Below are 57,671 nucleotides of genomic sequence, written 5' to 3'. Positions count from 1 at the left end.
ATTGTTACGCCAGGTCGTTCTCGGTAATTCCAAGACACCCTTTGCTGCTGAAGCAGAGGGACGGACAGCCGGCAATGCCATGGGACAATCGTGGTGCCTGCTTAATTCAAGAGCCGGTTCCGAGTTCATGGCAAAGGTCCGAACAAGCGAGTTTCGTCATGACATCAAGCCCTGTGCTCAGATTCATGACGCTAACTATGTGCTCGTCCGTGACAATATCGATGCCCTGCTCTTCGCCAATACCCATCTGGTGATGGCATGTGAATGGCAGAATCATCCCGATATCTGGCATCCCGACGTCAAGCTCGGCGGTGAGTTCTCGATCTTCTATCCTGACTGGTCCAAGGAAGCCGTACTTCCGAACCATGCAAAGGCAGAAGATGTGTTCGCCGTCTTCAGCAAACATATCGAAAAGCTTGCTGCATAGAACCAGATAAGCCGGGGAATCCTCTTTTCCGGCTTCTTTCCCCGGTCATACCGGGGGAATGGGCACTAGCGAAAAAACCAGCATGGTTTAAGAGTCAGATTAACACTGGCTCACCGCCGAAATAATCCAGAACCGAAACTCTTATTAATCCTGATTCATATTGAATCCGGAACGGGACCGATTATGCAAAAAATCGACAATTCCTCCGAAGAATACCTCTACCAGCACCACTGGCTGTTCTGCGGCGAGGTCTTCACCCAGGGCCGTGGCGAGACCATGACCTACGGAACCAAGTTCAATGTGCTGATCCGCACCGAGACGCAGGTCATCACCAAGGATGAGATCGACCGTGCCCAGAAGCTGATGCTGCAGCGTCTGCTGCTCGAGCGTCCGCCACGCAAGAACCACCGCATCGTCGACTGTTACATGGCCAATATCTGCTACCTGGGTCTCATGAACAAGATCCAGTTCGATGGCAGTATCGCCGCCAATGTCGATGATCTGGCCCCTGAAACGCCACAGGTGCACTGATGAATGCACCTGTCGCAAATCAGGAATTCAAGGCTGATGGTGGCAAGCTCCGACCTACTCTTCTGTTCAAGGGCATGCCTCGTGCACTGCTGCTTGTTATTGCGGTGCTGGCATACGGCGAACAGAAATATGAAGCCCACTCCTGGAAGCGTGTCGAAGGTGAACGCTACGAGGATGCCAAGCTCCGGCACATGCTGGAGGTTATGGCCGATCTCGGCATCACCGATGATGAGAGTGGTCTGCTTCATCTGGCTCATGAGGCTTGCAACGCCCTCTTTCTGCTGGAGCAGGCGGCAGCTGCACTGTCACCGAACGAGTTCCGGGAGCTGTTGCGTTTCAACCCGCCTCCTCTCGGCCATAAGCAGAAATAATCCTTCGGGATTTTCTAGATACCTTCACAAACCATTATCTTAGGATTATGGTCAATATCCCTGATTAGGTATTTTTGAAAATCCCAAACCATTTTCTCTGAGGTTTATATTATGCGACTGACCAACATTCACAGCTTGTCGCTGCCGTTGGCGGTATGGCTGCTCACCGACGAGTACGACTATATCAACGAGCCCAATTACATTTCTGCCACCAGTTTGCTGAAAAGCACACGTCAGCTGGTTCTCGCCCGTCGGGTGGACCAGGAAGAACGTGAACTGGATATCTCCGCCTTCCTCGCTTCCCGAATGGGAACTGCCATTCACGATTCCATCGAGAAATCATGGACCTCGAACGGCACCCAGGCGATGAAGAAGCTCGGTTATCCCGATCACATCGCCGATAATATCGTGGTCAATCCGACCCAGGAACAGCTTGCTGCCAACCCGAACACGATCCCGGTGTGGATGGAACAGCGGGCCATGCGCAAGATCGTTGTCGACGGTCAGGAATTCACCATTGGCGGCAAGTTCGACATGGTGCTCGATGGCCGCCTCTTCGATGCCAAATCTACATCGGTCTATTCCTACCTTCTGGGTCGGAAAGACACCGATTACTCGATGCAGGGCAGCATCTATCGCTGGCTCAATCCCGAGCTCATCACATCGGACCATATCTATATCCAGTTCATCTTCACGGACTGGCAGAAGGCCCGGGCTCGCAACGACGCCAATTATCCACAGACCAAGGCGCTGGAATATCCGGTCGAGATGCTTTCGGTGGAAGATACCGAAGCTTTCATCCGGTCCAAGATCCGGGAAATCATCAAGTACCGGAACGCTCCTGACGAGCAGATCCCATACTGCAACGACAAGGAGCTCTGGCGCGGTGAGACGGTGTATAAATATTACGCCGATCCCAACAAGACAGACGGACGAGCCACCAAGAACTTCGACGACAAGGCTGAAGCCTTCGCTCACCTTGCAGCGAAGGGGAACAAGGGCGTTGTTCTGGCTGTGGTAGGCGACGCACGAGCCTGCGAGTTCTGCCCTGCCTTCAACGTCTGCAAGCAGAAGGATCAGTTCTTTGTCGCTCCCTGACCTTTCAACCGTCAAGCATCATCCTGCCGTGCAGGAAATCGTCGATATCCTGTGTTCCAAGACCCAGAAGCTCGACCGTGGTTTCTTCCAGGCGGAAGTGGCCTACTTCCTCGGCAAGATGGCATCGATGATGCGAGCCACAATCGTCACCAAGGACCGGGGTGAAATCCCGGTCAACATCTATGCCCTGGCTCTCGCCACCTCCGGTTTCGGCAAGGGTCTCTCCGTTGCGGTCATCGAGCAGGAATTCCTCAAGGATTTCCGTGACCGCTTCATGGAGGATACACTTCCGGTCATTGCCGAACAGAACATGTGGACGATCGCCAACAAGCGGGCCGGTTATTCCGGCAAGGATCCACAGGAGGAATTCGACAAGCTGGAGAAATCCTACCGGTCTGCAGGTGCATTCCCATTCACCTTCGACAGCGGTACTCCGCCAGCCGTCAAGCAGCTCAGACAGAAACTGCTTCTGGCTGCTGCAGGTTCAATCAATCTGCAGATCGATGAAATCGGTTCCAACCTGATCGGTGCCACCGACGTCCTCAACCTCTTCCTGGAGCTCTATGATCTGGGTCTGGTCAAGCAGAAGCTGACCAAGAACACGGTCGAGAACCAGCGCGAGGAAGAACTCGATGGCAAGACACCGACCAACATGCTCCTGTTCGGGACACCGTCAGCGCTCTTCGGCGGCGGACAGGTCGAGGACCAGTTCTACCAGTTCCTCGAAACCGGCTATGCCCGTCGCTGTATCTTCGGCTATGGTCATGAGAACCAGACCGCATCGGAAATGTCTGCAACAGAGCTTTACACGCTTCTGACGCAGCCATCGCACAATGCCACGATCCAGCGCTGGGCACATCACTTCTACAATCTGGCAGATCCGGCCATCTTCGGCTGGAAAATGGAAATGCCGGACGATGTTGCCATCGAGCTTCTTGCCTATCGCCTCACATGTGAGAAGGCAGCCAAACAACTGCCGGAGCACGAGGAGATCAAGAAATCGGAAATGTCCCATCGCTATTTCAAGACATTGAAACTGGCAGGGGCCTTTGCCTTCATCGATGGTTCCACCGAAGTCGAGATGACCCATCTGCATTCGGCCATGAAACTGATCGAGGAATCCGGAAAGTCATTCCAGACCATCCTCAATCGTGAAAAAGCCTATGAAAAGCTGGCCAAGTACATTGCCGGCGTCAATGCAGACCTGACCCATGCTGATCTCAACCAGGCCCTGCCCTTCTACAAGCAGAGCCAGGCAGCACGAAACGAGATGATGACCCTTGCAACCGCATGGGGATATAAGAACCACATCATCATCAAGAAGTCGTTCGTCGACAATATCGAGCTCTTCCGGGGTGAAGCCCTGAAGGAGACCGATCTTGGCAAGATGACCGTCGCCTATTCGGACCACTGGGCCTACAACTATCTGGATGAGCAGGTTCCTTTCGAGAAGCTGCATATCCTGACCCAGGCGCCGGGAATGCACTGGGCCAATCACCAGTTCAAGAATGGGCACCGGGCTGAAGAGAATGTCATCCCCGGTTTCAACCTGGTCGTCATCGATGTCGATGGCGGGATCTCGCTCGCAGCAGTTCACGAGCTGATGCGGGATTACAAGTTCCTGACCTATACAACGAAGCGACACACACCGGATGAACACCGGTTCCGTCTGATCCTGCCCACCAACTATTTCCTCGAGCTCGATCAGGCCGAATACAAGGAGTTCATGAACGGCATCATGAAATGGCTGCCGTTCAACACGGATGAGTCAGCGAACCAGCGAGCCAAGAAATGGCAGAGCTTCGAAGGAGGCACCTACCATTACAATCTCGATGGCGAGCTCCTCGATGTGCTGGACTTCATTCCCAAGACCAGCCGTAACGACCAGCACAAGCAGCATTATCAGGCCCTGGAATCCCTGGACAACCTGGAACGCTGGTTCGCTGGACGTATCGCCACCGGAAACCGCAACAACCAGATGATCAAATATGCCCTGTGTCTCGTCGATGCAGGCTGGGATCTGGCTTCGGTGAAGGAACGGGTGCACGCCTTCAACAAGATGCTGAAGGATCCGATCTCCGAAAACGAGATCGACAGTACCATCATGCGGACTGTTGCGCAGAAATACCAGCAGGCGGCCTGAGTTAATCAGGCTGCTCTTCTGCGGGCTCGAAAATCCTCACTAATCGAGAGAGACAATGGACGAGAAAATCAATGAGCAGCTGGTGCTGATCTCGGGTGAATCGGCATCCGGTAAATCTGCCAGCCTGCGTCAGATCCCGAACCAGGAACGATGGATGTACCTGAACTGCGAAAGCGGCAAGCGTCTTCCATTCCGCAATGGCTACAAGACCTACAAGATCACCGATCCCTACCAGGTCTATGAAGGTTTCGATCACGCCACGGCCAATCCCAAGGACTGGGACGGCATCATTGTCGATACCGTCACGTTCCTGATGGATATGTACGAAAGCACATACATCATCGGCTCGGCCAATTCCCAGAAAGCCTGGGGCGACTATGCACAGTTCTTCAAGAACCTGATGCAGGACAAGGTCGTCAACTTTGGCAAACCGGTCCTCATTCTCGGTCATACCCGTTCTGAGCTCAACGAAGCCAAGCATCAGATGGAAACCGCTGTTCCGGTCAAGGGATCGCTGAAAAACAACGGTGTCGAGGCATATTTCTCGACCGTGGTCTCGACCAAGAAAGTCCCGATCGTGGAACTGGAGAAATACGGTTCCAAGCTCCTGACGATCACCGAGGAAGAACGTGAACTCGGCTTCAAGCACGTCTTCCAGACCCGCCTCACCAAGCAGACTGTCGGCGAACGTATTCGCTCTCCTATGGGGATGTTCTCCAAGGAAGAAACGTACATCGACAACGATGCATGGTCTCTCCTGGGTCACCTTCATCAATATTACCAGGGCTAGTCCCTGGCTCCATCCTTCGGCTCAACAAAGAGGAAACATCTATGAGCTCTGTATTTGGAAATCTGACCACTGAAGGTCTCGAGGAATCCCAGGATCGTCTCGGCGGCTTCCGTGTTCTGGAATCCGGACCTTACAAAATCACCATCCATGCGGCTTATGCCGGCAAAGCTGCTAATTCGAACGCCCAAAGCGTGACGATCATCGGCAAGCTGGAAGACGACACCGAATATCGTGAAACCTTCTGGATCACCAACAAGAATGGTGAAAACTGGTTCCAGGACAAAAACGATCCGAAGAAGAAGGTGCCGCTCCCGGGCTTCACCATCATCGACGATCTCTGCCTGATGACCACCGACAAACCTCTTGCAGCGCAGGATGCTGAAGACAAGGTCGTGAATGTCTACGATCCGGACCAGAAGAAGGAACTGCCGAAATCGGTTCCGATGCTGGTTGGTCTGCTCGGCAAGGAAGCCGTGCTCGGGATCCTGAAGGAGACCCGCAACAAGCAGGTCAAAAATGATGCCGGCGATTACGTCGACACTGCCGACAGCCGTGACGAGAATGTCACCGACAAGGTTTTCCACCATCCGTCTCACTTGACGGTGCCTGAAGCCCGCAAACAGATCCAGACTGCTGCTTTCTACGGTTCCTGGGTCGAACGCAACAAGGGCCAGACCCGTGATCGTCGTTCGATCAAGGATGGTCAGGGCGGCCAGGCAGGTCGTTCCGGTCGTCCAGGCACACCTCCAAAGGCAGGTGAAACGGCAGCCAAGACCTCGTCCCTGTTCGGAAACAGCTAACCGGAGGTCTTCACATGAAGATCCCCGTTCTCGGCATGGACCCCAGCTTGCGTAGCTGGGGTCTCGCTGAAGCCACACTGGATCTGGAAACCGGCGTGCTAACTACTCCTCAGCTGACCCTGATTCAGACAGTGGATCCAGCGGGAAAGCAGGTTCGTCAGAATTCCAAAGACCTGTCTCTGGCAGAACAGCTGGCCGGACCGGTCATGTCTGCCTCCAGACGAGCGAAAGTCATCTTTGTAGAGGTTCCAGTTGGTTCGCAATCGGCACGGGCTATGGCCAGTTACGGGGTATGTGTTGGCGTTCTCGGTGCTGTTCGGGCTCTTGGTATTCCTCTGATCGAGGTCACTGCCACAGAATCCAAACTGATCATGACAAATGATCGCAATGCCACCAAGCGCCAGATGATCGATGCAGCCGTTGGCTACTATCCTGAAGCCAACTGGCCGCTGCATCAGGGCAAGATCCCCGACAAGGCGGAACATGTGGCCGACGCCATCGCCTCCATCCATTCGGGCGTGAGAACGCCTGTATTTCAAAATCTTATGCGTCTGTTCGCTGAGGTATAACCAATGCAGATTATTCTTACAGAACGTGATGTGGCGAATGCGATTGCCGCTTTCATTCACAACCGGTTTATCCCGGACGAAAACACCGATATTTTGATCGACCTCAACCTGGTCAAAGCTGTGGTTAACTTCGTTCCATCCAATCCCGATGAGGCAGATGACGATGATGACCAGACGGTCGATGCGGACAATGCAGCCCTGGCATCCGATCAGGCGCCGAAGCGTCGTAAGCGTCGAACCAAGCCTGAAGCAGAAGCTGATGCAACTGTTGCTGCAGCTGAAGCCAAGGCAGAAGAAGCACCGGAACCAGTTGAAAATACTGTGACCGAACCACCGGAAGAAAAGCCCTGGAAAGAGGAACCAGTAGAAGCTGGAACCGAAGAACCGGCTTTTACCGAAGCTGCTCAGACTGTGGGCAGCGACTCGTCTTCGACCTCGCAGGAGACCCCTATTGCGGATACTGCGCCGTCGCCGACTGAATCTCTTGATGGTTTGTCCAACGAAAAGCTTCAGGCACAAGTTGACGCTGTCAAAGCAGCCAAAGCTTCGCCATCGATCTTCCCGAATGTCGGCTCGTCTGCTCCTGAACTCCCCAAGGTTGAACCGGCAGTGGCTGCCAAGTCCCTGTTCGCCAATCTGGTGAAGCCGACGGCTCATTAAACGATGGCTCTCTTCAAGGCGCTCCTTCTGGGAGCGCTCGTCACCGCGGCATTCTTCCTGTTCGTCGTATGGATCCTCCCGATCCTGACATTCCTGGCCATTTTTGCCGGTGTCACGATCGTCGCATACGGCGTCATGAAAGCCGACCAACAACGAAACCGGGATCCCCCTTGAGGGGATCTCATCTCCCGATTGGCTTATCGAGAGGCAGACCCAGACCTGGGGTGAATATGAGAAAGGCGACTAGCTATCGCTGGAACCATGGGATCTCACAGGTACGAAGCAACCGATCGAGCTAGCTAAGGCGGCCTTCGTCGTAAGTATGGCTGTCTCGCGATAAACCAATCCAATAATCATCAAGGTGAATTCGATGACGACGCTTCCAGACCTCGTGGGTAAACACATGCTTGATGCTGTGGATTTTACTAATGAAAAGACATCCGATGACGATTGGTGTGAAGACAGCCAGGTATGCCGATTCCGGCTCGATGACGTGACCTATAAGGCCATCGAAGATCCTGATGATGGTTACCGAAGCCATCTCAAAGAACTTGTTCTGGACCCAAATGCGAAGATGAACAACGTCTTCCCGGCCGTTCTGGTTGTCGCGGAAATGAAACCAGAGAAACCAGACAAAGAAGCCTGGGAACACGACCGAACGCACGACATTCTTATCTTCAAGGATGCACTGACCGGCCTGCCTGTTTTGGAAATCGGCACCGACAATACCGATGATTATTATCCAAGCTTTGTCGCTAACTTCAGTCCTCAGAACATGGCCATCAACCATCTGATGGGTGAAGTTATCTTCGGTGGAGAGGAGCCAAGTGAATGAATCTCTACCACTGGTCCCGAGCCACGTGCCTGAAAAACTATCGTACCGGCGACATCATCGTCATGGCCGAAAGCGTCGAGGAAGCTCGTCAAAAAGTGCGAGACAATGTCGATGAATTCCTGAAGGAGCATAGATCCTGGTGGTTCCTCGGGGACAATCTCGATGAATATTGCCGGGAAGAATACAAGGATTTCATGGGCATGCTCGAGTTCGATATCACTCTGAAGCCCGATATCATCGCATCCGGCACCGTCTTTATTACCGGTTCTGAATAGGAATTGCTGAGGTTTTTGACCGCGTCCCCTCAGCATGCGCAGCCAGCAGGTCGCTAACAGCTGGCAGTGGATCCCTGTCAGACTCCTCGACGGGGTGCATCCACAGACAAGAGAGACCGGAGTTGCCACTCTGGTCTCTTTTCTTATCTCAGTACCCGCCCCTGCGAACCTGTTTCAGCATTTCCATGGTCTGCGCATTGATCGCCTGGTTATTGGCTGCGATCTGCGAGGACACGGCAGCATTTTGCTGTGCTGCTACGATCTGGTTCGTCTGGTACATCTGCAGCTGCTGGTCAGTCAGAGCCGGACGCATTTCCGTCGGCTTGCCCTGCGCCGTATGACACCAGATAACAGGCTTGGTCTTGTTGGACTTGAACTGGGTACAGGCTGGATCACCAGCCATATAATAATGTCCGTCAATAAAAGTGGGCGATGCAGTTTGGGAACAACCGGCTACGACCAGCGCTCCAAGCAAAAGCCAGCTACGTTTCATGATATCCCCTCCGCCTCTGGACAGGATATTGCTAACGCAGCTGGCTCTATCTCGTCAACGGATCATATTGATCCATGGATTGAGACCGAAACTGTGCAGTCCCATGCTCGGGCCGATGGAATAACCAAGCCGTCCGTCATTGAGCACCGACAGGAAGTTGTCGCTGGTCGCCAGGCCGATATCCCCGATGATGGGAACAGGCGGCAGGGCAGACATCAGAAGCGAACGCACCGGATTGTTGCGGATCGTATGTGCTGCTTCCTTCATGATGCGGAGCTTGTAGTTCCAGAACCACAGGAGGCCCATGCTTTCCAGATACTGGCGCGAACGGCCGGCGAGACGGTTATAGTTGACGAATGCCTCGCTCACCTGGGCAATGGCTTCTTCTGACTTCACCTTCTTGCGTGACGTCAGATGGTCATAGAGCACCGCCTTGGCGATGAAATCACCATATTGAACCGAACGGGCCAGTCCCTGATAAAGCGACGTGTCACGGGTGATCAGCGCATAGCGGGCAACCGTGCTGAACGGACCGGGAAGTGCAGCTGCCTTCTGTTCGATCCAGTCGGTCCACTTGCCATCGGCAAGTGCCAGATCTTCTGCTGTCACCTGCCCTGTCGAGATTGCCGAAAACTCACCGGCCTCGATCAATGGCCAGATGCTCATGCGACGATAGCTGTCCTGCAGTGAGCGCAGTTCGGTCTGGATCTGACGGATCCTGCCGAAATTACGGTCACCTTTGGCCACACGCAGATCGGCTTCGAGATCGATCTCCCGGGCCCGGCGCTTGATATAGGCATTGATCTCTGCGGTCTTGCCACCCATTCCCTTGATCACAGTGCGCACCGGCACACCCCGGTTGACGAGCTGGAACATGTTGGAAATCAGGTTGGCAGCCGGAACGATGACAGACTTCACCACGATGCGCTGCTTGGCGGCACCGATGAATTCCTGCACGTTCTTCTCCAGACCGACCAGGATCGGATAGGCTTTCTTGCCAAGTGCACCGGTAGCAATCAGGGCAAACTCGTTGGCGATCTTCGGATTGAAACGGGTTTGGCCAGTGAACATGTCACCGACAGAAGCCTGTCTCGTGCCAAAAGTATCGAGCAACAGATCCCGGCGAACCCAAAAATTGTCACGTCCAAACTTGGACTGAATATAGTCCCGTGACTGGTTCGGGATCAGCTTTGCTGCCTCGACCAGAACCGGATCATCCTTGGAACCAAGTGCACCGATATTGACGAATTCCTTCGTGCGACCGGTCTTCTGAGCCTCTTCCCACATGGCATGGGTCTTGTCGACCAGTTCCTTGTTGAGCTCGAGACCAAGATATTCTTCTGCCTGACGACCACGCCAGACACCGAGCATCTTCGACAGATCGGTGGAACGGTTGAGACCGGAGAGCTTCTCCACATCGGCAGCACGCTCATAGGCAACAACTTTGCCGGCCGCATCGAAGACAGGCAGCAGGTTCTCCCGTGTCTTTGTCTGGTGTGGCAGCATGTTCGATACCGACTGGATAATCCGCGGATCCTCGATACGGCCACCCTGGATCTCACCGATCGTGTAACCGGTTTGTGGATCCACACCGGATGCCGTCTGGTGCACCGTCTGCATGATACCCTGGCTGAAAGGCGCTGTGCCGGAGACCGGTGCAAAATAATAAGAGCGGGATCCAAGCGAACGGTCTGCAGAGGAACCAGTGTAAGGAGCAATCTTCTTATATCCACGCAGGATCCGCTTCGCCTGGTCACTGTCCGATGCAATGATCAGCGAACCACCCTGCTGCGCTTCCGATGGAATGGCACCCTTGTAATGGTTGAAAAGAGCAATCGTGTTGCCCTTCACCTTGTCCATTTCTTCTGCCCGCTGGCCAACCAGATAGTTGGTCACATAGTTGAGGCCGCCTGGTTCATTGCGGATCAGGTCGGAAACCACATCCCTGGTTCCCTGATCAAGCGACTGCAGCGCATAGAGCGATACCAGACGATCAATATTGAGAACGTGCTGCGGATCCGGATTGCTGAGGCGAACCATGCCACGAACATTAAGGAGACGGGCAATGGCTTCTGCATTGCGCAGGAGTTCTGCACCATGCTCACCGGTATTGAGATAGTTGGCAAGCTGCTTCGACTTCTCGAAGATCTTGACCGAGCGCACTGGTTCTGCCGTGCGAATGGCACTTTCCAGTGACTGGATCTCGGAATTGAGACGTGCCTGGCTCGAGATCATCTCAAGCGCACCGCTGACACCGAACGGGCCGACCAGCGATGCCAGATCGGTCTTGCCGAGCGTGCGGAACATGGCTGTCCATTGTTCTGCCGTGACCGGCTTCTTGAACTCACGGGCAAGTTTCTTCGGCAACTCCTCACGGAACTGCTGGCGTGTCTGCTGGACGGCAGCACGAACCTTGGAAATCATATCCCAGATCGGGGCGTTTTCCTTGGTGCGGCTGATGACGTCATTCATCAGCGCCCGGACTGTCTCAAGACCCTTCTGGCGGTTCATCCAGCTCGTCAAACCGAGCGCTGCCTGTTCGGCACTCTGCTCGTTGATCATATGTGCTGCAAAGTTCACCAGCGCTGCACTGGCTTTCACGGTACGGCTCTTGCTGGTGCGCAGGATCTCACCGGACTTTTCGATAACCTTTTCGGATTTCTCCTGGATCTGGGCTGCAACATACTCATCGAGTTTCGATAGACCGCCTTCGGCCTGCTGCTCGATATAGGCACGCTGGTCACCGACATTGTCGATCATGGCGCCCATCAGACGATCGAGCGCTGCCTGGACATTCAGGTCAGTAGATTTTTCACCAGACATGGTCATCGAGAGCCGGTCCATCCCGGCATTGCCGAGATTTTCCAGCCAGGCATCAAGCGTGCCTTCCTTGTTCTGTTCGCTCTTCGGCTTTTCTATTTTCGAGAGCACATCACGGAACTGGTCCGACACCATAGACAGAGCCAGGAAAGATGACATCAGGGTCGAGCGACCATGCTTGTCGGTCTTGGAATTATAGAGACCCATCAGCGCATTGTACTTTTCCAGTGCCTGATGCTCGTCGTTTGGATCATTCGGATTGTCATTGAGACGGAAATCCGACCAGTCGAGCTTGTCGATGACATGGGTATAGAGCTCCTCGATACGCGAGAGCGCATTCGGGTTGAGCTCGATATCAGCCATCAGCGCATGCAGAACCATGGAGAAAGTAGACTTCTGCTGCATGGTCGACATGTCGGGGAAGTAATAGGCAAAGGTTGCCGTCAGATCATCGGCATCCTTCTGGATCGCTTCCGCCTCGTTGTTACGGGCATTGCGCTGGACATTCCCGACCGGAGATCCGTCACCACGCAGATGAGCAACCAGTTTCTGGCCAAGCTTCTGGCGGATATCGGAGAGACGGTCATTCGATCCGAAGACCGGCGACTGGAACAGGGCAACCGCATCGAAATCTTCCTGCAGGTTTTCCACTGCCGAGCGGGACGCCATAATGACACGGGTGTTGAAACGCAGGTTCGACAGGATCGTATCACCGACACGTGGACCTTTTCTGGTTCCCCAGATGAGAGCCTTCAGAGCTTTCAGTGCATCGCCGACAATCCGGAACAGCGGGTTCTGGACCTTTGCCTTGGAAGCGAGATCAGCCAGCGTCTGGTTCGACAGAACCCAGGCCATGAACTCATTAATGGCCTGCGCCTTCTCGTTCTGGGCCAGCTTTTCACGCACAATGTTCTGCGCATGCGCTGCTGTCTGATAGGCTGAATGTTCATCAAGACTGTAATCCTGATCCAGCCATTCGCTCATCAAACCCTCGGTCCGCTGCACGGCTTCCAGGGTTTCCGTGTTCACACTCTTTGGATCGGACACAGCCTTGTTGACCGTCAGGAAGGTCGAGGCGTGCACCAGCTCATGTGTGAGCGTTTCCGCTGAAACATTTGAAATCGTGATGTAATTTCCAACCGGAACATATTTGCCGAGATAGGCGCTGTTCGGCTGGAAGACATCTGGATGATAAGCCTGCTCCCAGGCATCGAGCTGTTCATTGGAACCAATAACCAGGCGGATCCCGCTGTCAGCCAGAACCTTCGATGCATGGAGAACCATCTCACGCTGGACAGGCGTGAATGCCTTCAGGAAGCGGATCTGTCCGATCTCTTTGGCTCCAATGACACGGGCACCCGATTCATCGATAGAACCAAGAGAGGCAAATTCCTCCAGCATTTCCGGGCTGTTACGCTCGATGGTCGGTTCCTGCCGGGATTCACGCAGCTCGTTCCACAGTTCCAGACGACGGGCTTCCATCGCTGCTGCAATGTCTTCATAGGATGCATCTGCTGCGAGCTCGACCGAACCAGGATTGGAGAACGGGCTTTCTGCCGAGGCCATCTGGTCAACCGAGAGCGGGAACTCTGCATAAACCTTGCGACGAATATCGGTATCGTCGGCAGCAAACTTCAGGGCATCCAGAGCAGTTTCCATATAGGCCCTCGCCTCTTCGGCGCTGACCCGCTGGCCGCTGTCGAGATTGCGCTTGTTGAAATAGCTCTGCGACAGTTCGCTAATGGTCTGCACCTGCAGATCGCTGATCTCGCCTTCCGGGAACAGCTGCGAGACCGGATCGTTGCGCAGAAATGCAGCAAAGCTTTCATAGGCCGCACGGACCGGATTGCCATTCTTGGTCCAGGTTTCGAAGACAGACTGGTTCATGCGACGGGAATATTCGTCGATCATATCTGCAGGCATATTGGTGCCGTCGAAGACCTGGGTCGTCCTGCTGGTCATCTCCTCGTCCTGCAGGGAGTTAAGCTGCATCTGGCCGTCACCCGAACCAACCGTCAGGGTTGGAACCGAGGACACACCGGCAAGGGTTGCACCATAGATCAGACCCGGTGTACGCATGTCACCGGTCAGCGAACCGGCAAAGCTGTCCGGCAGATGAACCTTGTAGGTCTCATCACCGATCTTGATCTCGGTGGTTTCAAACAGTTCTGCCTTCTCGCCACCAGCAAGGAAATAGCTCTGCGAACCAGTCTCGATTAATGGAGAATATGGTTTCAGATTATTAAGAATATCATTTACTTCATTTTCAGATAATACGTCACCACGAGCATAGCCGTATTTCTCCGGATCCGACTGCTTCAGGGCAAGGCGTGCTGCATAAGCCTGGTTGAACATCCCTTTCAGGATGATCGACTGGATCTGCGTTGCCTGCTGGATTGCATCCGTGGTTCCGGAAACATGCTGGGTCACTTCCTGCGCGATAGCATTGCGCATCGGGGTCACCAGCATGCGAAGTGCATTTTCCTGCAGGGCCTTGAACTGCTTTGGCGCCAGCTGGAAATCGGACGGATTGCCGGAGATACCTTGCGGATCGCCAGCAAGGAAATAGCCGTTCTTGCCCTTGGCAAGTGTCACCGATGTCAGATGTGCAAGATCCTCGATGAAGGATCCCTGCCCGTCCTGATAGACGAGATCACCGACTGGCGTCTGGGTCTGCAGGGATTCCGACATTTTTTCATAGATCGTGCTGACCAGTTCACCGACCACCTTGCCAGCAATGCCGTTGGCACCGGAACCATAGATGGTGATCGTCAACGGGTTCTTGGTGAGACCACGCTTGATGGTGATCTCGCCGGTCTGGCTGTCCATGACGACATTGGTATCGAGTGCAGCAAGGAACCGCTTGAAGATATCGAAATGCTGGCCGGCCTCCTTGCTGTCAGCATGAAGGGCTGCACCGAGCGCTGCAATCTCACGTTCGGTTGTCGAGGCACCGGCCTGATAAAGATCAGCTGCATCTTCTGCATAATGGCTATTGAGCGACTTATTCTGGCGACCGAAGAAGGCGCCACCCTTGGCGACAGTCTTGAGCCACTGCGAGGTAATGGCACCCGATGCCATGATCATCAGCGCATTGATCGGACCATTGGTCTTGCCGTCGGCTTCCAGATAGTTCGATGTTTCAAAGTGACTCAAATCCTGGCCACGATCCCTGGCATTCTCGTATTTTGCGAGAGCCAAAAGGGAATGAATGCCATGGTTCGAGAGACCTGCATCGACCATCAGATTAAGAAGATCACCGGAAACCGTTGTGTTCCGGGCATTCTCACGCCGCAATGACCATTCCTTCAGGGCATCGAGCAATGGACGCAGCTTGCCGTCAGCGGCCATGGCCGTCTTCTCGACGGCAGCCACCACTTCAAAACGAGTCACTTTTTCCGGTTTGACCCCGGTCTGGTCGGCAATACCCTGACCGACCGTCATCATGAAACGGTTATAGCTGTCACTGCCCGGCACCGACAGATCAAGCGTCGACTTCGTTGCCATGAAAATCTCACGGGCATTCTTATCCGCCTGCGGTGTGCTGAGACCCACTTGCTGGATACGGCCAAGCTTGTTCCACTGATGCTTGTAATAGGAGCCAACTTCCTCGATCGGAATGCCCTGCGCTGCTGCATGCGCATTGATGGCTTCCATCTGCGCCGTCACATTCTCGAACGAATTGACGAACGAGCGCTGGCGTCCCTGGATCGAGGCCCAGTGACCCTTGTTGAGACCGACTTCGGTATGGGTCTTGTTCAGGTCACCATGCTGATACATACGACCGCTCATCAGCGAGACATAACGATCCCGGCCAATAGCCTGGATGAAATCATGCACCAGCGTGTTCGGCAGATAGGCTGTCTTCTGCGCATTGGCGAGTGCCTTCTTCACCATCGGTGTAGCGCTGACCATCGGATTACGCAGCTGCGAACCATCGACCTCGTTAACCGGAGCGCCAATCGAGACGCCCTGACGTTCCCGATCAATGAGCGCCATGTCACCCAGGAGCTCACTGGTTCCATTGAGCGAATTCAGGAATTCCTGCGTCTCTTCGGATCTTGTATCGAACCAGACACGGCCAAAGGTCTTGTCACCGAATGCCTGGACGGTTCCGGTCGACAACAATCCAACTTCCTCGAATGCATGCAGGATCTCGGCAGCAACAGCTTCACGTACACCCTGGACATAGTTGTCGGGCGTATTGCTGTCCGGACGCATGCCCCAGAACTTCTCGATATTGAGCGCCAGATCACGACGAGCCTGGCTCAGAGAAATACCGCGATTGAACTCGTTGATGTGATCATCCGAGATCTCGCTTTCCGAAACACCGGTCAGCTCTGCCAGTTTCTGGCGATCCAATGGAACAGCACGGCTGGAAGCATTGAGCACCCAGTCGAGCGAACCGATGACAGCCGTCTGGATCAGCTCGGGATTATAGCCGTATTTGTTGCCGATCTTCTGAACCAGGTTGAGGGCAAGACGATCACGATTGCCGAGAATACGGGCATCGCCCTGCTCGATCCGGTCCTGGACCGTGGCACCGGACTTCTTGTCATAGACCTTCGACAGTACCGACGAGAGACGCTTGTTCATATGCTCCAGCATCGGAACAGCGTAATCTTTCAGGAGCCGGCGATAATTACCGACATCGTCTGCAGTCACGTCATAGCGGTCACCGATGCGGTCCCCGCCCATGAACTGCAGCATCAGTTCGGAATCACCCAGCATCTGATAGAAATTGTTCATCGGACGCATCAGGCGCCCCATGCGCGAGACAGCCTTCTTCGGCAGCACATAGGCTTTATGGAAGAAGTTCGAACCAGAAGGCTGGACCAGATCGGGATAGACTTCCGAGACCGACAGGTCAGACGGACCGTTCTCATCAACCGCATCGATAGCGTCGATGATCTGCTCATCTTCACCAGATGGTTCGGTCACCGGTTCAACTGATGGCTCGACCGGAACATCAACAGGAGCTTCCGGCTCTATTACTTCAACTGGATCACTTGACGTGTTCTTCACCGGTTCGGTAGAAACCGTGACGCTGTCTTCCTCCGCCGAGGACTCAGTCACCGTTTCCCTGGCCGGTGGAGATGGCGGAAGAGGAAGCTCCATCTGATCAGTGTCGTCGGCCACCTGTGGTGTGGTAGCTCCAGAGGGCTCGACGGCTTCGGTCGATGTCGAGCTTCCTCTTTTATTATCTTGATTAACTTCATGATTATCTGAGTTAATATTAACTTGATTATCAAGAGCTAGAGCAGGCACGTCTACGGGACGGATACCGAACTCGGGAAACTGACTGGCATAATCATTAGCAAGGCGAACCAGACCCATTGCTTCTGCATGGATCTTGCGGGCCGTGCGGATCGAGGATTCCGTGCCCGGATTAAAGAACACCGAGAAATAATCATCCGGTTTCAGCCAGCCATCAGGACCATAGGATTGATAGGACACACGCTTGCGATCGCCATTGCGGATCGCCTGGTTCATCGCCTTGACCTTGTTGATCTGCGAACGGGCAAACATCGCCAGATGCTGGACACGCTGACGGGTCAGGGTTGGATTGCCTGACGCAATCGCCTGGTTGATACCCGAAACATGCTGCTGCATCGACAGCTGGTGCGCCTTGGCTCCACCTTCAGATTCAATCTGGCGGCCGACAAAGTCGAGCTGTTCGTCACTGAACTGCGTCTCGTCCAGTTCACCTTGCAGTTCATCAGCCTGGTCCTGCAGCATGCCCGGTTCCGGTGCACGCATCTGTGCCTCATAGACACGGGCAGCATCTTTCAGGGAAATGGCAGAACGCAGCATGCGACGGCGTTCCGGCGAGAGATCAATGGTTCCCTCATCAGCCTGTGCCAGCACCTGTGCTGCAACATTCGGATTAACCGCCTGTGGGGCAACCTCCGCCATATTGACGGTGTTGGTCACGATACGCTGGCCCTGCGGAGACTGCATGTCGATCGTGGCAAGATCCACGTCCGGCTGCTGCATCTTTTTCACAGCCCAGTCGAGTGCCTCACGGATCTGCGGATTCTGGCCGATGACCTGCAGGATACGGGCATAATCGTTGAACTGCTGATATTCCTCACGATCATGCGAGACCTTCTCCAGGAACTCAGGCACATCCTCGAGGAACAGCTTTTTATTATCCTCGATGCTCTTCAGGATATAGGAAGCGGCGTCGACACGATCCTGCTGGTTCGCCTTACTGTCATTGGCGACCATGGCAGCTTCTGCCAGCACCTCGAACTTGTTCGGCATCCGGCCCAGTTCATCACGGCGGGCAACCAGTGTCTCGCCGATCTGGTCAGGCAGCGAGACAAGATCGGATTCCTGCAGCTGCGATGCACCGACCACCTTGTTGACATAAGAGTCAACATCCTCGCCTGTGGCTCCATTCTCCTCGGCCATGGTCTTCAGACCTTCGGCAACGACAGGAGCAGTCTCGGCAGCAGTTGCAACCGAGGGAGCCAGAGATTCCGAAGATACCGGAGAGGCTGCTTCCTCCTCTGCCAGAAGTCGCTCACCGCGTTCCTTCAGCTTGCCGATCGGATAGGACACCGTAGCACCGACAGCCTTGGCTGCACCACGCAAAGCCTGACGGGGGGACTGCATGGCAATGGCGGAACCAGCACCAAAGACAGCGCCCTGCACTGTCTGCTCACCGACATCCTCGGCAATGTTCTTGTCCGGATCAGCACCCGATACACGCACACCGAGATTACCTGCCGCCTGTCCGACACCGGACTGGATGGCTTCCTCGGTGAATTCACGACCAGCATCACCAAGCATGCCCCTGACGGTATTGGAACCAAAGGGATTGGTCTCGAAGCGTTCGACCAGCTTGCCGGTGGCAGCTGCGATCGGAGCGGAGACCGAGAGTGCAACAGCACCTGCCCTCGTTGCCAGACGGGTCCGGGCTTCTTCAGGCGAGAAACCGGACTGAACCAGTTCCTGGAAAGCAGGCTGCTTTTCCAGTTCCGACAGAGGCATATCCTGCACTTCCTGGATCGTCTGCACATCATTGCCGCCACCTTCCATGGCAGCGATGGCAAGCGGGAAGGAAGCACTACCGACTTCACTGGCAGCAGAGACACCGGTCCGGGCTGCAATCATACGCTCGACAGCTGCGGCACCAGACGTGATGCCACGGGTCATCGGACCTGCGGCAAGCACGGAACCAACGGCATTGTTGATGCCCTTCTCGACCAGAAACGGATCTTCATAGAGCTGGTTGGCTCCAGACAGGATGCCGCGACCATAGCTGCGAAGAGCTGCTTCCAGTTCCGAACCCTTGGCTTTGTCGGCCTTGAACTTGTCCTGGTTATCGGCATTGTCGAGCTCTGCCCGCATACCGGCGACCTTGTTGCGCTGCTGCCATGCATCGCTGCGCAAGGTATTGGCAAATTCCTCTGCTGCCTTCCCCCATGCAGCATTGCCGGACAGTGCCCGATCCAGAAGTGGACCGGTGAGCACGCCACGCAACAGGAAATCATTGGCGCCATTCAGCCCCTGAACAGCTGCCGATCCGATATCGACCAGACCATCGGTGATATGTGTGCCGACATCACGTGATGCACCGGCCAGTCGACGGACTTCATCGCCACCGGTTGTCAGTGCTGCCATGCGGTTGAAAACATCGGCACCATATTTGCTGTAGAATTCATTCGGATTGAGGGTCTGCCAGTCCTGCTGAACCACATTGCCGGCAGTCTGGTCGTTGCCACGCTCGTTCGACAGCGTATAGGAGGCAATGCCTTCCGGCGTGCTAACCGCTGCTTGGGTCTGGGCAATGCTGCGGCGCAGCTGCTCGGCTTCTGAAATCGGACGATCACCCTTCGGGGTCGAGACAGTCTCCGGTACAACTGGAGCCACGCCAGCAATAAAGGCGTCGAGTGACTGCTCTCGCGGATCGATAATATCAACCATTATTTTATCCGATTATCTAGAAAATATTATGGGGCTTAACAGCCCCATATATTATTGAAAATCGGTGTTAATACCAGCTGAAAATATTATCTTCCCAGAAGGGAATTCAGGTTCGGCGTATTGAGCGGATTTCCCGCTGCCTGCTGCAGAACCTTCTGCCATTGTGCGTGCGAAGCCTCATAACGCAAACGGGCCTTTTCAACGTCGATCTTCGGATTGCTCTTGGCCCGGGACTGGGCGTTGAAATATTCCTGCTGGGCGCTCTTGGCTGCTTCCTGTGCCTGCTGGAGCAGTGCCTGGCTGTTCTGCTGCGCACGCACAGCTGCCAGTTTCGACACGGTTCCCGACAGGCGTTCGGCTTCGGTCTGGCCATCCTTGTTGTAGAAACCCTTGATCAGACTGCGGGCTTCATCATTATCGACGGCAAGATCACCCTTCAGCCAGCGCAGACCCCAGGATGTGCGGGTCGTTGCGTTCTGCAGGAAGGCTGCGGCCATATCCGTGTCGAGACCATAGGTCTGCTGGATCTCGCCGATCTTCTTGGCGATTTCCGACGGCGGATAATCTTCCTTGGAACCAAGGGTTTCCGAGACCTTATTCGCAGCATCGATGCGGGAAATGCCACGATCAGGACGCTTGACCAGTGTCTCCATCAGATTGGCATTGCCAAACATGTTATCTGCAGCCAGACGGTCATTGAATATCGAGGTCTGGTTGGCAAGTGAGACACCGGCATCGAGACGAGCCTGGTTGGCATCAGCGGAATTCAGGTCGCTGGTTGCCTGCACTGCCCGGCTGATTGCATCGCTGGCCATGGATCCAGGATCACCGAAAGCCTGTGCGACACGGTTATTGGCTGTGCTGCCGACAGATCCACCGACATCACCAAACAGGGCTGACTTGTCGCCATTCTCATAGGCTGTAATGGCTGCTGACAGTTCCTGATCGGAAGCCTTCTTGAAGCCTTCCCACTGACCCCGAATGGCATCCATCTTGCCAGCCATCGTCTTGGGTCCGGCCAGAGCCTTGTCAGCAATATGCGAGGCAACTGCGATCTGGACCTGCGGGGTAAAGACCGTATCACGGGAAAGACCCATTTCCTTGGCAGCGCTCTGCAAGGTCGAGTTGACGATCTGAAACTTGCCCATCGGCGTGGCAATGCGAGGATCCTGACCCTGACGAGCCAATTCCTCACGGACCCATGGACCGTACTGGTTGGCGAACTGATCAAGCTGGCCGATCGACATCGTCGAGACATCGGTTCCGGCAAAGGCGCCACCAGAACGCTGGGAATGACCGAACAATGTGTCGTAGCGACCAGCACCTTCATATTTGTCGACAAGACCCTGACGACCACCACGCTGCTGTTCGATACGCTGATCCATAATGAACTGGTTCGGATCGACACCGGGTCCGAAGAGCGATTCACCGCGGGACTTGATCTGATCAAGAACCAGGGATTTCACATCCGGATTGGCGCTGGATTCACGGACTGCACGAGCGGCATCCTCAGAACCATTCGAGCTCTGCAGGACCGAGGCAAACAGTGTCTTGGCCTCATCCCGATTGGCTCGGGAAACCTGCTGATCCCCCCATTGCTGAAACGCATCATTGACAGCAAGACCAGTTGTCGTGGTCTTCAGGCTGCCATCGATCATGCTCATCACATCCTGTGGGTTCATGCCTGCAGCCGAAAGGACATTGGAGCTCTGCTGCATCAGCTGTGCTGCCTTGGCCCGGGCCTCGTCAGTCCCCTGCGCATAGAGAGAACGGATCTGGTTCACGGCATTGACAGCTGCCGGACGGGCTGCTTCGTAGCCCTGCACACGATTGTTATTCCAGGAGGTCTGGTCATTGGCAATTGAGCGGGACTGATCTTCCAAAAGCGCACCCCGACGTTCCATCGCATAGCGGACAGCATCCGGATTGACATTGCTTCCGGCAGTCACGGCACCCGATGCAAGGGCGGCATCGAGATCACCCTGGTTCGAGTAGCGGGCAATCTGGTTCAGGTAATCTGTGGTAGCAGCATCACCACGGGTGCGCTGCATATCCGCAACGGCACCGCTGAGGCCCTTCAGGCTGTTACCGATCAGGGAAGCAGCCAGTTGCTGGGACTGTGAGACCCCGGCAAAGTCTGGAGCTTCAACGTTGCGCCAAGTCAACTGAGCCATGCTGAAAATCCTTAAAATATTATCTAGATAATCTGAAATAGATTATCGTTTAAATCTGGCGTTCCTGCAAACGGTTCTTGTCGATATAGCTTTGCGCTTCTTCCGCCGACTGGCCTTCCGTGAATGCACGGGAACGGGACCGATCTTCGAGAGCGGTATTGTAGCTCTGGATCTGGTTCGCCAGATTGGCATTGGCAAATGCCTTCGAGGTCTTGAACTGTTCCTTGGCAAGCTTGTTGGCTTCCCATGCCTGCCACAGCGAACCAATGGTGCTGAGACCCTGCAGAGCCACGTTGAGCGTGCCCATATTGAAACCAAGACCGGATCCGGTTCCTGCCGTACCCGGTGCTCCGGCGACACCGCCACCTGTACCGACACCGCTGGTTGCGACATTGCGCAAACCATTCCAGTTATCGAGTCCGGTCGAGAGTGGATTGACAGCAGGTGCTGAAACTTCGGGAGCAGACTGCATATAGGAACCAACAGGATTGGACGCACCAAGGTTCAATCCGGTTGTATCGGCGCCATAGCCAAAAATTGAATCGTAAAGAGCCATTGTCGTCACCTATTAATCAAGTAAATGCATCTGGTAATTTCAAAGAGTATTTAACAAAATCATAGAGCAGATCCTGGCTCATCTGGGCCACATCACTGCCGGTCATCAATGTCCGGGCAAGGAACGTGCTGGAGCTTTCTGCTTTCAGGGAAGTGTCTGGATCCACAAACATGAAGGGATTAATCAGACCTTGGCTACCATAACCGAATTCTGCATAATACGCTTCATTTATTTTCTTCAGCTCCTCGTCGGCCCGTTCCTGCAGATCCTGCATTTTCTGCGCGTAACCCATCGTATCTGCATTGATTGCACCAGCTATGCCCTTGCCGACCGAATTGGTCAGGGCAAGGATCCGGTCTGCACGTAAGAGATCACCCCAGTTGAAACTGGCAAGGCCACCGGTCGAGATCGATGAAATGGAGCCAACGACGAAACCGATCAGCGCGCCGATGATCTGACCGAGGATACCGAGATCGGCAACGACCTTCTCCAGGATGGTCGAGATGACAAGTGCGGCGAGCGCATTGGCAACAGAACCGACGATCGCAGCTGTCAGCCCGGAGAAACCGAAGGCTGTGCCGATTGTCATGTTGGCTCCCAGAATGCCGATACCGGCGCCACCGGTAAAGATCACCGACACAATGGCGAGAACGATCACAAACAGAATCTTGAAGATGCCTGTCTGATACCATTTCTGTTTGTGGATCTCGTAGCAGTTGAAGACAACGAACACACAGGCCGTTGCCATCTGGGTTGAATTGATCAGCGGCGTATCGGTCCATGTCTGGTAATGCAGCGGAATGATGAAGCCGGATTCATCGACATCCTCCAGTGCCTTTTTGGCGCTGATGATCTGGGAATCCATCTTGTAAACGTAGTTTCGCTGGATCAGCCCGACGACATCGAGATAGGTGTAGGTGTTGGCGGTGACCTGTTGCCAGACACGGATCTTCTCGTATTTGTCCGAGCGATCCATGGTGTTCTCGAACTTGGCCGACAGGATCGTTACCGTCACATCATCCGTGCCGGTAAATTCGAGCCAGACGTCACCAGGCTTTGCATCCGCCTTGCCAAGACCAGTGCCATTGACTTCGGTGATGAACTTCCACTGGATCCGCACATCATACTGTGTGTCGAGATTGCTCTGGCCCTTGATCCTGAGTTCATTGTCAGGAAGGGTCGGATACACCGGCTTCGGTGGTTCCTCGCCGACATGCTCATGACCATCCCGGGTCCAGAACCATTCCCACCACGCATCGGCGATCGGCTTCTGGTCAAGAACTGCCTGCTTGTAATCAGCATAGACGTTCGGACCACCGATCTGCGATGCCTGCAACTTCTTCAGGAAGGTGTAGATATAGCGACGGCAAGCATTCTCCACGACATTGAGTGACACACCGAAAACAACATAGGTGTTGTCGATATCGTCCAGACTTTCATTGTCCGCGATATCCTCAATGATCTTGGTGAGCTTCGAGCCAGTCGCTTTTTTATATGCCTTCTTGGTCTGTGCGAACACTTCCGGATGGTTGGTCTCCGACAGGAACTCGTTTGTCAACGGCGGAGTAAAAACCGGCCACGGGGCGGAGCAAAAGTCGGCCACTGCGGCGCCGGCCTGAGACCGCCGGGAGGGCTTAAGCCCGAGCGGGGGTCTCGGGCCGGCGTAGCGATTTTTCGGGAGGTTTTCAGCCTGCCTTTCGGGCGCGGCTTTGGGCGAGACGATAGCTGTCGCCGTTCATCTCGAGGATGTTGACATGGTGGGTGATGCGATCGAGCAGGGCACCAGTTAGACGCTCGGACCCCAGGGTTTCCGTCCATTCATCGAAAGGCAGATTGCTGGTGATCAGAGTAGCGCCGCGCTCGTAGCGTTGCGAGATCAGCTCGAACAGCAACTCCGCACCGGTCTTCGACAGCGGCACAAAGCCCAGCTCGTCGATGATGAGCAGCTTGTAGGCTGCCATCTGCTTCTGGAACCGAAGCAGACGCCGCTCATCACGCGCCTCCATCATCTCACTGACCAGGGCGGCGGCCGTCGTGAAGCCGACGGACAAGCCTTTCTGGCATGCGGCCAGGCCGAGGCCGAGAGCCACATGCGTCTTACCCGTGCCGCTGGGGCCCAGGGCGATGACGTTCTCGCGGCGCTCGATCCATTCGCATCGGGCCAGTTCCAGCACCTGCATCTTGTTCAGCTTAGGTATGGCGGTAAAGTCGAAGCTATCCAAGCTTTTGACGACCGGGAATTTGGCCGCCTTGATCCGGCGTTCGACCTTGCGGCGATCGCGTTCGATCATCTCCCGCTCGGCAAGCCGGAAGAGATATCCGACATGATCGACACCTTCAGTGGCACATAGCCGGGCCAGCTTCTGGTACTCCCGCTGGAAGGTCGGCAGCTTCAGGGTCTTGAGATAATGGGCGAGCAGGATCTCTGGTGCTTCGGTGCTCATGCCGCTTCTCCCGCATCAGACGACAGGAGGCGCATATACGCTTTTACCGAGGTCTTCTCGACCGTCGCCCTTGGCAGGTAGGGATAGATCGCCAGGTCCAATCGCGGCGGCCGGCGCTCGACCCGGCACAGGATCAGATGCTTGACCGCATCGAAGCCGATCGCACCGAGCTGTATCGCCTGCTTCACCGCTGCATGTAGATCGGGAAGGTCGAAGTTTTCCAGGAGACGGAGAACCTGCACATATTCCCGCCGCCCATGCTTGGCCATGCGGCCTTCCATCAGCCGGCGCAGCGTCGCGAACTCCTCCGGCAGGTCCCAGCCCTGGAGTGGCGCTGCCTGATCCAGCGCATTGATCTTCTGCTCGATCAGCGGCAGGTAATGGATGGGATCGAAGACGACGTCTTCGCGTTCCCAGCATCGCGGATGACGCGCGATAATCTCGCCGCGGCAGCCGATTACCACCTCATTGACATAGCCCCGAACCCAGACGTCCTGATGGCCGTAGGCGACCGGCACGGAATAGTCGTTCGTCTTGTAGCGCACCAGCGACTGGGCAGTCACAACAGCGCTGGCCTGATCGCAGGCATCAAACGACGACGCCGGCAAGGGACGCATGGCCGCAAGATCGCGCTGCAGCCGTTCTCCGATCGTCTCGCTCTCGCCCCGCAGCTTGTCGCGCTGGCGTTTGCGGCACTGCTCTTCCAGAAAAGCGTTGAACGCATCCCATGTCGGGAACTGTGGGATCGGTACCATGAAGTTGCGACGGGCATAGCCCACGAGACCCTCGACATTCCCCTTGTCGTTGCCTTTCCCCGGACGACCGTAGCGATCCCGGATCAGATAGTGGGACAGAAAGCCGCTGAACAGCGCTGCCCGCTTGCGTGTGCCGTTCGGCAGGATCTTCGCCACAAGGCAGCGGTCGTTGTCATAGACGATCGACCGCGGTACGGCCCCGAAGAACGCGAACGCATGGATGTGGCCATCGACCCAGGCTTCGGCCACCGCCGCCGGATAGGCCCGCACATAGCACCCGTCGCTATGCGGCAGATCGAGCACAAAGAAGCGCGCCTTCTGCTCCACGCCGCCAATCACGACCGTCGCCTCACCGAAGTCCGCCTGCGCATGGCCGGGCGGATGCGACAGCGGCACGAACACCTCCTGGCGGCGCTGATCACGCTCGCGCATATAATCCTTGATGATCGTGTAGCCGCCGGTGAACCCGCATTCGTCGCGCAGGCGGTCGAACACCCGCTTGGCCGTATGGCGCTGCTTGCGCGGCACCTTCAGGTCTTCATCGAGCCAATGGTCGATCGTCGAAACGAATGCATCCAGCTTCGGACGCCGGATCGGTGATCGCCGCTGATAGCCGGGCGGCGTCGAATAGGCCACCATCTTGGCCACGCTGTCGCGCGATATGTTGAAATGCTTAGCTGCCTGGCGCTTCGTCATTCCTTCTGAAACAGCCAGCCGAACCCTCAGATAAAGTTCCACGGTGTAGATCCCCTGTCCCCCCTGCACTCGTTGCAGAAAGGAAATAGGTGGCCGGATTTTACTCCGCCCGCAGCAGCATTATGCCGCCGCTACCGTGGCCGACTTTTGCACCGCCGCTCTCAACAGGAGCTGATCGCCAACATTCCGAAAGAGAATGGTGATGCTCGTCCTCGTATCCTTGCGTGCTTCGCGCGCTCGGATGCTTATAGAGCCGTAGAGGATGATGCTTGTGTGGGCTGGGTGCTATCTGCAATTCAGGAAAGGGTGAATGAGCAGAATTTACCTAATTGGCGAAAGTTTCGGAAAGTCGTGAAAATGGCGGTCAACATGCTCTCTGCATCAAAGCCGACAGTACATTGAAGAACCATAATACGGTCCCGGCGTTTTAGCGCCGGGGCATTGTCATGAACAGCCCTACGGCTCTCTACAGCCCAATTTGGATAAGAGCGTTCACCTCTGGGCTCGGTGCAGCAGCCGCCGCACAATCAGGCAATCGCCTGTAAGCCCTTGTTGCGGACAACCGTCAACAAGCGGAGCGCCGGGCCGCTCGGCCTCTTAACACCACGCTCCCAATCCGAAACCAGCCCCTTGCTGACGTTGAGATAGCGGGCAAAAACAGGCTGTGAAATACTTTCGCGCTCACGGATCGTGCGAATTTCTTCCGGAGTCAGGGGGGCCACGGTTGTCAGGCAGCCTTCATCAAATTCGCGCATCGTCTTTTTGTCGATCGCTCCGGACTCGTAGAAACCTTCCATCATCTCGTGGACGGCTGCCAATGCCTCACTCTTGTAGGTCTTACTCATCGCATTTCACCTCTAACATACGCCCCGCAGCGATTTCCGCGTCCATCTGTTCATCTGTAAATCCTAGAACCAGCTTCGCGGCCTTTTTCAGATAAGCCTCATCGGCATCATCAAGATTGGCCATGTCGCTCTTGGCAAAGCCAAATGCAAAAACAGCCCTCTGCTGCGTTCGGAAGAAAACCAACGTCCGGAATCCTCCAGACTTTCCCGCACCAGGCCGGGCAAGCCTCTGCTTGATGAGACCAGACCCCAGATCGGCATCGATCTGACCGCGTTCGGCGCGCGCAACAGCCTCACAAAGCATGGCGTCGGAGATTTTCTCCTTTCGAGCAAATTTCTGAAACCAGCCGTTTTTGAAAACTCTCACGCCGTTTCCTTACCCACAAATATATAACGCTGAGCGTTACCCTTCAAGAGCTTCATTCCGCCTCTCTTTTGAGAGCTTCAACTGCTCGCTCAATGGTTTCTGCCAGCGTGATCTCGTGCTGATCCGCATAGTTGTAAATCGCTTCGATAGTTTCCGCGCGAAGGCGAGTCGCGAATTGCTCTGTACGTCCCGTTTTCCGACGCGTTCTGCGCATGGTCCGAATGGAAGGAGCAGCTTCAGAACTGGAAGCCTTGGGTGTTTCTCTAAACCCCGCGGCTCTGGTCGCGGCCTTAACGGCATTGTTATCGACTGGCGGCGCTGGCGTGTTGTCCAGATCCCCGAAATCGAGGGTCGCGCGCTTCTTATCGTCAGTGCTCATGCTCCCTCTCCTCTCAAAGCGTTGATAACAGCCTGGGCAAAATCACGGCTATTTTCCTTGGCACTCTGCAATCCCGAAACGTCGGACGCTTCCAAATCGTGAAGTATTCCACCGAGAGAAAACAGTGCACGGTAAGCGGCGCGATCGACCAGAGTTGCAGGCAAGACCGGTATTGCCGCGTCGGAAAACTGTCGATCGATGTCGCGAGCGGTCCGCTCGCGAATAGCTGGCGGGACGCGTGTAAAGAACACCCTGTAAGGAATATCGCGGTTGGCGACCTTCCGCATCTGGTGAACCAGCTTTACGGACTTAGCGGCCTCCGATGCATCGAGCACAGAGCTTTGGAGCGGGATTAAAACGAGATCCGAGCGGGCAATCGCAAAACCAATTCGGTCGGTCGCCGTGCCTTCCAGGTCAACGATGACAAAATCAGCATTTGCCCGAGCTTCTTCAATGGTATCGATGATGGTCTCAGCGGAATCATCGATCATAAGCCGCACGGTGTCCGGCGTGCTCTTCAGGCGCGCCCAGGCTTCAAGCGGGCGGTTGGGGTCGGCGTCGATCAGGACCACCTTGCGGCCGGCCGCAGCGAACTCGCCGGCGAGCACGACGGCAGACGTTGTTTTGCCGACCCCGCCTTTGCTCGACACGAATGAAATGACTGGCATCACGCATCTCCAAATCTGCTAATTAGCTGAAAGCTAGCAGGTTTGTATTTATAAACAATTTACATGCAGCTTACTATCAGACAATAAAAAGCTAGAAGCTTACAAGCTGCTAAATCATTTTGCACCCAATTTTTCCTCCTCTCTTTTTCAAAAGCCATAGGACATTGGCCGCAGGTGCGAAGCTGCGTTGTTTGATGCTGCAGGTGCCGAGCCGGCCCGCAATAAGCGCGGGCCGGAACCGTCGCAGGACCTCGCAAGAGGTCCGAACGGCGACGTCCGCTTATTCTTTTCTATTATTTATAGAATCAGACAAGGATTCAGTCTGTCTGACGGACTCACGTAGATTGATTGCCTTTCCAAGGCGAGCAAGCGCCTGGCCCAACGGATTATCGCCAACATCGAACAGGGTTCGGGCTTCAATATCGAGCGATACCCGATGCGCCTCGATGTCAGCGGCGCGTTCTGCTTCGGCCTGAACATGATCGTCTGGAAGCGGAGGGGCCACACCCCAACGTCCGAGGAGCTGCCGCGCACGATCTGGTAGGGACATGCGATAGGCATTGCTGGTTTGCTGGACCTGGGGGCCGCGCCCCTCGTTGCCTGTCGGCTGATAGCGCCGCAGCCAGTCCAGGAAGCCATGGGCACGCAGGTTCTTCAACGCCCTCACGATCGCGTCACGCGAGCGCCTGAGCTTCAGCATGAGCGTGTCGATCGACGGCTCCAGCCGACCGGTACGGAAATCAACGAGATTGGCAAACAGCTCCAGCAGCTCGATCGCCACGCCTCCCAAGGGTCCATTGCGAGCACCAGGTTGCCGGCCTGCCAATTCATAGCGTCGTGCCGCCAGCACGATCGTGCGCACGTCCTGTCGGTTGGTCCGTCGCCAGAAGACACCCTCGCATCGGCCGCGCGCACGGCTCTGCCGCCGAACGGGTGTGCGTTCCCGCTCGGCTGGTGCTCTTTCGAGCACCGCCCCAATCTGTTCAAACATGGTCTTTTCCGCCTCCTTTTTCAGGCGGGCACGACTGTGGACAGCGGACAAAGATTCATCGTTCCGACAAGAGACACCTCTTGCAGGTTCTTGAACACTCGACTATCTTGAGGACTAGATTGAGAGGCCTCAAAAGCCGATGTCGTAACTGACCGAAAACCCCTAGCCGTTACCAGCGGCGAGGGGTTTTTTCGTTATGCCCTCATTTCATTTTCGACAAACGCCTTTAAAGCTAATTCAAACACCTGAGCCCGCGATGCCAGCCCGCGTTCTGCCTTGATCTTATCAAGACAGTCCACCAAGTCTGCAGGAAGATCGGTGTTGACATAGATCCGCCCCGCATCACGCAAACGCTGGCGATGGGCCGCCACTTTTTCTCTGACTGGTTTCGCTGTGCTCATCGTTACAAGAAACTGCGATTCGGACTGATTCTGCAAGGTGCAAATCTGCAGTGGTGGCCTTTAGCAGTCGCTCACTCAAAAAGGGAAGGGTGGGGGAGAGTTTGAGAGGCGGGGCGCGGGCGCCTCTCAACTGGTTTGGGCCGGGTCGATCCCGGCTTGAACCAGCTCACGCGACCCATATTTGCTTATAAACAGATTACAATCTGCTATCTTTTTTCTTGCAGAAACCCGACGCAAGCGCCGGGTTCCATTCTTTTTTGAGACAAACGGGCTACATTCCCGCTTATGACTACCCAGCAGCCATAGCCTGCTGGCCGTCCTGGTTCTGCTGTTCATCATCAACGTTCGAGCGCAGCGGGCCGGGGAGCCATGCCTTTCCGGCAAGGGCCTTTTCCGCCAGCGCCACGGCCTCGGCTTTCGGGGCCTTGGCCGCCGCCTTGATCGCGGCTTTCCCGCAATCGGCATCCTCCATGACTTCGGCAATCTGAGCTTTGGACAGCCGGGACAGGAACGGAGCCTGCGCCTCCCAATGGCTGTTCATGTCGAGTTTCAGGGCAGCGGCCAGTTGATCGGCATGGGCGAGGTGGTCGCGGTCGTGATCGTGCTTGGCCTCGACGGCATTGATATTGGCGGCGGTGATGACGGCCAGAAGTTCCAGAAGCTCATGCGGTGGCTGTTCCAGCAGCCATTCCCACAGGTCACCGGGATCGCCGGGGAGCTTGTAGCCCCATGTCTCGTGAATGCGGGTCCATTCGGTCAGCGCCGCGCACGCCTCCGGCTCCTTGATCGACGGGGCCAGATCCTTGAACTGGCCGGTGATCTCAATGGCTGCACCAACTCGCCAATAGCCGTTCCCGGTCAGGAAGGTTTTCAGGACCAAGGGGTAGAGCATGACGGCAAGGGCGAGGTTCGGGCGCGTCACCAGCTCGTTGCGCATGGCGGCGGTGCGGATCGCGGTCAACTCCTCAATGAGCGCCGCCGAATAGGTCACTGCCTGCTCTGCCTCGCCACCGTCATCACCATGACCAGCGGTAAGGCCATGGATGTTCCCGGCGCTGGCGGCTTCGCCGCTCTCTGTGACCTCCTCGGCCTGCTCTGCGGACTGCGGATTACGCAAGCAACGCAGCGCCGCCAGATCGTCAGGCCGGACAAGCCCCTGCTCGATCCGCAGGGTTCCACCATTGCCAATGGTTACGATGCATCCGGCCAGCGCCTTTTCCCCGGTATCGTAGACCTTGGCAGCGTTGCAGATTGCGTCCATGCGGCTTTCAATCTCCGCAAGCTCGGCCTCGTCGGCATCAATTGCCGGATCGCCTTCGGCATAGTCCTCGATGCGGCCCGCAATCTCATCGAAGCGCTCGGCCAAGGTGGAAAGCTCGGACTGTTCGACCTTGGTCGGAACGTTGTCCTTGGGGAAGATACGGGCGAAACCGCCATTGTGGATGGCTGAAGCCTCGAGTCCTGCGTCCACCCATTTCCACCCCTTGATTTTGAGGGTATCGGCCTCCTGTTCAAGCTGTCTGTTCGCTAGCGTCACCAAAAGAGCGCGATCCGTCAGGAACGTGGTGTCGGCCTCGGCAAACAGATCGCGCATGATCGCACCGCCGGCGGCCTCGTAAGCCTCGATCCCGACGAACAAGGCGAGCTTGTCGGTGCTGCGGACATGATCGCGGGTCAGCATGGCACGGAGTGAATAGGGGTCGCGGTTCCATGATTGCGTTTCGAACCATGCCCGATCCTGCGCGGCGTGGTCGTCACTGATCGCCAGCGCCTTGGCCTGATCGATGCGGATTTTATCCTCGCGCAGCTCGTCGAGGATGCGCGGGGAGAGATTGGCGAGCTTGAGCCTCTGGCGCACGGTGGCGACGGATTGGCCGAACCGGGCGGCAATGCTTTCCGGGGTCATGCCGTCCTCGACAAGCTGGCGATAGGCCAGAATCTCATCCACGATGTGCATGGCCTCGCGCTGCGTGTTCTCGGCAAGGGAAATCTCGGTGTCGCTGTCGTCACCGGAACGAATGTTGCAGGTGATGAGCGTGCTCTTGTCCAGTCGGCCTTCCTTGACCAGAAGGGTGAGGGCGGCAAGGCGGCGCGAACCGGCGACGACCTCGTATTTGTTGCCGCGCTTCGCCTTCCGGACAGTGAGGTTCTGGATCAGGCCATGCGCCTCGATGCTGTCAGCCAGTTCCCCAACATTGACGGCGGCATTGAAGCGCCGAACGTTGGCAGGGCTTGGAACAAGGCGGGAAAGCGGAATTTCCTTGGCGTCCGATGACAGATAGGTGATGCCGGGGGCGTTGTCCTCGATCTCGGCGGCGACGGCTTCAACGGCGGTTTCGGATACAGTGATAGCGTTCATGGGAGTGGTCCTCATGTTGATGTAATCGGAAAATGTCAGTGGGGGAGGGGAGCGGCCGTCAGGCGTAGCCGGTCCAGTTGATGGGGCGTCCATCCCAGAGGAAGGCAGTTCGCACATTGTCGATGCGCACGGATTTGGAGCGTCCGTTGACACGGCGACGCATGGGCTTGCCGGTGAAGGCGTCGAGGTGGGGAACGACCTTGCCGGTCATCCACGGCTCATCGCCCTTGTCGGCGGAAATCTGGCTGACGGCGCAAACCTCAACCATGTGAGCGCCGATGATCTTGGTCACCTGATAGAAGTCGATATTGGTCTGCTCGTAGCCCCATGAGGCGTAGAGAACGTGGCCGACTTCGAAACCATGGGGCTTCTTGCGCTCGTCGCGGCGTTCCTGTTTCCATTCGGCCCAGCGCCGCCGCCCTTCGAAATGCTCCCTGATCTTGCGTTCGCGGGCCTCGGCGCTGGCAAAGCTGTGGTGCCAATCGGGCTTTGCGGCCTTGCCGTGGAAGGCGATGGCGGCGGGTCTGCCCTTGGCGCTGGTGTATATGTAAACAAGGCCGTCACCCGCCTTGTCGGCGATCTTCACGGAGCCTTTCGGGATATAGAAATCGCGTGAGGGGGCGAAACGCATCATTCAGCGTCCTCCCATTCGTCGGCATAGACGGCGGCCGAGCCGATCCCGGCGACCTGACGGGCGCATGTGCCGCCGCAAATGCCGTTCTCATAGGCCGGGAAATACCGGTCATAGGCGGCATCAAAATCCGGCAGCTCACCGCTGAGCCGGGCCAGTTCGCCCGCAAAGCTGAAAAACCATGCCTCGAAAGTAGGTTCGCACATTCCCTTCTCCTTTCTTTCCTTGGACTGCGAAGCAGGACCTCGTCCTGCTTCCCGGGGCCGCGCGAGCGGTGGGATGGAGGGGGAAAATAGCCTTCGCGGGGAACCGGCTGCACGGAACGCAGCGCAAGCGCAGTGGAGGAAGCTGGGCGGAAGGCTATTTTGGGGGCGAGAAGGGCAAGGCCCTCGGTTCCCCCATCAGACAAACGAACTCGCGCAATCGCGCGTCATCTCCCGGCAAGCATGCCGGTAGCACGAAGGATCGTTACCGCTTGTCGGCGGAAACCCGGAACGGGGTTCCGTGGAGCTGCGGCACAGCCGCGGCGGAATAGAGCCTGGTCGCGGAGAGACGTGCCCATGAGTTTTTCAGGGATGCCAAATTGAAGATCATTCTGCCCACTTGCTCTTTACGCAATTTTTCAATATATAAATCCTGTATTTTGCAATTCGATGCGGAGCGCACTGTGGAGCACTATATCAAAAGACGGTTCCCGCCGGCCTTGTTCAAGAATCTCTTCCTAGATCTGGAAGACCGGTTGAGCGCTTCCGCACTCAAGGCGTTCACGATGGTACGCGACCACGCTGGCCTCGACCCCAAGCCAAGCCGAGAGCTGGAGGGACATGCCCGGTTTCGCATGATGGAGAAGGCGTTTCGAGAAACCTGTGAACTTCACGGTGGCAAGTTGCTCGAGAACGGCATCATTCCGCTCACCGATTTGAAGATCTTCCAGCCTTTCATGCGGTTCGAGGTGAACGGGCAGGGGATCATCTTCGGTCTTGCAGCAATGCCGGAGCCGAAAGCGCTGCCCGTGAAAAACGTGTCGCGTAAGGCTGGCGTAACGCTCAACTACTACCTCTCGCCACGCCTCGACCTTGATGGAACAGGGCCCAAGATCGGTGACATTTTTGTGTTGTTCCTTGTCGCTCGTGACCGTGAGCGGGGTGGAAAGATCAGCGAATTCGCCATCGGTGTGATCGATGCGGCCTATGAGCAATATCTTTTCTACGAGCCGCTCGACAAATACCTTGAAGGTTATGCCGATGAACCGGTAATCGCTCCGGCGCCGTCGTCTGGTACTGGGGCGAAGACACCGATCATCAGCTTGAAAAAGACGATCAAACCGTTTGTACCCCCAGAGCAGCCTGATGGCGACAATGACAACGACCGAGATACGAAGTGACCCGTGCTGATAAAGCCGGGGAAGGAAATGCATGCGTGTAGGAACTCCGGGGTTCGTCCCTGAAAGATTGATCGAGGCGAGAGCAGCACGGCGAATTCTAAGCAAGAAGGCATTGGCTACTCTGATCAGCGTCAACCCCAGCACCGTTACCCGCTGGGAGGACGGGACCAGCGCCCCTGATGCCGATGCCTTAGCCGAGTTGGCGGCTCACCTTCATGTTCGCAGAGAGTTTTTTCTTAGACCGGTCGCCAACAGCGACCGGCCTCTGTTTTACCGCACCTTGGCATCGACCTTGGTGAAAGATCTGAATTACCAGGAATCCCAGATGCATTGGCTGCAGGAAATCAGCAGCATCGTGGAGCATTATGTGGATTTCCCAGAGGTCGATATTCCGGACGTATTGCAAGGCGCATCCTATAAGCAGCTCCGTGACGAGGATATCGAGCAGATCGCCTCTGACCTGCGCACGCATTGGAGCGTCGGTGATGGCCCCTGCATCGACATGATGCCGCTGCTTGAGCGCGTAGGATGTATTGTCGGCTCCATTGAGATGGGGACTTCAAAACTAGATGGCCTTTGCAGCTGGGCTCAAGGAGGCAATCGGCCGCATATTTTGCTATCGACGGACAAGATGTCGTTCCCGCGCCGGCAGATGGATGCCGCGCACGAACTCGGTCATGCAATCCTGCATCGCCACGTTACCGAGGAAGAGCTGAAGAAGGATCTCAAGGAGATCGAGCGCCAGGCGTTTCGGTTTGCGAGCGCATTCCTGATGCCCGCAACGACATATTCCTATGAGGTAAAGAGCGCTTCCCTTGCGTCTCTGCTGTCCCTAAAGGAGCGCTGGCGGGTTTCGGTAAAAGCACAGATACGGCGCCTTTCGGATCTGGACATCATCCCTGCTGACCATGCGACGTCACTGTATAAGCTGTATTCGGCCAAGGGATGGAGCCGGGAAGAACCTCTGGACAAGAACTGGCCAATCTCCGAGCCGACAGTTCTTGCCAACGCCATGCAGCTGATCGTGGACTCGGCCGTCCGCAGCAAGTCCGACCTCCTGAGCGTAGAATTCACCATGAAGGCCGGCGACATCGAAAACCTTACCGCGCTGCCCCCAGGATGGTTCTCAAGAAATGCAGAAGTCATCGGGCTGAAGCTTCGCGAAGCCGTGACAGATCGCACCAGTGGTGAAGCATCGACGATTTTGCCTTTCCCATCGCGGAAGGGATAGGTTTGCGCCAAATGAGGCGCGACCATAGAACTTGCCACGCCCGCGTGGTGGCTATGAATTGTAGAAAGAACCTAAGATGACAATGCAAGATTTTCTCAGTCTTGAAGATGGCGGTTATATTTCCCCTGACCAGGCTGCTGCTCTGAACCGCGACTTAGCAGCGAAGGCATTGTCCGACATCGCCCCCGACGATCGTCAAAATGTGCTGGATTATCTCTTGAATGCAATGGCGATCAATTCAGTCGAATACGATATTCGCGAGAAAATTGACGCTCTCATTATGGACTTGCAGAGCTAATAGCCTGTCGGAAGGCGCCCTCCTCGATGGTAGCGTCAAGCCTTTGAAAGGCCGGTTTTATCCCAACCTCAAGAATATCGAGTAGCCCATAATCGTTTGTACGTTGCGCCTCGTCCTGGAACCAAGTTAGCCACTCTACGACACCTTTCTTGCCTTCAATTTTTTCACGCAAAGCTTCCACGACCAGTTTAACGCATACCTCTATAAGATCCGACTTGGCATCCTCCATCTCTTTCTGAAACGAAGCCCTCTTCTTCCGGAGCGATTTCCCAGCATCGAGCGACAGGGTTTTCAATATTTTTGAGAAAGCATCCAGATAGCGACCGGCGGCGTCAAACATAGAAAGAATAATTTCCTGCGCCGATTGGCTCACACCCGGCATTTTCTTTTTTCTACCACTGACCGAAATTTCCGAAGCCGTCTCGGAGCTGCTATATTCGTGCGCTTGGGACCTCAGCTCGCGCCGGTAGTTGTCGAGAAGGCGAAGCGTCGGTCTATTATGATTAATCTTTGTCATCGCTCGAATCACCCCATAAGCGATTGTTCTAAATCAATATTCGCTCGACTTCATCTAAGCTTACATCATCGCTCCGGCGATCATAAAGCTGCGTAGTGCGGGTAGAAGAGTGATTGGCAATATTGGCTGCCTTCTCTAGCGTTCCACCGTTTTTCAGATAAGCGGTAATACCCGTTGCCCGAAAGGTGTGATTGCACACGGCGGTGCTGATACCTGCCGCGACCGCACGACGTTGAATCATTGCATAGGCGTTGGCTTGGGGCAGGGGATTGCCGGAGAACTGATCAGTGCCGCGCCGGATGGTCTGAAACAACGGCGCTCGGGGCGTACCCTGCAGGCCGGCCGCCTCGATAAAGTCGTCCAGATAGGCTTCAAGCGAATGATGACAGGGCAGTTCGACTTGCTTACCACCTTTTTCATGCAACCGAACCCATAACCGACGGTTCTGGCTAAATACGTCGCGCACCTCCATGCTCGTCGCGGCACCAATCCGGGCGAACGTGTAGGTCATGAGCCCGATCAGGGCGCGATCGCGCTTACCGATCAACTTATCGGTGGAAATGCTGTCCAAGAGCTGACGGGCTTCCTCAGACGAGAGGACAGGGGTCTTGCCCCTTCTACGGGAATGCTTCGGTCCGCGGACGGAATGGGCAGGATTGGACGCCATCGCCTGCCCCATAACGAGCCAGTCGAACAGGTGGCGCACCGCGGCTAGCCGCTGTTTGACGGTTGGTGCCGAGTGCGATCCAGTCAGTTCCTCGACCCAGCCGGCAACATGAATAGGGGTAATCGCGTCGAGCGATTGTGCGCCACGCACATCGCACCAGCCTAAAAACTCGGAAGCAGCTTTGACGTATGATCGGCGGGTATTCGGATTGCGAATCTGGGCGGTGAAGAATTCAAGAAACCGCGTGCGGACCCGTTCTGCGCTTTTCGCAATTGCGACAGGAAATATCTCAGCATCGGATACAGCCACCAAGCTCATTGCGTCCGGCCCCAGGTCCAGCACTCCTCGCGGCAAGCATGATGAAACGCCAGCTCATCCGCAAAGGAGCGGCCGATCCGCCTCGAACCTTCGGCAAAGCCAGAGAGGGCATTTTTTTCCAGTTCGCCATCCTGCAGGCCGCTTTGGTTGACGCAGATCGCCGTCAACAGGGGGAGTTGTCGCGCATGACAGATTTCCAGAAGCCGATCCAGATGACCGTGTTTTCCGTTCATCTGGTGACGTGCCTTGCTCCATTCGACACCACTTGCCTTCGCCAGGTCACCATAGGTAATGCAGATCCCAGAGATAGCCGCCTGCTTCAGGGCGGAAAGTGATTTTTCAAGATCTAGCCCCTGACGTTTACCGGAACGCCGGCCGCGCTCTTCAAGGAGTTCATAGTAAAGCGCAGCGTCGGTCTGGCCGCGCTTTTCAAAGTTCGCGATCCACTGATCGATCTCAGCATCTTTCTTATTGGAAAAATCCGTCATCATCGCACCGCTTTTCAAAGGCCGCGCATAATGGTTTCGATCGCAGTAATCGGAACTGCGTCGTCGATGGCGTGAAGGATCGTCCCGTTTTGGGAGCCGTCTCGTATCTCAATCTGCTGCGAAGCATGGTCATAGCGGAAAGCGTAGTCTTTCCCGTTCACCTTGATCCAGAGCATATTGGCTGGCGACCCGGCATATTGGCGTATCCGGATCGAATCCGCATCAGCCCGCCAGATTATACCACCGAGCACGGTTAGCGCCGATCCCTTGACATTGCCGGCATGATGCTCGGCTCGGTCCATGACACCTTTTGCGTATTCGTTAAGCTGCTGCACGTCCTTCGCAGTGATCGCCATTCACACTCCCTCCTCTATATATGATAAAGGACATTATCATATATAGAGCGACCCGCAAGATTGCAGTTGTGAATTCGACACAACCGAATATGAAAGATCAACAAGGGGACCGGGCATGGCAAATACAGCAGTACTAGTGAAACGCTTCGAAGACCTTGAGACGCAGCTCGGAGAAGTCGAAGCGACGAAACGCTATGAGCATTCAGAATATTTCGCCGGCGAACGCGTCGATAGTGAGAAATTGCTCAATTGGCAGGTCAAGGCCCGCCACCTTCTCTCATTAGCCTGCGGTGCGGACTCGGTTCACCTGAAGGCTTTTCTTAAGTGCGAGGAGCCTAGCGCATATCGCACCAACTACGAGATGACGAAGGAACTGAAAGCCATTTATCTGGCCGCTAAGGAAGACTTCGAGGGCGGGTTTATGACCTCGGTGCGCCAGCTCGTACAAGCGGAGGTTTTCGATACCGAGCTGAACCAGGCACGTGAGCTTCTAGCTGGTGGCTATGCTACCGCCGCAGCCGTGATCACCGGCGTGGTTCTGGAAACAGCCATGCGGGACATGTGTTCAAAGGCTGCTATCATTCCCGGCAGCTTGAACAAGATGAATGCCGACTTGACTAAGGCCGGTGTCTACAACCTCCTTACACAGAAGCGCATCACCGCCATGGCGGATATCCGCAACAATGCCGCCCACGGCAACCCAAGCCAGTTTCAGCCGCAGGATGTCACCGATATGATTACCTATGTCGAGAGTTTCCTCGCCCAGTATTTGTGATGTAGACCGACGAAAGGCTTCGACACACCATCCTTGACAAGTCGCTTTGTAGGCGCCATATATGGCGTGTCTAAAGCAACGGAGTATGGCATGCTTACCTATGTTCCTGAAACTTTCTCGTCGCTGTTTAACACGGATTTGGGCCAGCGCCTTTGGGCCTTTCTCAATGACCACGAAACCGTTCTGCGTATGAAGACCGCATCCGATCTCGGCAAACCAGCCCTTGAAGGAGTCGAGGAGTCGTTGCTCCAAAATTTCGAAGCTGACGTCGATACGTTGACCGAGGACCGCTGGAAGCAGATGATTGGCCATATGACCCGTCAGGTGATGGCCGCGGCCGGTTACGTCATCGCCCAGCAGAACGTGAAGGTGAATTCTGCGGTATTCACGCGGGCGACACGCTACGACAAATCCGGCTCGTTCATGTTTCATGCGCACCGCGCCGGAGGGCGAACGGTCGCTTTGACCGGAGACCGCGCCGGCACCAACCTTCCCAAGGATCAGAAGTGGTCTTACTGGAAGAGCTTCGAAAGTGGCATTCGTGCCCGCATTGGATTTGGCATCGAAGACGAGAAAGCCGTTATCGCTGAAATTCAGCAAAAAGGCTACTACATCCACCATCTGCCTCGGTTATTTCGCGCTGCAAAATAAGAGTGCCACCTAAGATTTACAGCAAGGATGGATCGTCTTCCGATCGATCCTTGCTGTGCCTCCAACTGTCAGTCGTCACTCAAAATTTCTTCGTCCTCACCCTCAGCCAATCCTGATCGAGCAAAAATCGCATTATGCTCCCGTATATCAGCAAAGAAACCTGGAACGATCCCAATACCGGCTCGTTCGATCGCGTCATCAATCGCCATGATCTGTTTAGAGCAACCCGGCAAAAAGTAATTTCCGATCCGCCCTCTATTGTCTTTATACACGTAGTGTTTCTTGAGCTCATCGCGCAATTCAGCACCAAGAATTGCCAGTTCGGACCTCGTCTTGGGAGAAAAAATAGCCGGCGAAATCGGAAAGCTATCAAGGAGCCACTTTTTTAGATTGAAGCCATCAGAGGCGACTGACCACCACCAATAACCAAGCGAGCTACCAAGCAGCGCAAAGACGATATTTGCTTCGTCATGTGTCCTAAATCTATATCCTGCCGTTCGAGCTGGAAGCGACGGCTTGCCATTGATATCGGTGGTTTGTGGGATGTCTCGCCAAACGGGAAACCAGTTATAGGCTGTTCCACCGATATACACTGCTGGCTGTGGGAATTTTGGGGCAGCGGCAGCAAGTGTAGAGAACGAGATAGAATCTCTCAGTTCCATGCCAAGAGGTAGCTTGCGTGAATTTAAATGTTCAAGGGTTTTTGCCTGTACCGCGCTTCCAAGCTTCGGGACACGGGTGAGCATATCGCTATCGAACTGGGCATATCCCAGCGTGGAGAAAAGCTGATCTCGCGATTCTGCGTTCCAACGCTTTAACGGCGTAGTAGCATTCCGACGAGGTGACAAGGATTTAACTCGGGAGAAAAGAGTTATCGAACACCTGGTCCTAACTTCGTTACCGAACAAAGCACTGGGTATCCGATCGAAATGTGACCAAGCAGCGAACGTCCCTTCCACACTAAGGATTCTACGCAATTCTACGAATGGTCTTTTGGTAGAAAACGCAACCGAGAGGGGCAAGATCATACCAAACTGCCCTGAAGACGCCTGCAGGAGCTTCAAGCTTCTTTCAACGACAAGCGTGTAAAGATCTTCGTCGCGGCTCCACCGTTCTAGTGCGGTACTGAACGTTCGACGCAACAACGGGCGATCCAAATCGCGAGGTATCTCTGCATATGGCGGATTACCAATAATTACATCGAAACCGCCCTGATCCATAATCTTGTAAAATTCAAGAAACCAGTGAAACGGCGCATGCGCCTTCAACCATTTTTCATATCCAATCTGGTCGCCTCGCTTCACCCCTGATTCAGAAGCAAGATTCCGATTAAGATCGTTCTCCAATTTAGCCAACCGACCTTTGAGATCGATTTTATTATCTAGAGGGACCGTACCATCGCCCTGTATTTGCTTGGCTCGAAATGCATCAAAAACATGCTGAAGGTCAGCGGCCTCCTTCGTGACGGTATCGAGCGAATTCTCAAAGTCAAATTTGCTATTTAGAGATTTCTTAACCTCGGCCAGCGTCGCATAGCCCACCAACGTGTTGCCAGCGCGAATGTTGAAATCAATATCAGGAAGCGGTTCGATACCCAGATTTCCGGCTTTCTGGTCGGGCTCTACCTGTGCTGCAAGCTTTAGAAATAATCGGAGCTTACAAATCTCAACGGCTTCCTCCATGATATCAACGCCGAAGAGATTGTTGAGAATGATACTCTTCAGAGTGAAGTAGCGGGCATTCGGATGCCCGTTTACCCTCCCTAGTATAGCTTTGAAATCCTCAAACTTCTTTGGCGTAAGCCCCTCATCTAAACGCTCAAGATCGGCGACAAATGCTTCCATTCGCCCAAGGCAGGTCTCGTAAAGCGGTTCGAGGATACTAAGCGCGGCGAATAGGAAAGCGCCCGATCCACATGTCGGATCAAGCACAGTAACATTTTCAATCGCCGTCCAGATTGCCCGTAACAGATCCGGGCCTTCACACCGCTCAATGACATCGTGAGCAAATTGCCGAATATCGATGTTGAGGGCTATAAGGTCATTGATCTCACGGACCTCTCCCGCTTCTAATTTTGCACGAGTTTCTGCATATCGAATCCGTCGAGCCACCACCTCCCGCCAAATTTCGGTCGGTAAACCAAAGTCTGCTGGTGCAGCACGATTCCACTGAGAGCGTTGTCCGGCGTCGTTGATCCCGACAGCTATATCGGGAGGCAGCTCGCGCTCAGTTCCATGTTTGACATCGGAGAAGATATACCGGTCTGGATCATTGCTCAGGTGATCCCAGATCGTCGGACCGCCTGGGTTATCAAAAGCTACCTTGCATTTTTTCTTGGCGGCATCGAGTAAAAAGGGAATTACCGTATTCTTAGAGATATACTCAGTTATATCTTCCTTCGTATAATATGCACCCATTTGCTTTTGGTTGATGTATTTTTCAAAGATGTATCCGAGAACATCTGGATTGATCTCGTCATCATTGCGCAATGGACGCTCGTCCAGGTGCCACTGGTAGCGATCAAAATATGCGAAGATGCGATTGAAGGCTTCGTCTGGAATCTTGATATCCGGGCAACGTTCTTCAATTGAGTGCTTCTCAAAAAGCCCGCCATTCAAATATGGTACTCTGCCTAGGAGCTTGTCGAGTTCAGGGCTCCTCGTCCTCCCTCCAAGTCCTTCGTGAAAGAGACGTAGAAGAAAGTATCGATAGAACGAGTAAAATTTGTCTTGGCCATTTTCCTTTTGGCAGCGCGCCAGCCTATCACGCAGATAATCGCGCTCACTATTCAAAAAGCCCTTTCGCTGCATAAAATAAATAAACATCAGTCTGTTGAGCATCAGCGAGGCGTACCACTCCTTATCTGCAACCTCAGTGATACCGCTGATGAAACCCAAAAAGGCGGTGTGCTCTTTGGTGAACTGATCGTAGAAACGTTTTGTAACGCGTTCCACATCGAACGCAGCACGGGCACGGGCCGTTACATCGACCAGCGTTAGGCTACTCTCCTCGGATAGTGAGAAAGCGATAGCTTCCAGCTTTTGCAAAAAGCCTCGATTACCGGATGATGCATACCAAAAGTGCTCTGGAACCGAGGTTGGTTTTCCTGTTTCCCGGCGTGCCCAGCACCATATTTGTTCAGCACGCCTCCCATCGGTAAAGATAATTAAATGCTCAAGAGTCGTCTTGGAAACCGAGATTTCGATTTTCTTTCGCGTGGCGCGGTCCGGAATTCGATCCTCCCCGGTCACCTGGCAAACCCAGGCGACCATTCCACGCTTCTCAGCTACCGCCTTGAGGCTAAACGTTGTATTCGAAACTGTAACGGACAGGCCGGCTCCATGCCGGTCCCAACCAAGTTCCTCGACAAAAAGCTCTTCGAATTTAAATTGCTCAAGTAATTTTTTGGCGCCATCTGCGTTAAAGTTCATCCCCATCCCCTTCGTCATACCGTCAGACGCGCAAGCCCCAGTGAGCAAATAATTTGCGGCTCACCGGAATTTTCCTCATCTTGTATCAAACAAAGCCGATCTTCTTCTCGGAGCGCCAAAACCAGCTCGGCCAATTTGTCGTCATTAATGCCCACCTTAAGCTGCCGGTTTAAAGTGTCCGTTGCAGATTGGCGCAATGGAAATCGATATATCTCCTCAATGGCCTTGCCGAGTTCCGGCAAGTCGAAAAGAGATCCTTTTACCTTATCAGCATGACGTTTCAGGCGCTCATAGGTGCGGAATCGAGCACCAGATGGCCGCCCGAGCTGGCCACCAACCTGTTTCTCTTCGGCCGCAATGTGCTCCACGCCGTTGGCGACCATCAAATGGTGGTCTTCCTGTCTAGGTAAGGCGGGCGTATTCGGTTCGCAGGCAGCGACTTTCAGAATCTCAAACTGGGACTGAGTGACACTTATCCCTTGCTGATCAACCCACGCGAGGGCGTCATTGCCTTGCCCTGTCCGCATATAAACTAGAGCACCTTGCGGACGGCCGTCCTGCGGAGTGTACGCCTTGGTGGAATACACGACGGACGGAAGCTCCGGCACCGATTTCTGCAAACCCGGATTTGCATCAATCGCATTCTTCCAAATTTGATAGGCGTACGAGGCGAGATCTACCTCAGTATCAGCCTCACCGTCCAAAATTCCGGCATTCTCGTTGTAAAGGTCGACCAGTTCTTCTCGCTCACTTTCATCTTCGAAGAACGCTTCGTCAGTCCCCACGACCTCAGCATTTTCCTTTAACCGCTGACGCACACGTGAACGCAGTTGAATTAAGCGTTCGACTCCGTCGGCCGGAAGAAATGAGTAGCATAGGATTTTTTCTGCTTTTTGCCCTATGCGATCAACACGACCGGCACGTTGGATAAGACGAATAATCGCCCAGGGCAGATCGTAATTCACCAGAATTGCACCATCCTGAAGGTTTTGGCCCTCGCTGAGTACATCGGTAGCAATCAGAATACGCAACTCATCGTCAGGTTTGACAGTGCTACGCTTATTGTTGCTGCCCGGGCTAAACCGCCACGCAAATTCTGTTGGGTCAGATGTTTCTCCTGATACCGCAGCGAGTGATTTGAGGCCCTTTGCCTTTAACTGGCGCTCAAGATAACGAACCGTGTCGGCAAATTGTGAGAAGATCATGACCTTCTCTCCAGGATGCTTCTTCGTCAATAAATCGAACAGAGCTGCCAACTTAGCATCCTTTGAAGGATCCCATTGACCGCAATCGTCAATAATTTTCAAAAGCCGGGCGCTGTCGGCAACTAAGTCCTTCTTCAACTGAGCAACAAACAAGTCCGGTCGGAGCCACTTGAACCTTTTCTTATATTGGTTCGCATAAAGTGCATACGTTTCCGAGGCACGCGCCTTGAAGGCTGCCTCGCCGTGTAATTCGAGAACTACGGCGTCCTGAACCTTTTCGTCCTCACCCTCCGCGAAAAGCTCGGCATCTGCACTTTGATCGTCGACGTCTTCGTCGTAGTTCGCAGTGTCCAAAAGTCCCGCATCCTGCGTTCCAAGCGGAAGGGGAAGGTTATTATCTATGGCATGCAAAAAGATATAGTTTCGAAGAACGTGTCGCTCCAATGACTGTTGGAAAGCCTCGCCACTGCTTTCCAACCGTTTGAACAAGTTGGTACGGCAGAAGCCCATGAGCCGCTTGCCTGCACGGGAGAGGTCGTCAAGCTGTTTTGCTTCGTTTGGTGTCGGTGGCTTGTGAGGTTTCGGTGCAACGTAATTTCCCAGACCATAACGTGGTAGATGCATAAGATTTATGGCGTCCACTACTGGCGCGGAATAAAGCTTTGCATACTGGTCACCGGCATCTTTATCGTTGATTTTAACCCGGAGAGTCCGCGGCACCCGCTCTGGAAAGTAGGAGCGCGAACCATCTTCGAAGGTCAGAAACTTCCGATTATTCGAAGGATCGATCTGAGCATAATTGTCTTGAATAAATGTTCGTGTGCGACGGACCATGTATAGTCGCATTAATTCCCGCCAGTCATCAGCATGATCGCTCTTCTCAAAAGCTGCAAGAGATCTTACAGGGCACTGGTGACGTCGGATAAATTCAGTTTCCCCTATATCCTGAAGCAATCTTTCAGGGCGTACACCGATATCCTGCTCTTCAGGGATAAAAAGGCGAAGTTGATTTGAGAGATCTCCGTATGTTTTGTTATACGGTGTTGCAGACAACAATATGCAACGACTTTCGTTCTCCCTAAGATACTCTTGAATTGCGCGATATCTACGTCCTTCATGATTTCGAAGGTTATGACTCTCGTCAATTAATACAACCCTGTACCTTCGAAGCTCTGGTAACTCCCGCGTAACTTTCGTTACCGACAGCACCTTTGCGAGAAGGCGGTACTCGGCCACATAACCTTCCCACATCTTGACCAGATTTTTGGGGCAGATGATAAGCGTTTCAGTGAAGTGATCATCCTGGAAGATTTTCGCGAGCGCAGTGGCCATCAACGTCTTGCCTAAGCCAACCACGTCGCCGATTAAGACACCGCCGCGCTTATTCAGGTGATGAGCGGCGATCTTAACTGCAGCTTCCTGATAGGCGAAAAGCCGCTTCCCAAATTCAGGTGGTATTCGGAATTCGTTGAGGCCTGCGCGAGCTTCTTGCGCCAGATGGTAGGCCATTTTGACGTAAATCATATAAGGGTCGATAGGTTCTTCGCGCGCCCAGCTCTCCTCAATGACTTCGATCAGTTCCTGAGTGATATCAATGCACCAACGGTCCGACCAACGATCATCAAACCATTTCGCGAGCTTCTCCGTGGCGTCGTGATCAAGAACATCGACGTTCAACTCACCCTGTTTTGAAAGGCCAGAGAGGGTAAGGTTGCTGCTACCTAGAAAGCCAGTGATCGGGTTATTTGGATCTGGCCTAAAAAGTAGGTAGAGCTTTGCGTGCAACGGATGTTTCAAAAAAAGCCGAACTGCGACTTGCTTTGATTTCAACTGGTTAGCAAGTCGGCGCAAGCCGGCCTCGTCAGCATTATTCGGCATGCCCAGAGTCAATTGAACGCGGAACTCTTCCGCTAGCTTCCTCTTCAATCGGAGCGCTGACTGGTTGTCGAGTGGAAGATCTTCCTTGCCGGTTCCCAGACCAATCCGAAGTTCGTCCTGTGGCAGGCGTTGCATACCAACGAGAAGGCGGCATTGATTGCCCTCTCCACCTGGCCATGCAGAAACCAGATCATCTACTGATTTCCAGCCACGCAAGTTGAAATAACCTACGCAGAAATCTCCGCGTTCAGATATCGATAGGGTCTTTCGCAGTGCCGGCAGAAGGCCTGTTTCAATATTGTCAAAAATGCGCGGCATTAAGTATCTCCAGCGCTTTCGTCGCGCCCGCTAAGGCCTCTAGTAAGCCTCTCGATTTCATCTTTACGGAAGCGCCACGCGCCACCGACCTTAAACCCTGGAATCTTACCTTCTGCCGCGAGGCGGTAAGCCGTTTTCTCGTTTAGCTTCAAGTATTCTGCGACTTCCCGGATGGTTAGAATATCCTCACCCATTGAAATGACCCTTTCGGCAAGGTGCGGTGAGAAAATGCAGGAAAATTGCGGAAAATGCAAGCATAGCTAGAAACACTTCATCTCCCACCTACCGACCTAACCCTAGATTTTGCGACCGGGTGAGCTGCTGCTTCAACGTATGGTCATGACTCAACTCTGCAATGCGCGTGCGCTCTACCATGCGAGCGGTCGTCTTGATCTGCTCGGCCTGCTTGGCCAGCTCCGGACGCTTCTCGAGCTCCTTGGCGAAGTCTCGAGGATCGGAATGACCGAACCGCTGCCTGAGTGCATCGGCAACCAGCTTGGCCTCCTCGAGCGCTGTCTGGCCATCCGGGGACGATCGCAGTTCCGCGATAAACTGGCCCCGCTTCTCGATCGGCGTCTTTTCCACCTGGGCGATGATTTCAGCGCTGCGCGGTGTGAGACCGGGAACCTCGACCACATCGCGCTTTTCACGTTGCCACTGTTCGGATTCCCGCGCTGAACCCAAATGCCGTTCCCAGGCAGTGGAAGCATATCCGATATGGGTGGAAACCGACTTCGCATAGTGCAGGGCCGCCTTACGTTCCCTGTTGTTACCCAACAGGCCAGACTTGCCGTGCAACTCCCCGAACCGTTCCGGCTGCTCAGCCATAGTCTTCGCCACCACCTTGCCGTCGCCATCCTTCTCGGTGATGGCGGCTCGCAACTGGTCTGTGACCTTATCCGGATCACGGAAGACACTTGAGGCGACGGATTTGATCGAATCCCAATTGTGTTTCATATGCAGCATCGCCTTTTCGCGGGCGACGTCCTCAATGCTGCGATCGTGACGCGTGATCACCGGCACCAGGGGAGCGGGCTTGGCCGTCTCGGGCTGCAAGGCCTGGCCGGCCGCTTCTGCGCGGCCCTCGCCGGCGCCAGCCGGCGACATAACCTCTGACCACCGGACGCGGCGATAACCCTCCCTCTCCCCTTCCCGGCCGTCCTGCTGACGATCGCCACCGATATTCGATGCGAGATCCTTGCGAGGATCCTCGCGGCGAACAGGGCCGGCCAGATCGCCGGCACGTTCCTCGTAAACCTGACGTTCGGATGGCCGGTCCTGCTGCTCCCGCACCGGATGGGCCGCGCGGGACAAAACCTCTTGGCGCTGCTTTGGGGCAGGAGCAAGTTCGATCTCGCTCTTCACCCCGAACTGTTCCGCGATCCCGCGCCGCTCGGCAAAGTCCCTGACATAATCCAGCGTCGTTTCCTTCGCGCCGGAACGCGACAGGCGGTGTTCAAGCTGGCTATAGGCCAGCTCGCCACCTTCGACCACGCGCCACGAATTGCGCTGCGTCTGCGTTCCGTCCGGAAGCGTGACAGGCGTGGCCCCTTCATGCTGCAGGCCGATCTTGTCACCGATCTGCGGCGAGGCTTCCTGCAGGGCGCGCTTAAGATCGACGCCCCATATCGTGCGCTGCTCGCCCTTGTCGTTTTCCAGCGTCACGAAATAGCTCTCGCGCGCCTCCGGATTATGCTCATAGGGTGCGGCCCCATGCTCCACGAGACGGCCGGCATTGGTGAACTCGTCTTGCGCGGCATAAAGCTGCGCCCCGTCGCGATGCCGGGTCATGGCGACATAGGTCAGATGCTGGTCCATGGTGGTGGACGCCAGCACAAAGGCGCGATCGACCGTCGCCCCCTGATTTTTATGGATGGTGGTCGCATAGCCATGATCAACGGCCTGGTAAGAATTCATCGGCACATTGACGAGGTCGGCCGTTCCTTCCGACGCATGAGACTTCCCGTCGAGCCGCACCTGTATTGAATTCGGCTCGACGGTCTCCACCGTCCCAAGCATCCCGTTCTTCACATCCAGGTCACGGCTGTTTTCAAGGAACACGATCCGGTCGCCCGGCGCGAACTCCCGCTTGCCGTCATTGGTCTGGAAGGTCAGCGCGCCGTTTTCTTCACCTTGCGCCAGCTCGCCGCGCTGCTGAAGGCCGGAACGAATATCCTCGTTGATCGCCCGCACATCGGCGCGGCGATGCGCCATGGCAACCCGGGTACCGTCCGGACGCGCATCACGGTCGGCAAGATAGTCCTGCACGATCGCGGCCCGCACCTCATCGCCGGTCTCCGCAAAACTGATGTTGCCATTGTCCCGATAGGCGGCCAATCCCTCGGCCGTCCGATGGGTGGCAAAGGCAACCGACGCCTCCCGCTGCCAGCCCTCGCGCTGCCGGCGGATTTCCGACAGTTCGACATGACCGAGACGTTCGGCAAGGATGCGGAACGGTGCGCCGGCCGAGATCGCCTGAAGCTGCTGATGGTCTCCGACAAGCACGATCTTCGCGCCACGCTGCTCGACCTCGCCAATGAAGCCGGCAAGCTGCCGGCTTCCCACCATGCCCGCCTCGTCGATGACGAACACGTCGCCGCGGCCGATCGTGCCGCAGTCGTTTTCCCAACCGCGGGACCATGACGCCAGAGTACGGCTCGCAATACCGGAACTTTCCTCCAGGCCCTCGGCAGCCTTCCCGGCCAGCGCCGCGCCATGAACCTTGTAGCCCTGCGCCTCCCATGCTTCGCGCGCCGCTGCTAACATGGTGGACTTGCCAGCGCCGGCGAACCCGACGACAGCGGCGATGCGTTCCGGCCCGGTGACATATTCGATCGCCTGGCGCTGCTCGTCCGAAAGCCGCGCCGAAACATCACCCGAACTTTTCTGGATCGCCTCATCCTGCCGCCCGATCGCGCGGGCGACATGCCGGCGATCGACGCCATGGTTCTGCGCCTGGTGCAAGCGTTCGGCCGCCGACATCATGCCACTTTCGGTCTCGCACATTTCCCGCGTCGAATAGCGAGCCTTCAGAACTTCGCCGGTTTCCGCATTCTTCCGCTCGGCCTGAAGCTGCACCAGCGCCGGCGAGGCCATGACGGAAGCAAAGGCATTCTGATACGCCTGGGCGTCATCGTTGATGTAGCGATGCAGTGCGCGCGCAATGTCGTGCCGATCAAACACGCTCTTCTCAGCTGTGATCAGCGTCAAAACCTGCTCGGGCTTTTGCCGGATCAGCTCGGCGTTGCGTTGCGCCGCCTCTTCGTCCAGTCGCGCCCGCTCGATCTCCATCCCCTGCCGCTGCATCTGCGAGGCATGAACGCCCATGTGCTCGGTCGGTGCGATCTCAAGTCCGCGCTCGGAATGCGAACGGTGGTCGATGCGAATATCCAGCCCCTCACGCATCATCTGTGTATTGGCGATATGCTCCCATGACTGGCGGATGTCCCGAAGCTGCATATCGGTGGTGGCGATACCGTTCGCCAGCAGCCAGGCATTCTTTCGCTCAAGATTGGTCTTCTCGCCCAATCCCTCTTCCGAGACCGCCCGCGTCGTCATCATCACATGCGCATGGTGATTTCTGATATCGCCCTGCTCATGCGGCGCATGGATGGCAAAATCCACAGCCGCGCCATACCGGTTTGCCAAATCCTGAGCGAAGGTCTGCGTTGCCTTCAACCGCCCTTCGGCCGAAAGCTCATGCGGAAGCGCAATCTCGAATTCGCGGGCGACACGAGCGTCCTTGCGATTTTCGGCGCGCTCGGCCGCATTCCACAGGGCCGAACGGTCTAGTGCCCAATCGGCCGAAACACCTTCCGGCAACACGATCTCCGTATGCTCCACGCCCTCTTTCCGGGTGAAGTCATGCACAAGCCCGTCTCGCTCATTGGTCAGGCGAACGGCGCATCGATAGGCGGCCGACGCCACGGCGCTGCGCCCGGACGCCCGCGATATCGGCTTTGCGCTGAGATGGTAGATCGCCAAACGACATCCTCGAATTCTGAGAGAGGATACAGAGCACTGACTTGCGCAGCAAGTCGTAAGTGCGCCCTTAGTAACCTCAATCGCTTCGCTCAATCGGCCACGGTGTCGGCACCTGTTGCGCTACATATGGACAATAATGGTGGTCGAAATTCGCGTATGCGGCATCATAGCTGTGCGAGAAAATGCTACCACAGGACGATAAACTATTGCGAAACATTCATGTTTGATTAGGTTGTAGGCCAACAAAACGGACGGGAGGAAGGAATGGCTAATGATACTGCAGGGACACTCGCCTTACTGATTGACGGGGACAACGCCTCTCCAAAGATCGTCACTGGTCTGCTTGCCGAGATCGCCAACTATGGGGTCGCCAGCGTCAAGCGCATTTACGGCGACTGGACAGGTCCAAACCTCAAAGGCTGGAAAGAGTGCCTTCTTGAGCACTCCATTCAACCTGTCCAGCAGTTCGCCTATACCACTGGGAAGAACGCGACAGACGGCGCGATGATCATCGACGCCATGGACCTGCTCTACACAGGCCGCTTCTCCGGCTTTTGTATCGTTTCAAGCGACAGCGACTTTGCCAGACTTGCGGCGCGGCTCCGAGAACAGGGCGTGACGGTCTACGGCTTTGGAGAGCGCAAGACGCCTCGCCCTTTCATCACAGCATGCGACAAGTTCGTTTATTTCGATGTACTGAACGCCACAGCGCCAGAGCAGGAAGCGCCGGCTATTGCCGTAGAGCGGAAAGCGCGTCAGCCTGTTGTGACGACAGAAGTTACAACGCCCGCCGCCAAACCTGCGCCGATGAAACCGGCACTCGATAAAGTCGCGCTCGAAATGCTCGCGAAGGCCGTGACCGCTTCCGCTGAGGAAGATGGCCGCGCCAATCTCGCGCGTGTCGGCGGCCATCTTGCGAAACAGGCTCCGGATTTCGACGCCCGCAATTATGGTTTTGCGCGCCTCTCCGAGCTGGTCGAGGCCTCCGGCCTCGTGGACATTGAGCGCACCGGCGATCATCCGAAAATCATCATGGTCAAGCTCAAGGCCGCTCCCGCAACGAAGTGAAAGGATAAACCGTGGCAAGGAAGTCCATCGAACAGCGCCTGGCTGAGCTGGATGCGCAGCGCTCGGCGCTGAAAGCCCGGCTCTCGAAACAGGATCGCGCCAACGACACACGCCGCAAGGTACTACTCGGCGCTCTTGTGCTTCATCGTCTCGAAAACAACAACGATCCGGAATTCACCAAGCGCCTCGGTGACTGGTTGCGCCGCGAGCTGCCCGGCTTCCTCACCCGTGACAATGACAAGGCGCTCTTTGCCGATCTGCTCGGGACCGCGCCAGCCGGCACGACAGAGAACAGCAGCAGCACGGAGGCCGCCTCATGAGCCGGGCAACGCTTGCATGGGCCGCCTTCAAGAATATGTTGCGTGCCGCTGCCCGTGATCCGCTATGGGCATTTGTCTCTCTGCTGACGGCTCCCTTTAGAATCTGGAAGCCGCTGCTTGGCGTTCTCTTCCTCCTCGTCATGGCGCTGTTCGTCGTCGGCTTCGGCGGCCGCTTCGCGCTTCAGCAAATGGGCTTCGGCGTCGGGAGCATTCCATTTCTCGCGCTCGACCTCGTGACGCTACTGGTCCTCGTCTGGATCGTTTTCCGCGTTATCACCAATCCGCTGATTATCCACTTCGGGGATATGGCCGACGATACCCATGGCTCGGCGCGCTTCGCCACAAACAAGGAAGTCGCTCCCCTCACCCGCTCCAATTCCGGCTTGCTGATCGGCCGCGATCCGAAGTCAAAAAGCCTCATGCGATATGACGGGCCGGCACATCTTCTCACCATGGCCCCGACGCGCACCGGCAAGGGTGTCGGAACCATCATCCCGAATTTGCTGACCGCGGACCGCTCCGTGATCTGCATCGACCCCAAGGGAGAGAATGCAAAAATAGCTGGCCGCGCGCGGGAAAAATTCGGGCCGGTCCATGTCCTCGACCCCTTCAGCGTCACCGGCATGCGATCGGCCGCGTTCAATCCTCTCGACACGCTCGATCCTGCCAGCCTCGATGTCGCCGAAGACGCCAGCACCCTCGCCGACGCCCTCGTGTTCGATGAACCGGGCATGGCGGGTGAAGCTCATTGGAACGAGGAAGCCAAGGCCCTCATTGCCGGGCTGCTGCTCAAGATCGTCGCCGTCGAATCTCCAGGCAGGCGTCATCTCGGCACGCTGCGTGAATATCTCACGGTCTCTCCGGAGACATTTACCGCCTTGCTCAAGCGTATGCAGGATTCCGACGAGGCAGGCGGCTTGATCGCCAGAGCCGCAAACCGCCACCTGGGCAAGTCCGATCGCGAGGCCGCCGGTGTGCTGTCAGCCGCGCAGCGCCATACCCATTTCCTCGACAGCCCGCGCATGACAACGGCGCTAAGCAGGTCGGATTTCCGCTTTGCCGATCTCAAGCACGGCAACATGACGGTGTTCCTTGTCCTGCCGCCCGATCGTCTGTCCACCTATTCACGCTGGCTGCGCCTGCTCGTCAGCCAAAGCCTGCTCGACATGGCCCGCGATCCGGCAAAACCGGCCGTGCCGGTCCTCTATCTGCTTGATGAATTCGCCTCCCTCGGCCACCTGGCTCCCGTCGAACGCGCTATGGGCCTGATGGCGGGTTACGGGGTCCAGCTCTGGCCGATCCTGCAAGATGTCCACCAGCTGCGCGCCACCTACGGGCAGCGCGCCGGCACCTTCCTCTCAAACGCCGGCGTGCTTCAGGTCTTCGGCATCAACGATCACGACAGCGCCCGCCTCGTCTCCGATCTGCTCGGACAGGAAACCGTCGTGTTCCAGACCATGGCCCGCGCCCTTGATAGCGAGAAATCCGGGATCTCCTACAGCCAGCAACATACCGCCCGGCCACTGCTCACGCCCGACGAGGTGCGCAATCTGCCAGCCCACGGACAATTGTTGTTTCTCGCGGGACAGCGGCCGATCATCGCTGGAAAGCTCGCCTATTATGTAGATCCTGAGTTCAATGGAGCGTTTGATCCGGCATGAGTGACGATGGAGTTAAGGAAGCTGAGGCCATGTTCAAAACGCTGGAATGGACTTTCGGCATGATTGCGCAGAGTGGTCCGGAAAAGCGCCAATATATGGCCGATGCCTACCGCGAAGCACAGGTGTCAACGGCGGAGTAAAAACCGGCCACGGGGCGGAGCAAAAGTCGGCCACTGCGGCGCCGGCCTGAGACCGCCGGGAGGGCTTAAGCCCGAGCGGGGGTCTCGGGCCGGCGTAGCGATTTTTCGGGAGGTTTTCAGCCTGCCTTTCGGGCGCGGCTTTGGGCGAGACGATAGCTGTCGCCGTTCATCTCGAGGATGTTGACATGGTGGGTGATGCGATCGAGCAGGGCACCAGTTAGACGCTCGGACCCCAGGGTTTCCGTCCATTCATCGAAAGGCAGATTGCTGGTGATCAGAGTAGCGCCGCGCTCGTAGCGTTGCGAGATCAGCTCGAACAGCAACTCCGCACCGGTCTTCGACAGCGGCACAAAGCCCAGCTCGTCGATGATGAGCAGCTTGTAGGCTGCCATCTGCTTCTGGAACCGAAGCAGACGCCGCTCATCACGCGCCTCCATCATCTCACTGACCAGGGCGGCGGCCGTCGTGAAGCCGACGGACAAGCCTTTCTGGCATGCGGCCAGCCCGAGGCCGAGGGCCACTTGCGTCTTACCCGTGCCGCTGGGGCCCAGGGCGATGACGTTCTCGCGGCGCTCGATCCATTCGCATCGGGCCAGTTCCAGCACCTGCATCTTGTTCAGCTTAGGTATGGCGGTAAAGTCGCAGCTATCCAAGCTTTTGACGACCGGGAATTTGGCCGCCTTGATCCGGCGTTCGACCTTGCGGCGATCGCGTTCGATCATCTCCCGCTCGGCAAGCCGGAAGAGATATCCGACATGATCGACACCTTCAGTGGCACATAGCCGGGCCAGCTTCTGGTACTCCCGCTGGAAGGTCGGCAGCTTCAGGGTCTTGAGATAATGGGCGAGCAGGATCTCTGGTGCTTCGGTGCTCATGCCGCTTCTCCCGCATCAGACGACAGGAGGCGCATATACGCTTTTACCGAGGTCTTCTCGACCGTCGCCCTTGGCAGGTAGGGATAGATCGCCAGGTCCAATCGCGGCGGCCGGCGCTCGACCCGGCACAGGATCAGATGCTTGACCGCATCGAAGCCGATCGCACCGAGCTGTATCGCCTGCTTCACCGCTGCATGTAGATCGGGAAGGTCGAAGTTTTCCAGGAGACGGAGAACCTGCACATATTCCCGCCGCCCATGCTTGGCCATGCGGCCTTCCATCAGCCGGCGCAGCGTCGCGAACTCCTCCGGCAGGTCCCAGCCCTGGAGTGGCGCTGCCTGATCCAGCGCATTGATCTTCTGCTCGATCAGCGGCAGGTAATGGATGGGATCGAAGACGACGTCTTCGCGTTCCCAGCATCGCGGATGACGCGCGATAATCTCGCCGCGGCAGCCGATTACCACCTCATTGACATAGCCCCGAACCCAGACGTCCTGATGGCCGTAGGCGACCGGCACGGAATAGTCGTTCGTCTTGTAGCGCACCAGCGACTGGGCAGTCACAACAGCGCTGGCCTGATCGCAGGCATCAAACGACGACGCCGGCAAGGGACGCATGGCCGCAAGATCGCGCTGCAGCCGTTCTCCGATCGTCTCGCTCTCGCCCCGCAGCTTGTCGCGCTGGCGTTTGCGGCACTGCTCTTCCAGAAAAGCGTTGAACGCATCCCATGTCGGGAACTGTGGGATCGGTACCATGAAGTTGCGACGGGCATAGCCCACGAGACCCTCGACATTCCCCTTGTCGTTGCCTTTCCCCGGACGACCGTAGCGATCCCGGATCAGATAGTGGGACAGAAAGCCGCTGAACAGCGCTGCCCGCTTGCGTGTGCCGTTCGGCAGGATCTTCGCCACAAGGCAGCGGTCGTTGTCATAGACGATCGACCGCGGTACGGCCCCGAAGAACGCGAACGCATGGATGTGGCCATCGACCCAGGCTTCGGCCACCGCCGCCGGATAGGCCCGCACATAGCACCCGTCGCTATGCGGCAGATCGAGCACAAAGAAGCGCGCCTTCTGCTCCACGCCGCCAATCACGACCGTCGCCTCACCGAAGTCCGCCTGCGCATGGCCGGGCGGATGCGACAGCGGCACGAACACCTCCTGGCGGCGCTGATCACGCTCGCGCATATAATCCTTGATGATCGTGTAGCCGCCGGTGAACCCGCATTCGTCGCGCAGGCGGTCGAACACCCGCTTGGCCGTATGGCGCTGCTTGCGCGGCACCTTCAGGTCTTCATCGAGCCAATGGTCGATCGTCGAAACGAATGCATCCAGCTTCGGACGCCGGATCGGTGATCGCCGCTGATAGCCGGGCGGCGTCGAATAGGCCACCATCTTGGCCACGCTGTCGCGCGATATGTTGAAATGCTTAGCTGCCTGGCGCTTCGTCATTCCTTCTGAAACAGCCAGCCGAACCCTCAGATAAAGTTCCACGGTGTAGATCCCCTGTCCCCCCTGCACTCGTTGCAGAAAGGAAATAGGTGGCCGGATTTTACTCCGCCCGCAGCAGCATTATGCCGCCGCTACCGTGGCCGACTTTTGCACCGCCGCTCTCACGAAGTGCTGTTCGGCAACACAACCATCCGGTTGATTCCAAAATGTCATGCAAGCGTCGGTAAACCGACCCTTGACGAGATTCCATCAAATGACGCCTTTAGCACTCTGGACGATTACAGAGCCTGGAGGAAGAAAACCCGTGATCATCGTGATTAAGGGCATTCATAAGGTCAAACGCAAGCAGGCTAACGGCACCATCAAGACCCACTACTACGCATGGCGTGGCGGTCCAAAGATGGTGTCGGAACCAGGATCCGAGGCATTCGCCGCAGAGCATCTCCGTTTCAAGGAACAGCTCCAGCCGACGAAAACCCCGGATACACTGGAAAGCCTGATCGAATATTTTACCGGAACCGAAGACAAGCCGAACGAGGATTTCCTTCGTCTGGCTCAGTCGACAAGGGACGATCATCTCTATGCTTTCAAGCTGATACGCAAGGAATGGCCAAATCTGCCAGTCCGGCTAACCCAGCAAAAAGGCATGAAGGCCGACATCAGGAAATGGCATCGAAGCTTTGCGAAAAACCCGCGCAAGGCAGACAAGCTGCTCTTCTCGTTGTCGAAGGTTTTTTCCTATGCCTTCGAGGATGAGCTGATCGAGAAGAACCCCTGCAAGGGGATCGGCAGGCTCTACAAGGGCACACGGAAAAACGTCGTCTGGAAGAAAGAACAGATCGATGCTTTCCGGGCCGGAGCCAAGCCGCACATTCTCCTGCCCTGGGAGATCGCTTATCAGACCGGCCAGCGGCAGGGCGACATTTTGTCGCTCACCTGGAATCAGTATGACGGCGAGTATTTGCAGTTTCGCCAATCCAAGGGCGGCAAGAAACTGAAGGTAAAAGTCCGAATCGGTCTGAAACAGATCCTGGACAACACACCGAAGAAGGGAATGCGCATCTGTCTGACCACCAGGGACACCAGCTGGACCAAGGATGGTTTCCAGGCGTCCTGGAAGAAGCAGCTGCAGGAACTGAAAATATACGGCCTGACGTTCCACGATCTGCGCGGCACGTTCATCACTGAGAGATGGGCTGAAGGAAACAGTGCAGACGATATCGCGAAGATATCAGGGCACTCGGTCAAGGACGTCAAGGCTGTGCTGGAGAAGCACTATCTGGCTCCCGATCAGGATGCCAGCGATGCGGTTATCGTCCGTATAGACAAGAACGCTTGAGGAACAATTTCTGTAAACCGTTCCTCAAGCGCTGTAAACCGTCAACATATCCACTACCACGAGAGGAGCTAACATGTTGAAATTATTGGCAGGGGCAGCAGGGTTCGAACCCGCGACCTACGGTTTTGGAGACCGTCGCTCTACCAACTGAGCTATACCCCTATGCGGCATTGCAATGCCTGATCGGCAGAATGCCAGACTGGCGGCGTAACCGCCAGTCAAATTGATTACTCGATGATCGAGGAGACGATGCCTGCACCGACGGTGCGGCCGCCTTCACGGATAGCGAAGCGGAGCTTCTCT

The 57,671-nt window shown here is 55.7% G+C and carries 49 protein-coding genes and 1 tRNA gene (1 of these 50 running past the window's edge); 22 read left to right on the top strand and 28 right to left on the bottom strand.

Annotated features, from left to right (window positions below; genetic code table 11):
* The 12 genes from FG152_RS21895 to FG152_RS21840 all read left to right on the top strand — a co-directional run.
* Positions 1-427, top strand: partial view of a DNA polymerase gene (locus FG152_RS21895; protein WP_498988373.1) — the 3' portion only. The gene continues 2,264 nt to the left of window position 1, outside the view; 427 of the gene's 2,691 nt are visible here — the last part of the coding sequence; its start codon lies beyond the left edge, outside the window; it ends in the stop codon at positions 425-427.
* 183 nt (positions 428-610) lie between these two features.
* Entirely contained in the window at positions 611-958 is a 348-nt protein-coding gene (locus FG152_RS21890) for a hypothetical protein (protein WP_151687953.1), read from the top strand.
* On the top strand, positions 958-1,329 hold the full coding sequence (locus FG152_RS21885) for a dATP/dGTP diphosphohydrolase domain-containing protein (RefSeq protein ID WP_185756037.1): 372 nt from the start codon (positions 958-960) through the stop codon (positions 1,327-1,329). The genes FG152_RS21890 and FG152_RS21885 overlap by 1 nt, the downstream gene beginning before the upstream one ends.
* A 111-nt stretch (positions 1,330-1,440) precedes the next feature.
* Positions 1,441-2,427, top strand: a complete 987-nt coding sequence (locus FG152_RS21880) for a hypothetical protein (protein ID WP_151687955.1) — start codon at positions 1,441-1,443, stop codon at positions 2,425-2,427.
* Positions 2,414-4,570 carry a primase C-terminal domain-containing protein gene (locus FG152_RS21875; protein ID WP_498988371.1) on the top strand — a complete coding sequence of 719 codons (2,157 nt, stop codon included), beginning with the start codon at positions 2,414-2,416 and terminating at the stop codon, positions 4,568-4,570. Before FG152_RS21880 ends, FG152_RS21875 begins: the two co-directional genes overlap by 14 nt.
* Before the next feature lie 55 nt (positions 4,571-4,625).
* Complete coding sequence (locus FG152_RS21870; protein WP_151687959.1) at positions 4,626-5,360, top strand: AAA family ATPase; 735 nt, start codon at positions 4,626-4,628, stop codon at positions 5,358-5,360.
* A 41-nt stretch (positions 5,361-5,401) separates the two neighbouring features.
* Entirely contained in the window at positions 5,402-6,160 is a 759-nt protein-coding gene (locus FG152_RS21865; RefSeq protein ID WP_278556942.1) for a hypothetical protein, read from the top strand.
* Between the two features lie 14 nt (positions 6,161-6,174).
* Positions 6,175-6,729 carry a RuvC family protein gene (locus FG152_RS21860; protein WP_278556944.1) on the top strand — a complete coding sequence of 185 codons (555 nt, stop codon included), beginning with the start codon at positions 6,175-6,177 and terminating at the stop codon, positions 6,727-6,729.
* Between the two features lie 3 nt (positions 6,730-6,732).
* Complete coding sequence (locus tag FG152_RS21855) at positions 6,733-7,389, top strand: hypothetical protein (protein WP_498988368.1); 657 nt, start codon at positions 6,733-6,735, stop codon at positions 7,387-7,389.
* A 3-nt stretch (positions 7,390-7,392) separates the two neighbouring features.
* Positions 7,393-7,563, top strand: coding sequence for a hypothetical protein (locus FG152_RS21850; protein ID WP_185756036.1), 171 nt, complete (start codon positions 7,393-7,395; stop codon positions 7,561-7,563).
* A 196-nt stretch (positions 7,564-7,759) separates the two neighbouring features.
* Positions 7,760-8,224, top strand: a complete 465-nt coding sequence (locus FG152_RS21845; protein ID WP_498988365.1) for a hypothetical protein — start codon at positions 7,760-7,762, stop codon at positions 8,222-8,224.
* The gene (locus FG152_RS21840; protein ID WP_498988364.1) at positions 8,221-8,499 is read left to right on the top strand and encodes a hypothetical protein; all 279 of its coding nucleotides are present in this window, start codon (positions 8,221-8,223) and stop codon (positions 8,497-8,499) included. Before FG152_RS21845 ends, FG152_RS21840 begins: the two co-directional genes overlap by 4 nt.
* Positions 8,500-8,647: 148 nt before the next feature.
* On the opposite strand, the gene FG152_RS21835 is transcribed toward FG152_RS21840, so the two are convergent.
* The 16 genes from FG152_RS21835 to FG152_RS21760 all read right to left on the bottom strand — a co-directional run bounded on the left by FG152_RS21835 (position 8,648) and on the right by FG152_RS21760 (position 33,219).
* Entirely contained in the window at positions 8,648-8,992 is a 345-nt protein-coding gene (locus FG152_RS21835; protein WP_498988361.1) for a hypothetical protein, read from the bottom strand.
* A gap of 54 nt (positions 8,993-9,046) precedes the next feature.
* Positions 9,047-19,747 carry a hypothetical protein gene (locus tag FG152_RS21830; protein WP_498988359.1) on the bottom strand — a complete coding sequence of 3,567 codons (10,701 nt, stop codon included), beginning with the start codon at positions 19,745-19,747 and terminating at the stop codon, positions 9,047-9,049.
* 86 nt (positions 19,748-19,833) lie between these two features.
* A complete protein-coding gene (locus FG152_RS21825; protein ID WP_498988357.1) occupies positions 19,834-21,921 on the bottom strand; it encodes a hypothetical protein in 2,088 nt (695 codons plus the stop codon).
* A gap of 49 nt (positions 21,922-21,970) precedes the next feature.
* Positions 21,971-22,477 carry a hypothetical protein gene (locus tag FG152_RS21820; RefSeq protein WP_498988355.1) on the bottom strand — a complete coding sequence of 169 codons (507 nt, stop codon included), beginning with the start codon at positions 22,475-22,477 and terminating at the stop codon, positions 21,971-21,973.
* Between the two features lie 16 nt (positions 22,478-22,493).
* On the bottom strand, positions 22,494-24,035 hold the full coding sequence (locus FG152_RS21815) for a hypothetical protein (protein ID WP_498988352.1): 1,542 nt from the start codon (positions 24,033-24,035) through the stop codon (positions 22,494-22,496).
* Positions 24,036-24,162: 127 nt separating this feature from the next.
* Positions 24,163-24,921, bottom strand: coding sequence for an IS21-like element helper ATPase IstB (gene istB, locus FG152_RS21810; protein ID WP_133037269.1), 759 nt, complete (start codon positions 24,919-24,921; stop codon positions 24,163-24,165).
* Complete coding sequence (gene istA / locus FG152_RS21805; protein WP_130517439.1) at positions 24,918-26,414, bottom strand: IS21 family transposase; 1,497 nt, start codon at positions 26,412-26,414, stop codon at positions 24,918-24,920. The genes istB (FG152_RS21810) and istA (FG152_RS21805) overlap by 4 nt, the downstream gene beginning before the upstream one ends.
* A gap of 485 nt (positions 26,415-26,899) precedes the next feature.
* Positions 26,900-27,217, bottom strand: coding sequence for a helix-turn-helix domain-containing protein (locus tag FG152_RS21800; RefSeq protein WP_097143449.1), 318 nt, complete (start codon positions 27,215-27,217; stop codon positions 26,900-26,902).
* Positions 27,210-27,584 (bottom strand): type II toxin-antitoxin system RelE/ParE family toxin, encoded by a 375-nt coding sequence (locus FG152_RS21795; RefSeq protein WP_097143448.1) that lies wholly within the window; start codon positions 27,582-27,584, stop codon positions 27,210-27,212. The genes FG152_RS21800 and FG152_RS21795 overlap by 8 nt, the downstream gene beginning before the upstream one ends.
* 52 nt (positions 27,585-27,636) lie before the next feature.
* On the bottom strand, positions 27,637-27,963 hold the full coding sequence (locus FG152_RS21790; RefSeq protein WP_142846524.1) for a stability/partitioning determinant: 327 nt from the start codon (positions 27,961-27,963) through the stop codon (positions 27,637-27,639).
* Positions 27,960-28,631, bottom strand: a complete 672-nt coding sequence (locus FG152_RS21785; RefSeq protein WP_142846523.1) for an AAA family ATPase — start codon at positions 28,629-28,631, stop codon at positions 27,960-27,962. Before FG152_RS21785 ends, FG152_RS21790 begins: the two co-directional genes overlap by 4 nt.
* Positions 28,632-28,911: 280 nt before the next feature.
* Positions 28,912-29,622 carry a helix-turn-helix domain-containing protein gene (locus tag FG152_RS21780; RefSeq protein WP_142846522.1) on the bottom strand — a complete coding sequence of 237 codons (711 nt, stop codon included), beginning with the start codon at positions 29,620-29,622 and terminating at the stop codon, positions 28,912-28,914.
* A 194-nt stretch (positions 29,623-29,816) separates the two neighbouring features.
* Positions 29,817-30,059 (bottom strand): hypothetical protein, encoded by a 243-nt coding sequence (locus FG152_RS21775; protein WP_136543779.1) that lies wholly within the window; start codon positions 30,057-30,059, stop codon positions 29,817-29,819.
* A gap of 253 nt (positions 30,060-30,312) precedes the next feature.
* The gene (locus tag FG152_RS21770) at positions 30,313-32,382 is read right to left on the bottom strand and encodes a ParB/RepB/Spo0J family partition protein (protein WP_498988345.1); all 2,070 of its coding nucleotides are present in this window, start codon (positions 32,380-32,382) and stop codon (positions 30,313-30,315) included.
* A gap of 58 nt (positions 32,383-32,440) precedes the next feature.
* Entirely contained in the window at positions 32,441-33,016 is a 576-nt protein-coding gene (locus FG152_RS21765) for a hypothetical protein (RefSeq protein WP_137136510.1), read from the bottom strand.
* A complete protein-coding gene (locus FG152_RS21760; protein WP_498988342.1) occupies positions 33,013-33,219 on the bottom strand; it encodes a hypothetical protein in 207 nt (68 codons plus the stop codon). Before FG152_RS21760 ends, FG152_RS21765 begins: the two co-directional genes overlap by 4 nt.
* A gap of 461 nt (positions 33,220-33,680) precedes the next feature.
* Here FG152_RS21760 and FG152_RS21755 point away from each other — a divergent pair, with 461 nt between their 5' ends.
* The 3 genes from FG152_RS21755 (at position 33,681) to FG152_RS21745 (ending at position 35,926) form a co-directional block, all read left to right on the top strand.
* The gene (locus tag FG152_RS21755) at positions 33,681-34,397 is read left to right on the top strand and encodes a hypothetical protein (protein ID WP_498988339.1); all 717 of its coding nucleotides are present in this window, start codon (positions 33,681-33,683) and stop codon (positions 34,395-34,397) included.
* Positions 34,398-34,428: 31 nt separating this feature from the next.
* Positions 34,429-35,628 carry an ImmA/IrrE family metallo-endopeptidase gene (locus FG152_RS21750; protein WP_498988336.1) on the top strand — a complete coding sequence of 400 codons (1,200 nt, stop codon included), beginning with the start codon at positions 34,429-34,431 and terminating at the stop codon, positions 35,626-35,628.
* 76 nt (positions 35,629-35,704) lie between these two features.
* Positions 35,705-35,926: a hypothetical protein gene (locus tag FG152_RS21745; protein WP_097143351.1), complete on the top strand. Its 222-nt coding sequence runs from the start codon at positions 35,705-35,707 to the stop codon at positions 35,924-35,926.
* On the opposite strand, the gene FG152_RS21740 is transcribed toward FG152_RS21745, so the two are convergent.
* Genes FG152_RS21740 through FG152_RS21725 form a run of 4 tightly spaced genes read right to left on the bottom strand, consistent with a single transcriptional unit; the run spans position 35,907 to position 38,272 of the window.
* Positions 35,907-36,443, bottom strand: coding sequence for a hypothetical protein (locus tag FG152_RS21740; protein ID WP_498988334.1), 537 nt, complete (start codon positions 36,441-36,443; stop codon positions 35,907-35,909). The two genes, FG152_RS21745 and FG152_RS21740, sit on opposite strands and share 20 nt — an antisense overlap.
* A 28-nt stretch (positions 36,444-36,471) precedes the next feature.
* Positions 36,472-37,428, bottom strand: a complete 957-nt coding sequence (locus tag FG152_RS21735) for a tyrosine-type recombinase/integrase (RefSeq protein WP_498988331.1) — start codon at positions 37,426-37,428, stop codon at positions 36,472-36,474.
* Positions 37,425-37,919 carry a hypothetical protein gene (locus FG152_RS21730; protein WP_498988329.1) on the bottom strand — a complete coding sequence of 165 codons (495 nt, stop codon included), beginning with the start codon at positions 37,917-37,919 and terminating at the stop codon, positions 37,425-37,427. The genes FG152_RS21735 and FG152_RS21730 overlap by 4 nt, the downstream gene beginning before the upstream one ends.
* Before the next feature lie 11 nt (positions 37,920-37,930).
* Positions 37,931-38,272: a Vch_cass14 family protein gene (locus tag FG152_RS21725; protein ID WP_097143354.1), complete on the bottom strand. Its 342-nt coding sequence runs from the start codon at positions 38,270-38,272 to the stop codon at positions 37,931-37,933.
* Between the two features lie 115 nt (positions 38,273-38,387).
* Between FG152_RS21725 and FG152_RS21720 the strand changes: the two genes are divergently transcribed.
* The gene (locus FG152_RS21720) at positions 38,388-39,047 is read left to right on the top strand and encodes a DUF4145 domain-containing protein (protein ID WP_498988327.1); all 660 of its coding nucleotides are present in this window, start codon (positions 38,388-38,390) and stop codon (positions 39,045-39,047) included.
* A gap of 90 nt (positions 39,048-39,137) precedes the next feature.
* On the top strand, positions 39,138-39,698 hold the full coding sequence (locus FG152_RS21715) for a hypothetical protein (RefSeq protein ID WP_498988325.1): 561 nt from the start codon (positions 39,138-39,140) through the stop codon (positions 39,696-39,698).
* A 68-nt stretch (positions 39,699-39,766) separates the two neighbouring features.
* On the opposite strand, the gene FG152_RS21710 is transcribed toward FG152_RS21715, so the two are convergent.
* From FG152_RS21710 to traA, 4 genes are all read right to left on the bottom strand, one after another.
* A complete protein-coding gene (locus FG152_RS21710) occupies positions 39,767-43,129 on the bottom strand; it encodes an Eco57I restriction-modification methylase domain-containing protein (protein WP_498988323.1) in 3,363 nt (1,120 codons plus the stop codon).
* Between the two features lie 14 nt (positions 43,130-43,143).
* Positions 43,144-46,530, bottom strand: a complete 3,387-nt coding sequence (locus FG152_RS21705) for a helicase-related protein (RefSeq protein ID WP_498988320.1) — start codon at positions 46,528-46,530, stop codon at positions 43,144-43,146.
* Positions 46,530-46,724: a helix-turn-helix domain-containing protein gene (locus FG152_RS21700; protein WP_498988317.1), complete on the bottom strand. Its 195-nt coding sequence runs from the start codon at positions 46,722-46,724 to the stop codon at positions 46,530-46,532. The genes FG152_RS21705 and FG152_RS21700 overlap by 1 nt, the downstream gene beginning before the upstream one ends.
* 88 nt (positions 46,725-46,812) lie before the next feature.
* A complete protein-coding gene (gene traA / locus FG152_RS21695; protein ID WP_498988314.1) occupies positions 46,813-50,514 on the bottom strand; it encodes a Ti-type conjugative transfer relaxase TraA in 3,702 nt (1,233 codons plus the stop codon).
* Positions 50,515-50,778: 264 nt separating this feature from the next.
* Here traA and FG152_RS21690 point away from each other — a divergent pair, with 264 nt between their 5' ends.
* From FG152_RS21690 to FG152_RS21675, 4 genes are read left to right on the top strand one after another with little or no spacing between them, the layout of a single operon-like run.
* On the top strand, positions 50,779-51,582 hold the full coding sequence (locus FG152_RS21690; protein ID WP_498988311.1) for an NYN domain-containing protein: 804 nt from the start codon (positions 50,779-50,781) through the stop codon (positions 51,580-51,582).
* Between the two features lie 11 nt (positions 51,583-51,593).
* Entirely contained in the window at positions 51,594-51,902 is a 309-nt protein-coding gene (locus tag FG152_RS21685; protein ID WP_097143451.1) for a mobilization protein, read from the top strand.
* The gene (locus FG152_RS21680) at positions 51,899-53,563 is read left to right on the top strand and encodes a type IV secretory system conjugative DNA transfer family protein (protein WP_498988308.1); all 1,665 of its coding nucleotides are present in this window, start codon (positions 51,899-51,901) and stop codon (positions 53,561-53,563) included. The genes FG152_RS21685 and FG152_RS21680 overlap by 4 nt, the downstream gene beginning before the upstream one ends.
* Entirely contained in the window at positions 53,560-53,703 is a 144-nt protein-coding gene (locus FG152_RS21675) for a hypothetical protein (protein WP_498988305.1), read from the top strand. The genes FG152_RS21680 and FG152_RS21675 overlap by 4 nt, the downstream gene beginning before the upstream one ends.
* 116 nt (positions 53,704-53,819) lie before the next feature.
* Here FG152_RS21675 and istB (FG152_RS21670) read toward each other — a convergent pair whose 3' ends face one another.
* The gene (gene istB, locus FG152_RS21670; RefSeq protein WP_498988303.1) at positions 53,820-54,578 is read right to left on the bottom strand and encodes an IS21-like element helper ATPase IstB; all 759 of its coding nucleotides are present in this window, start codon (positions 54,576-54,578) and stop codon (positions 53,820-53,822) included.
* Entirely contained in the window at positions 54,575-56,071 is a 1,497-nt protein-coding gene (istA, locus tag FG152_RS21665) for an IS21 family transposase (protein WP_130517439.1), read from the bottom strand. Before istA (FG152_RS21665) ends, istB (FG152_RS21670) begins: the two co-directional genes overlap by 4 nt.
* 262 nt (positions 56,072-56,333) lie before the next feature.
* On the opposite strand from istA (FG152_RS21665), the gene FG152_RS21660 reads away from it, so the two are divergent.
* Complete coding sequence (locus tag FG152_RS21660) at positions 56,334-57,368, top strand: tyrosine-type recombinase/integrase (protein WP_151688057.1); 1,035 nt, start codon at positions 56,334-56,336, stop codon at positions 57,366-57,368.
* A gap of 86 nt (positions 57,369-57,454) precedes the next feature.
* On the opposite strand, the gene FG152_RS21655 is transcribed toward FG152_RS21660, so the two are convergent.
* Positions 57,455-57,530: transfer RNA gene (locus FG152_RS21655), tRNA-Trp, on the bottom strand.
* A gap of 65 nt (positions 57,531-57,595) precedes the next feature.
* A partial coding sequence (locus FG152_RS21650) for an EF-Tu C-terminal domain-related protein (protein WP_080641667.1) occupies positions 57,596-57,671 on the bottom strand: 76 nt, incomplete at its 5' end.

The sequence above is a fragment of the Ochrobactrum sp. XJ1 genome (genome assembly GCF_024701725.1).
GTDB classification, from domain to species: domain Bacteria; phylum Pseudomonadota; class Alphaproteobacteria; order Rhizobiales; family Rhizobiaceae; genus Brucella; species Brucella anthropi.
The sequence above is the reverse complement of the archived record's forward strand: the minus strand, read 5'-3'. Positions and strand labels throughout refer to the sequence as shown.

Excerpts from the sequence above, each read along its gene's own strand:
- FG152_RS21890 (WP_151687953.1), top strand. The coding sequence starts at position 611 with ATGCAAAAAATCGACAATTCCTCCGAAGAATACCTCTACCAGCACCAC.
- FG152_RS21885 (WP_185756037.1), top strand. The coding sequence starts at position 958 with ATGAATGCACCTGTCGCAAATCAGGAATTCAAGGCTGATGGTGGCAAG.
- FG152_RS21880 (WP_151687955.1), top strand. The coding sequence starts at position 1,441 with ATGCGACTGACCAACATTCACAGCTTGTCGCTGCCGTTGGCGGTATGG.
- FG152_RS21870 (WP_151687959.1), top strand. The coding sequence starts at position 4,626 with ATGGACGAGAAAATCAATGAGCAGCTGGTGCTGATCTCGGGTGAATCG.
- FG152_RS21865 (WP_278556942.1), top strand. The coding sequence starts at position 5,402 with ATGAGCTCTGTATTTGGAAATCTGACCACTGAAGGTCTCGAGGAATCC.
- FG152_RS21860 (WP_278556944.1), top strand. The coding sequence starts at position 6,175 with ATGAAGATCCCCGTTCTCGGCATGGACCCCAGCTTGCGTAGCTGGGGT.
- FG152_RS21855 (WP_498988368.1), top strand. The coding sequence starts at position 6,733 with ATGCAGATTATTCTTACAGAACGTGATGTGGCGAATGCGATTGCCGCT.
- FG152_RS21850 (WP_185756036.1), top strand. The coding sequence starts at position 7,393 with ATGGCTCTCTTCAAGGCGCTCCTTCTGGGAGCGCTCGTCACCGCGGCA.
- FG152_RS21845 (WP_498988365.1), top strand. The coding sequence starts at position 7,760 with ATGACGACGCTTCCAGACCTCGTGGGTAAACACATGCTTGATGCTGTG.
- FG152_RS21840 (WP_498988364.1), top strand. The coding sequence starts at position 8,221 with ATGAATCTCTACCACTGGTCCCGAGCCACGTGCCTGAAAAACTATCGT.
- FG152_RS21835 (WP_498988361.1), bottom strand. The coding sequence starts at position 8,992 with ATGAAACGTAGCTGGCTTTTGCTTGGAGCGCTGGTCGTAGCCGGTTGT.
- FG152_RS21830 (WP_498988359.1), bottom strand. The coding sequence starts at position 19,747 with ATGGTTGATATTATCGATCCGCGAGAGCAGTCACTCGACGCCTTTATT.
- FG152_RS21825 (WP_498988357.1), bottom strand. The coding sequence starts at position 21,921 with ATGGCTCAGTTGACTTGGCGCAACGTTGAAGCTCCAGACTTTGCCGGG.
- FG152_RS21820 (WP_498988355.1), bottom strand. The coding sequence starts at position 22,477 with ATGGCTCTTTACGATTCAATTTTTGGCTATGGCGCCGATACAACCGGA.
- istB (WP_133037269.1), bottom strand. The coding sequence starts at position 24,921 with ATGAGCACCGAAGCACCAGAGATCCTGCTCGCCCATTATCTCAAGACC.
- FG152_RS21800 (WP_097143449.1), bottom strand. The coding sequence starts at position 27,217 with ATGAGTAAGACCTACAAGAGTGAGGCATTGGCAGCCGTCCACGAGATG.
- FG152_RS21790 (WP_142846524.1), bottom strand. The coding sequence starts at position 27,963 with ATGAGCACTGACGATAAGAAGCGCGCGACCCTCGATTTCGGGGATCTG.
- FG152_RS21785 (WP_142846523.1), bottom strand. The coding sequence starts at position 28,631 with ATGCCAGTCATTTCATTCGTGTCGAGCAAAGGCGGGGTCGGCAAAACA.
- FG152_RS21780 (WP_142846522.1), bottom strand. The coding sequence starts at position 29,622 with ATGTTTGAACAGATTGGGGCGGTGCTCGAAAGAGCACCAGCCGAGCGG.
- FG152_RS21770 (WP_498988345.1), bottom strand. The coding sequence starts at position 32,382 with ATGAACGCTATCACTGTATCCGAAACCGCCGTTGAAGCCGTCGCCGCC.
- FG152_RS21765 (WP_137136510.1), bottom strand. The coding sequence starts at position 33,016 with ATGATGCGTTTCGCCCCCTCACGCGATTTCTATATCCCGAAAGGCTCC.
- FG152_RS21760 (WP_498988342.1), bottom strand. The coding sequence starts at position 33,219 with ATGTGCGAACCTACTTTCGAGGCATGGTTTTTCAGCTTTGCGGGCGAA.
- FG152_RS21750 (WP_498988336.1), top strand. The coding sequence starts at position 34,429 with ATGCGTGTAGGAACTCCGGGGTTCGTCCCTGAAAGATTGATCGAGGCG.
- FG152_RS21745 (WP_097143351.1), top strand. The coding sequence starts at position 35,705 with ATGACAATGCAAGATTTTCTCAGTCTTGAAGATGGCGGTTATATTTCC.
- FG152_RS21740 (WP_498988334.1), bottom strand. The coding sequence starts at position 36,443 with ATGACAAAGATTAATCATAATAGACCGACGCTTCGCCTTCTCGACAAC.
- FG152_RS21735 (WP_498988331.1), bottom strand. The coding sequence starts at position 37,428 with ATGAGCTTGGTGGCTGTATCCGATGCTGAGATATTTCCTGTCGCAATT.
- FG152_RS21730 (WP_498988329.1), bottom strand. The coding sequence starts at position 37,919 with ATGATGACGGATTTTTCCAATAAGAAAGATGCTGAGATCGATCAGTGG.
- FG152_RS21725 (WP_097143354.1), bottom strand. The coding sequence starts at position 38,272 with ATGGCGATCACTGCGAAGGACGTGCAGCAGCTTAACGAATACGCAAAA.
- FG152_RS21720 (WP_498988327.1), top strand. The coding sequence starts at position 38,388 with ATGGCAAATACAGCAGTACTAGTGAAACGCTTCGAAGACCTTGAGACG.
- FG152_RS21715 (WP_498988325.1), top strand. The coding sequence starts at position 39,138 with ATGCTTACCTATGTTCCTGAAACTTTCTCGTCGCTGTTTAACACGGAT.
- FG152_RS21710 (WP_498988323.1), bottom strand. The coding sequence starts at position 43,129 with ATGAACTTTAACGCAGATGGCGCCAAAAAATTACTTGAGCAATTTAAA.
- FG152_RS21705 (WP_498988320.1), bottom strand. The coding sequence starts at position 46,530 with ATGCCGCGCATTTTTGACAATATTGAAACAGGCCTTCTGCCGGCACTG.
- FG152_RS21700 (WP_498988317.1), bottom strand. The coding sequence starts at position 46,724 with ATGGGTGAGGATATTCTAACCATCCGGGAAGTCGCAGAATACTTGAAG.
- FG152_RS21690 (WP_498988311.1), top strand. The coding sequence starts at position 50,779 with ATGGCTAATGATACTGCAGGGACACTCGCCTTACTGATTGACGGGGAC.
- FG152_RS21680 (WP_498988308.1), top strand. The coding sequence starts at position 51,899 with ATGAGCCGGGCAACGCTTGCATGGGCCGCCTTCAAGAATATGTTGCGT.
- FG152_RS21675 (WP_498988305.1), top strand. The coding sequence starts at position 53,560 with ATGAGTGACGATGGAGTTAAGGAAGCTGAGGCCATGTTCAAAACGCTG.
- istB (WP_498988303.1), bottom strand. The coding sequence starts at position 54,578 with ATGAGCACCGAAGCACCAGAGATCCTGCTCGCCCATTATCTCAAGACC.